General features: G+C 68.6%; 53 protein-coding genes (1 of these 53 cut by a window edge). 24 read left to right on the top strand and 29 right to left on the bottom strand.

Features of this window, described 5'->3' with window-relative positions; genetic code table 11:
* Positions 1-272 carry the end of a hypothetical protein gene (locus RALTA_RS05500; RefSeq protein ID WP_041232102.1) on the top strand. 895 nt of this gene lie to the left of the window's left edge, so 272 of the gene's 1,167 nt are visible here — the last part of the coding sequence; its start codon lies off the left edge, out of view; the stop codon is at positions 270-272.
* A gap of 36 nt (positions 273-308) precedes the next feature.
* Positions 309-2,012 (top strand): single-stranded-DNA-specific exonuclease RecJ, encoded by a 1,704-nt coding sequence (recJ, locus tag RALTA_RS05495; RefSeq protein WP_012352443.1) that lies wholly within the window; start codon positions 309-311, stop codon positions 2,010-2,012.
* 27 nt (positions 2,013-2,039) lie between these two features.
* Here the strand turns inward: recJ and RALTA_RS05490 are convergent, their stop codons facing one another.
* On the bottom strand, positions 2,040-2,765 hold the full coding sequence (locus RALTA_RS05490; protein ID WP_012352442.1) for a M23 family metallopeptidase: 726 nt from the start codon (positions 2,763-2,765) through the stop codon (positions 2,040-2,042).
* Between the two features lie 191 nt (positions 2,766-2,956).
* Here RALTA_RS05490 and prfB point away from each other — a divergent pair.
* The 3 genes from prfB (at position 2,957) to lysS (ending at position 6,522) form a co-directional block, all read left to right on the top strand.
* A protein-coding gene (gene prfB, locus RALTA_RS30240) for a peptide chain release factor 2 (RefSeq protein ID WP_115671049.1) occupies positions 2,957-4,061 on the top strand; the annotation gives its coding sequence in 2 pieces (ribosomal slippage) (positions 2,957-3,037 and positions 3,039-4,061; 1,104 coding nt in all).
* A gap of 100 nt (positions 4,062-4,161) precedes the next feature.
* Positions 4,162-4,920 carry an SDR family oxidoreductase gene (locus RALTA_RS05480; protein ID WP_012352440.1) on the top strand — a complete coding sequence of 253 codons (759 nt, stop codon included), beginning with the start codon at positions 4,162-4,164 and terminating at the stop codon, positions 4,918-4,920.
* Between the two features lie 48 nt (positions 4,921-4,968).
* The gene (lysS, locus tag RALTA_RS05475) at positions 4,969-6,522 is read left to right on the top strand and encodes a lysine--tRNA ligase (RefSeq protein ID WP_012352439.1); all 1,554 of its coding nucleotides are present in this window, start codon (positions 4,969-4,971) and stop codon (positions 6,520-6,522) included.
* 100 nt (positions 6,523-6,622) lie between these two features.
* Here the strand turns inward: lysS and iscX are convergent, their stop codons facing one another.
* The 14 genes from iscX to uvrB form a co-directional block, all read right to left on the bottom strand.
* Positions 6,623-6,817 (bottom strand): Fe-S cluster assembly protein IscX, encoded by a 195-nt coding sequence (gene iscX, locus RALTA_RS05470; RefSeq protein ID WP_012352438.1) that lies wholly within the window; start codon positions 6,815-6,817, stop codon positions 6,623-6,625.
* 34 nt (positions 6,818-6,851) lie between these two features.
* A complete protein-coding gene (fdx, locus tag RALTA_RS05465; RefSeq protein WP_012352437.1) occupies positions 6,852-7,190 on the bottom strand; it encodes an ISC system 2Fe-2S type ferredoxin in 339 nt (112 codons plus the stop codon).
* Between the two features lie 40 nt (positions 7,191-7,230).
* Entirely contained in the window at positions 7,231-9,096 is a 1,866-nt protein-coding gene (gene hscA, locus RALTA_RS05460; protein ID WP_012352436.1) for a Fe-S protein assembly chaperone HscA, read from the bottom strand.
* 96 nt (positions 9,097-9,192) lie between these two features.
* Positions 9,193-9,711 (bottom strand): Fe-S protein assembly co-chaperone HscB, encoded by a 519-nt coding sequence (gene hscB / locus RALTA_RS05455; RefSeq protein ID WP_025582294.1) that lies wholly within the window; start codon positions 9,709-9,711, stop codon positions 9,193-9,195.
* A gap of 55 nt (positions 9,712-9,766) precedes the next feature.
* Complete coding sequence (locus tag RALTA_RS05450; protein ID WP_012352434.1) at positions 9,767-9,991, bottom strand: DUF3565 domain-containing protein; 225 nt, start codon at positions 9,989-9,991, stop codon at positions 9,767-9,769.
* Between the two features lie 34 nt (positions 9,992-10,025).
* The gene (gene iscA / locus RALTA_RS05445; RefSeq protein WP_012352433.1) at positions 10,026-10,346 is read right to left on the bottom strand and encodes an iron-sulfur cluster assembly protein IscA; all 321 of its coding nucleotides are present in this window, start codon (positions 10,344-10,346) and stop codon (positions 10,026-10,028) included.
* A 40-nt stretch (positions 10,347-10,386) separates the two neighbouring features.
* The gene (iscU, locus tag RALTA_RS05440; protein ID WP_010809025.1) at positions 10,387-10,785 is read right to left on the bottom strand and encodes a Fe-S cluster assembly scaffold IscU; all 399 of its coding nucleotides are present in this window, start codon (positions 10,783-10,785) and stop codon (positions 10,387-10,389) included.
* A 67-nt stretch (positions 10,786-10,852) separates the two neighbouring features.
* On the bottom strand, positions 10,853-12,076 hold the full coding sequence (locus tag RALTA_RS05435) for an IscS subfamily cysteine desulfurase (RefSeq protein ID WP_025582298.1): 1,224 nt from the start codon (positions 12,074-12,076) through the stop codon (positions 10,853-10,855).
* Positions 12,077-12,128: 52 nt separating this feature from the next.
* Positions 12,129-12,680, bottom strand: coding sequence for a Fe-S cluster assembly transcriptional regulator IscR (iscR, locus tag RALTA_RS05430; RefSeq protein WP_012352431.1), 552 nt, complete (start codon positions 12,678-12,680; stop codon positions 12,129-12,131).
* A 129-nt stretch (positions 12,681-12,809) separates the two neighbouring features.
* Entirely contained in the window at positions 12,810-14,906 is a 2,097-nt protein-coding gene (locus RALTA_RS05425) for a site-specific recombinase (protein WP_012352430.1), read from the bottom strand.
* 85 nt (positions 14,907-14,991) lie between these two features.
* Positions 14,992-15,480: a low molecular weight protein-tyrosine-phosphatase gene (locus RALTA_RS05420; RefSeq protein WP_012352429.1), complete on the bottom strand. Its 489-nt coding sequence runs from the start codon at positions 15,478-15,480 to the stop codon at positions 14,992-14,994.
* A gap of 84 nt (positions 15,481-15,564) precedes the next feature.
* Entirely contained in the window at positions 15,565-15,807 is a 243-nt protein-coding gene (locus tag RALTA_RS05415; RefSeq protein WP_012352428.1) for a hypothetical protein, read from the bottom strand.
* Between the two features lie 39 nt (positions 15,808-15,846).
* Positions 15,847-16,068 (bottom strand): hypothetical protein, encoded by a 222-nt coding sequence (locus RALTA_RS05410; RefSeq protein WP_012352427.1) that lies wholly within the window; start codon positions 16,066-16,068, stop codon positions 15,847-15,849.
* Positions 16,069-16,177: 109 nt separating this feature from the next.
* On the bottom strand, positions 16,178-18,262 hold the full coding sequence (uvrB, locus tag RALTA_RS05405) for an excinuclease ABC subunit UvrB (protein ID WP_012352426.1): 2,085 nt from the start codon (positions 18,260-18,262) through the stop codon (positions 16,178-16,180).
* Positions 18,263-18,434: 172 nt separating this feature from the next.
* Between uvrB and RALTA_RS05400 the strand changes: the two genes are divergently transcribed.
* The gene (locus RALTA_RS05400; protein WP_012352425.1) at positions 18,435-19,631 is read left to right on the top strand and encodes an amino acid aminotransferase; all 1,197 of its coding nucleotides are present in this window, start codon (positions 18,435-18,437) and stop codon (positions 19,629-19,631) included.
* A gap of 309 nt (positions 19,632-19,940) precedes the next feature.
* Positions 19,941-21,209 carry a polyhydroxyalkanoate depolymerase gene (locus RALTA_RS05395; RefSeq protein WP_012352424.1) on the top strand — a complete coding sequence of 423 codons (1,269 nt, stop codon included), beginning with the start codon at positions 19,941-19,943 and terminating at the stop codon, positions 21,207-21,209.
* A gap of 54 nt (positions 21,210-21,263) precedes the next feature.
* Here the strand turns inward: RALTA_RS05395 and RALTA_RS05390 are convergent, their stop codons facing one another.
* The gene (locus tag RALTA_RS05390; RefSeq protein WP_012352423.1) at positions 21,264-21,899 is read right to left on the bottom strand and encodes a TetR family transcriptional regulator; all 636 of its coding nucleotides are present in this window, start codon (positions 21,897-21,899) and stop codon (positions 21,264-21,266) included.
* Between the two features lie 309 nt (positions 21,900-22,208).
* Here RALTA_RS05390 and rsxB point away from each other — a divergent pair, with 309 nt between their 5' ends.
* Positions 22,209-23,030, top strand: a complete 822-nt coding sequence (gene rsxB / locus RALTA_RS05385; RefSeq protein WP_012352422.1) for an electron transport complex subunit RsxB — start codon at positions 22,209-22,211, stop codon at positions 23,028-23,030.
* Positions 23,027-23,671 carry an endonuclease III gene (nth, locus tag RALTA_RS05380; protein WP_012352421.1) on the top strand — a complete coding sequence of 215 codons (645 nt, stop codon included), beginning with the start codon at positions 23,027-23,029 and terminating at the stop codon, positions 23,669-23,671. Before rsxB ends, nth begins: the two co-directional genes overlap by 4 nt.
* Here the strand turns inward: nth and RALTA_RS05375 are convergent.
* The gene (locus tag RALTA_RS05375) at positions 23,640-24,305 is read right to left on the bottom strand and encodes a TetR/AcrR family transcriptional regulator (RefSeq protein ID WP_012352420.1); all 666 of its coding nucleotides are present in this window, start codon (positions 24,303-24,305) and stop codon (positions 23,640-23,642) included. The genes nth and RALTA_RS05375 overlap by 32 nt on opposite strands.
* A gap of 86 nt (positions 24,306-24,391) precedes the next feature.
* Here RALTA_RS05375 and RALTA_RS05370 point away from each other — a divergent pair, with 86 nt between their 5' ends.
* From RALTA_RS05370 to RALTA_RS05360, 3 genes are read left to right on the top strand one after another with little or no spacing between them, the layout of a single operon-like run.
* Positions 24,392-25,951: a flavin-containing monooxygenase gene (locus RALTA_RS05370; RefSeq protein ID WP_012352419.1), complete on the top strand. Its 1,560-nt coding sequence runs from the start codon at positions 24,392-24,394 to the stop codon at positions 25,949-25,951.
* Complete coding sequence (locus RALTA_RS05365) at positions 25,948-26,931, top strand: alpha/beta fold hydrolase (RefSeq protein WP_012352418.1); 984 nt, start codon at positions 25,948-25,950, stop codon at positions 26,929-26,931. Before RALTA_RS05370 ends, RALTA_RS05365 begins: the two co-directional genes overlap by 4 nt.
* A gap of 16 nt (positions 26,932-26,947) precedes the next feature.
* Positions 26,948-27,673, top strand: coding sequence for a Coq4 family protein (locus RALTA_RS05360; protein ID WP_012352417.1), 726 nt, complete (start codon positions 26,948-26,950; stop codon positions 27,671-27,673).
* A 600-nt stretch (positions 27,674-28,273) separates the two neighbouring features.
* Here the strand turns inward: RALTA_RS05360 and RALTA_RS05355 are convergent.
* Both RALTA_RS05355 and RALTA_RS05350 read right to left on the bottom strand, forming a co-directional pair.
* Positions 28,274-28,861, bottom strand: a complete 588-nt coding sequence (locus RALTA_RS05355) for a malonic semialdehyde reductase (RefSeq protein WP_012352416.1) — start codon at positions 28,859-28,861, stop codon at positions 28,274-28,276.
* 88 nt (positions 28,862-28,949) lie between these two features.
* Positions 28,950-29,888 (bottom strand): DMT family transporter, encoded by a 939-nt coding sequence (locus tag RALTA_RS05350; protein WP_041232100.1) that lies wholly within the window; start codon positions 29,886-29,888, stop codon positions 28,950-28,952.
* Between the two features lie 103 nt (positions 29,889-29,991).
* Here RALTA_RS05350 and RALTA_RS05345 point away from each other — a divergent pair, with 103 nt between their 5' ends.
* Both RALTA_RS05345 and RALTA_RS05340 read left to right on the top strand, forming a co-directional pair.
* Entirely contained in the window at positions 29,992-30,423 is a 432-nt protein-coding gene (locus RALTA_RS05345) for a DUF1841 family protein (protein WP_012352414.1), read from the top strand.
* Positions 30,424-30,556: 133 nt separating this feature from the next.
* The gene (locus tag RALTA_RS05340) at positions 30,557-31,852 is read left to right on the top strand and encodes a phospholipase A (RefSeq protein ID WP_025582317.1); all 1,296 of its coding nucleotides are present in this window, start codon (positions 30,557-30,559) and stop codon (positions 31,850-31,852) included.
* A gap of 21 nt (positions 31,853-31,873) precedes the next feature.
* On the opposite strand, the gene RALTA_RS05335 is transcribed toward RALTA_RS05340, so the two are convergent.
* Both RALTA_RS05335 and grpE read right to left on the bottom strand, forming a co-directional pair.
* Positions 31,874-32,305: a thioredoxin family protein gene (locus tag RALTA_RS05335; protein ID WP_012352412.1), complete on the bottom strand. Its 432-nt coding sequence runs from the start codon at positions 32,303-32,305 to the stop codon at positions 31,874-31,876.
* A 127-nt stretch (positions 32,306-32,432) separates the two neighbouring features.
* Positions 32,433-33,008, bottom strand: a complete 576-nt coding sequence (grpE, locus tag RALTA_RS05330; protein ID WP_012352411.1) for a nucleotide exchange factor GrpE — start codon at positions 33,006-33,008, stop codon at positions 32,433-32,435.
* Positions 33,009-33,283: 275 nt separating this feature from the next.
* Here grpE and RALTA_RS30620 point away from each other — a divergent pair, with 275 nt between their 5' ends.
* Positions 33,284-33,457 (top strand): hypothetical protein, encoded by a 174-nt coding sequence (locus RALTA_RS30620; RefSeq protein ID WP_041232311.1) that lies wholly within the window; start codon positions 33,284-33,286, stop codon positions 33,455-33,457.
* A gap of 69 nt (positions 33,458-33,526) precedes the next feature.
* Here the strand turns inward: RALTA_RS30620 and RALTA_RS05320 are convergent, their stop codons facing one another.
* The 3 genes from RALTA_RS05320 to hrcA all read right to left on the bottom strand — a co-directional run bounded on the left by RALTA_RS05320 (position 33,527) and on the right by hrcA (position 36,199).
* On the bottom strand, positions 33,527-33,922 hold the full coding sequence (locus RALTA_RS05320; RefSeq protein ID WP_012352409.1) for an RNA-binding S4 domain-containing protein: 396 nt from the start codon (positions 33,920-33,922) through the stop codon (positions 33,527-33,529).
* Positions 33,919-35,034, bottom strand: coding sequence for a ferrochelatase (gene hemH / locus RALTA_RS05315; RefSeq protein ID WP_012352408.1), 1,116 nt, complete (start codon positions 35,032-35,034; stop codon positions 33,919-33,921). The genes RALTA_RS05320 and hemH overlap by 4 nt, the downstream gene beginning before the upstream one ends.
* Before the next feature lie 130 nt (positions 35,035-35,164).
* Complete coding sequence (gene hrcA, locus RALTA_RS05310) at positions 35,165-36,199, bottom strand: heat-inducible transcriptional repressor HrcA (RefSeq protein WP_012352407.1); 1,035 nt, start codon at positions 36,197-36,199, stop codon at positions 35,165-35,167.
* Positions 36,200-36,325: 126 nt separating this feature from the next.
* Between hrcA and RALTA_RS05305 the strand changes: the two genes are divergently transcribed.
* The 4 genes from RALTA_RS05305 to mprA all read left to right on the top strand — a co-directional run bounded on the left by RALTA_RS05305 (position 36,326) and on the right by mprA (position 41,368).
* Positions 36,326-37,243, top strand: coding sequence for an NAD kinase (locus RALTA_RS05305; RefSeq protein ID WP_012352406.1), 918 nt, complete (start codon positions 36,326-36,328; stop codon positions 37,241-37,243).
* 66 nt (positions 37,244-37,309) lie between these two features.
* Positions 37,310-39,061 (top strand): DNA repair protein RecN, encoded by a 1,752-nt coding sequence (gene recN, locus RALTA_RS05300; protein WP_012352405.1) that lies wholly within the window; start codon positions 37,310-37,312, stop codon positions 39,059-39,061.
* A gap of 68 nt (positions 39,062-39,129) precedes the next feature.
* A complete protein-coding gene (locus tag RALTA_RS05295) occupies positions 39,130-39,573 on the top strand; it encodes a hypothetical protein (protein ID WP_012352404.1) in 444 nt (147 codons plus the stop codon).
* 154 nt (positions 39,574-39,727) lie between these two features.
* Entirely contained in the window at positions 39,728-41,368 is a 1,641-nt protein-coding gene (gene mprA / locus RALTA_RS05290) for an MprA protease, GlyGly-CTERM protein-sorting domain-containing form (protein ID WP_012352403.1), read from the top strand.
* Between the two features lie 3 nt (positions 41,369-41,371).
* Here the strand turns inward: mprA and rrtA are convergent, their stop codons facing one another.
* On the bottom strand, positions 41,372-42,016 hold the full coding sequence (gene rrtA, locus RALTA_RS05285; RefSeq protein WP_012352402.1) for a rhombosortase: 645 nt from the start codon (positions 42,014-42,016) through the stop codon (positions 41,372-41,374).
* Positions 42,006-44,873: a bifunctional [glutamate--ammonia ligase]-adenylyl-L-tyrosine phosphorylase/[glutamate--ammonia-ligase] adenylyltransferase gene (glnE, locus tag RALTA_RS05280; protein ID WP_456063603.1), complete on the bottom strand. Its 2,868-nt coding sequence runs from the start codon at positions 44,871-44,873 to the stop codon at positions 42,006-42,008. Before glnE ends, rrtA begins: the two co-directional genes overlap by 11 nt.
* Before the next feature lie 259 nt (positions 44,874-45,132).
* Between glnE and RALTA_RS05275 the strand changes: the two genes are divergently transcribed.
* The 3 genes from RALTA_RS05275 (at position 45,133) to tldD (ending at position 51,923) form a co-directional block, all read left to right on the top strand.
* The gene (locus RALTA_RS05275; protein ID WP_193352062.1) at positions 45,133-49,512 is read left to right on the top strand and encodes a YhdP family protein; all 4,380 of its coding nucleotides are present in this window, start codon (positions 45,133-45,135) and stop codon (positions 49,510-49,512) included.
* A gap of 17 nt (positions 49,513-49,529) precedes the next feature.
* A complete protein-coding gene (locus tag RALTA_RS05270; protein ID WP_012352399.1) occupies positions 49,530-50,366 on the top strand; it encodes a carbon-nitrogen hydrolase family protein in 837 nt (278 codons plus the stop codon).
* 96 nt (positions 50,367-50,462) lie between these two features.
* The gene (gene tldD / locus RALTA_RS05265) at positions 50,463-51,923 is read left to right on the top strand and encodes a metalloprotease TldD (RefSeq protein ID WP_012352398.1); all 1,461 of its coding nucleotides are present in this window, start codon (positions 50,463-50,465) and stop codon (positions 51,921-51,923) included.
* An 84-nt stretch (positions 51,924-52,007) separates the two neighbouring features.
* Here the strand turns inward: tldD and RALTA_RS05260 are convergent, their stop codons facing one another.
* A complete protein-coding gene (locus RALTA_RS05260; RefSeq protein WP_012352397.1) occupies positions 52,008-53,063 on the bottom strand; it encodes a class I SAM-dependent methyltransferase in 1,056 nt (351 codons plus the stop codon).
* A gap of 186 nt (positions 53,064-53,249) precedes the next feature.
* On the opposite strand from RALTA_RS05260, the gene RALTA_RS30235 reads away from it, so the two are divergent.
* Positions 53,250-53,411, top strand: a complete 162-nt coding sequence (locus tag RALTA_RS30235) for a hypothetical protein (protein ID WP_157877122.1) — start codon at positions 53,250-53,252, stop codon at positions 53,409-53,411.
* 165 nt (positions 53,412-53,576) lie between these two features.
* Complete coding sequence (gene aroG, locus RALTA_RS05255; protein ID WP_012352396.1) at positions 53,577-54,656, top strand: 3-deoxy-7-phosphoheptulonate synthase AroG; 1,080 nt, start codon at positions 53,577-53,579, stop codon at positions 54,654-54,656.
* Positions 54,657-54,782: 126 nt separating this feature from the next.
* Here the strand turns inward: aroG and RALTA_RS05250 are convergent, their stop codons facing one another.
* Positions 54,783-55,181 (bottom strand): c-type cytochrome, encoded by a 399-nt coding sequence (locus RALTA_RS05250; RefSeq protein WP_012352395.1) that lies wholly within the window; start codon positions 55,179-55,181, stop codon positions 54,783-54,785.
* A 10-nt stretch (positions 55,182-55,191) separates the two neighbouring features.
* Positions 55,192-55,539, bottom strand: coding sequence for a c-type cytochrome (locus RALTA_RS05245; RefSeq protein ID WP_012352394.1), 348 nt, complete (start codon positions 55,537-55,539; stop codon positions 55,192-55,194).
* Positions 55,540-55,790 lie beyond the last annotated feature (251 nt).

Genomic DNA, 55,790 nt, shown 5'->3' with positions numbered 1-55,790 from the left:
TGACGATGCTCGACAGCGCCACCGAAGCCCATGTCGCCGAGGACTGGGGGCTGTGGCTGGACCGCATGCACGCGCTCGACGCCGACTGGTTCGCCCCGGCGCTGGAAGCGCTGGCGGCCGGCCGGATCGGCGCCATCACGCTGGTGCTGGGGGGCGAGAACCACTTTGCCGAGTTCACCGTGCGGCGCGCCGACCTGCGCAAGTTCTGGCGCGGCATGGGCCAGCGCGGCGACTGGCGCGCGCTGCTGTCCGACCTCGCCCTTGCCGCCTGAAGCCATCGCTCCCGACACCCCACTGCCGCCCCGCCCATGACCCGGATCGCCATCCGCCAGTATTCCCCCGAACACGCCAGCGCGCTGGCCGCCACCGGCCTGCACCCGACGCTGGCGCGCATCCTGGCCGCGCGCGGCGTGGCCCGCGCCGCCGAGCTGGCCACCGACCTGCCCGAACTGGTGCCGCCCGCGGCCATGAAAGGGATCGGCCACGCCGCGGCTTACCTGGCGGATGCCATCGCCGCCGGCAAGCGCCTGCTGATCGTCGCCGACTATGACTGCGACGGCGCCACCGCCTGCGCGGTCGGCGTGCGCGGCCTGCGCATGCTGGGCGCGCGGGTCGAGTACATCGTGCCCAACCGCTTCGAGTACGGCTATGGCCTGACGCCGGAGATCGTCGCGCTGGCGGCGAAGCAGAATCCGGACGTGATCGTCACCGTCGACAACGGCATCGCCAGCGTCGACGGCGTCGCCGCGGCCAATGCGCTGGGCATCGACGTGGTAGTGACCGACCACCACCTGCCAGGCGCGGAACTGCCGCAGGCCGCGGTGATCGTCAACCCGAACCAGCCGGGCTGCGAATTCCCCAGCAAGAACCTGGCGGGCGTGGGCGTGATGTTCTACGTGCTGCTGGCGCTGCGGGCCGAGCTGCGCCGCCGCGGCGTCTACACCCAGCAGACCCAGCCGCCGCTGCAGACGCTGCTGGACCTGGTGGCGCTGGGCACCGTGGCCGACGTGGTCAAGCTGGACACCAACAACCGCATCCTGGTGGCACAGGGCCTGCGCCGCATGCGCGCCGGACGCATGCAGCCCGGCGTCGCCGCGCTGTTCCGCGCCGCCGGCCGCGAGGCCGCGCGCGCCAATACCTTCGACCTGGGCTTTGGCCTGGGCCCGCGCCTGAATGCGGCCGGCCGGCTGGCCGACATGTCGCTGGGCATCGAGTGCCTGCTGACCGACGATGCCAACCGCGCCTGGGAAATCGCCCAGGAGCTGGACAGCATGAACCGCGAGCGGCGCGACATCGAGGCCGGCATGCAGCAGGAAGCGCTGCGCATCCTCGAGCAGCCCATGGCCGGACTGGCCGGCGCGGACGCCTCGCGCTTTACCGTCAGCGTGTTCAACGATACCTGGCACCAGGGCGTGATCGGCATCGTGGCGTCGCGGCTGAAGGACAAGTTCCACCGCCCCACCATCACCTTTGCGCCGGGCGACGACACCACCGTCAAGGGCTCGGGCCGCTCGATCCCCGGCTTCCACCTGCGCGACGCGCTCGACCTGGTGTCCAAGCGCCACCCCGGCATGCTGCTCAAGTTCGGCGGCCACGCCATGGCGGCGGGGCTGACCGTGCGCGCCGAACGCTTTGCCGAATTCCAGGAAGCCTTCGAGGCGGTCGGGCGCGAATGGCTGACCGACGACCAGCTGGCGCGCGTGATCGAGACCGACGGCGATATCGAGGACCAGTGCTTCAGCCCCGAGTTCGTCAGCCTGCTGGAACAGCAGGTGTGGGGCCAGGGCTTCCCGGCGCCGACCTTCTGCGGCGAGTTCGACGTGCTGCGCCAAAGCGTGCTCAAGGGCAAGCACCTGAAGCTTCAGCTGGGGCGCGGCAGCCAGCGCTTCGACGCGATCTGGTTCAACCATGCCGACTCGCTCGGCGCCAGCGCGCAGGTGGCCTACCGGCTCGACAACAACACCTTCAACGGCGTCACCCGCGTGCAGCTGGTGATCGAGCACGCGCAGTAAGCGTGCCCGCGGCGCAGCGCGCCCGGCTCAGCCCCGCGACGGCAGGTAGGCGGCCGGATTCACCGGCTTGCCGTTGCCGCGCACCTCGAAGTGCAGCTCGCTCGGGCTTGCGCCCATGCGGCCCACGTCCTGCCCCGCCGACACCTGTGCGCCCTCGCTGACCAGCGGCTGGTCGAGGTTGCCATAGACGGTGAGCCAGTCGTCGTTGTGCTTGACGATCACCAGCATGCCGTAGCCGCGCAGGTTGCCCACATGGATGGCGCGGCCGGCGGCGGCGGCGCGCACCGTGCTGTTGGCCGGCACGGCGATGCTCAGGCCCTTGCTGGCCGGCGGCGCGAAGCTGGCCGTGACGCGACCGTCGGCCGGCCACTGCAGGCGGATGCTGCTCGCCGGCGGGCGGGACGCCGCGGCGCCGTCGACGCGCGGCGTATCGGTCACGGCCTGGTCGGAGCCGGTCGACGCCGTCGCACTGCCTGCCGCGGCGCCGGGCGGCCGCACCCGGATCAATTGCCCCACTTCGATCTGGCTCGGGCTGGTGATGTCGCTGTTCCAGCGGGTCAGGTCGCGCACGCTGCGACGGTGCTTGCGCGCAATCGAATACAGCGTGTCGCCGCGCTCGACGCGGTAGTAGCCGTCCGGCACGGGCCCGCCCGTGGTGCCGCAGGCGGCCGTGAGCGCCGCCGTCGCGGCCGCCAGCAGCAGGCCCAGCGTACGGCGCCGGCCTGGCTCGAGATCATGTCTGGTTTTCGTCATGCGTCCTGTTCTTGGTCTGTGCCGGGGGCGGCTTGCAACCCGTATTATCGCCGTGCGCGCCGCCCGGCACCCCCGGATAGACCGCGCGGGCGCCGTTGCGTTCGGCTGGCGGCCGCGCCGCAGAGGGCGGGAAGCCGCGATCTGCGGCGCCGATCCGCTATAATTCGAGGTTTTCGAAGCGCAGGAACATCATGGAAGCAGAACGCCTCAACGCCATCTCCGGTGCCATCTCCGATCTCCGTTCCCGGACGGAAGATCTACGGGGGTATCTTTGACTACGATGTCAAAGTAGGAAGGCTGGACGAAGTCAACGGCCTGCTGGAAGACCCCGACGTCTGGAACAACCCCAAGCGGGCCCAGGACCTCGGCAAGGAAAAGAAGATGCTCGAGGGCGTGGTCGGCGTCCTGGGCAAGCTCACCGATGACCTCGTCGGTGCCGAAGAGCTGTTCGAGCTCGCGAAAGAGGAAGGCGACGACGACACGCTCGAGTCGATCGAGGCCGACGTCAAGGGCTTCGAGGCAGTGGTGGCGGACATGGAGTTCCGCCGCATGTTCTCCGGCGAGATGGACCAGGCCAACGCCTTCATCGATATCCAGGCAGGCGCCGGCGGCACTGAAGCGTGCGACTGGGCCTCGATGCTGCTGCGCCAGTACCTGAAGTACTGCGAGCGCAAGGGCTTCAAGGCCGAGGTGCTGGAAGAGTCCGAAGGCGACGTTGCCGGCATCAAGAGCGCGACCATCAAGATCGAGGGCGAGTACGCCTTCGGCTACCTGCGTACCGAGACCGGCGTGCACCGCCTGGTGCGCAAGTCGCCGTTCGATTCGTCGGGCGGGCGCCATACCTCGTTCTCGTCGGTGTTCGTCTACCCCGAGGTGGACGACTCGTTCGAGGTCGAGATCAACCCGGCGGACCTGCGCGTGGATACCTACCGCGCTTCGGGCGCGGGCGGCCAGCACATCAACAAGACCGATTCGGCGGTGCGGATCACGCATATCCCGACCGGGATCGTGGTGCAGTGCCAGAACGACCGCTCGCAGCACCGCAACCGCGCCGAGGCCATGTCGATGCTGAAGTCGCGCCTGTACGAGCACGAGATGCGCAAGCGCCAGGCCGAGGCCGACAAGCTCGAGGCCGGCAAGACCGACGTGGGCTGGGGCCACCAGATCCGCTCCTACGTGCTGGACCAGAGCCGGATCAAGGACCTGCGCACCAACGTGGAAATGTCCAACACCCAGAAGGTGCTGGACGGCGACCTGGACCCGTTCATCGAGGCCAGCCTCAAGCAGGGACTTTAAGTCCGTACCCGCCGCCGGCCGGCGGCGGCACAGCAACCCATCCATCGCTGTACCGCCGCCCGCGCCATGCCGGCACGACGGCCTTTCCGACCGGGGCACCATGAGCGAAGCCAATCACCTGTACATCATCACCGGCGCCTCGCGCGGGCTGGGCGCGGCACTGACCAACGCCCTGCTGGTGCCGGGCAACCGCCTGATCTGCGTCGCGCGCAGCCGCAACACCGAGCTCGAACGCATCGCCACGCTCAGCGGCGTGCCGGTGGCCTGGCACCTGCAGGACCTGTCGCAGGCCGGCCCCGCAGCCACCTGGCTGGCCAGCGTGCTCGACACGCTCGACCTGCCGCCGACCAGCGCCACGCTGATCTTGAACGCCGGCGTAGTCGAGCCGATCGGGCCGGTCGCGGCGCTGCAGGAAAAATCGCTGGTGCCGCACCTGCTGACCAACCTGGCGGCGCCGATGACCATGACCGCGGCGTTCCTGGAGCGCACCGAGAAGTTCGGCTGCCCGCGCAAGGTGCTGGCGATCTCCTCCGGCGCGGCACGGCGCCCGATCGAAGGCTGGAGCGCCTACTGCGCCGGCAAGGCCGGGCTCGACATGTTCATGCGCTCGGTCAATGCCGAATACGCCCACGCCGAGGCGCCGCGCACCGTTCGCGCGGTGGCGCTGGCGCCGGGCGTGATCGATACCGGCATGCAGGCCACCATCCGCAATGCCGATTTTGCCCAGGTGCAGCGCTTCCGCGAGCTCAAGGCCAACCAGCAGCTCGCGTCGGCCGAGGAAACGGCCGGCCGCATCGTCGCCTACCTGCACCGCCCGGATTTCGGCAGCACCGAGCTGGACGATCTCCGCAACTACTGAAGCCATACTGAACCCGCGCGCTGCCCGGCGCGCGACCGACAAGACATCATGACCGAACCGAATCGCGCCCAGGCCCCGGCGCAGAACAAGGCCGCCGCCGACACGCCCGCCGTCGACGAAAACAAGATCATCGCGGAGCGGCGCGAGAAACTGGCCGCGCTGCGCCAGCAAGGCGTGGCCTTCCCCAACGATTTCCGCCCGACCCACCAGGCCGCCGCGCTGCAGGCGCAGTACGCCGACACCGAGCAGGCCACGCTCGAGGCCGCGCCGGTCGAGGTCGCCATCGCCGGGCGCATGATGCTCAAGCGCGTGATGGGCAAGGCCAGCTTCGCCACCGTGCAGGATGGCAGCGGCCAGATCCAGTTCTACATCACCCGCGACAAGGTCGGCGAAGAGGTCTACGCCGCCTTCAAGCACTGGGACCTGGGCGACATCATCAGCGCCCGCGGCGAACTGTTCCGCACCAACAAGGGCGAGCTGTCGGTGCAGGTGCGCGAGCTGCGCCTGCTGTCCAAGTCGCTGCGCCCGCTGCCGGACAAGTTCCACGGCCTGGCCGACCAGGAAATGAAGTACCGCCAGCGCTATGTCGACCTGATCGTGTCGCCGGAAACGCGCAACACCTTCCGCGCCCGCACCGATGCGATCTCGTCGCTGCGCCGCCATATGGCCGACGCCGGCTTCATGGAAGTGGAAACGCCGATGCTGCACCCGATCCCGGGCGGCGCCGCGGCCAAGCCGTTCATCACGCACCACAATGCGCTGGACATGCAGATGTTCCTGCGCATCGCGCCCGAGCTGTACCTGAAGCGCCTGATCGTCGGCGGCTTCGAGCGCGTGTTCGAGATCAACCGCAACTTCCGCAACGAGGGGGTGAGCCCGCGCCACAACCCCGAGTTCACCATGATGGAGTTCTACGCGGCCTACACGGATTACCGCTGGCTGATGGACTTCACCGAAGACCTGATCCGCAAGGCCGCGATCGACGCGCGCGGCAGCGCCGTGCTGACCTACCAGGACCGCGAGCTGGACCTGTCCAAGCCGTTCCACCGCCTGACCATCTGCCAGGCGATCCAGAAGTTCGCGCCGCAGTACACCGACGCGCAACTGGCCGATGCTGAATTCCTGCGCACCGAGCTGAAGAAGTTCGGCGTCAACACCAACGCGCCGCAGTTCCTCAACGCCGGGCTGGGCACGCTGCAGCTGGTGCTGTTCGAGGAAACCGCCGAAAGCCAGCTGTGGGAGCCCACCTTTATCGTCGACTACCCGGTCGAGGTCTCGCCGCTGGCGCGCGCTTCGGACACGGTGCCGGGCATCACCGAGCGTTTCGAGCTGTTCATCACCGGCCGCGAGATCGCCAACGGCTTCTCCGAGCTGAACGACGCCGAGGACCAGGCCGACCGCTTCCGCAAGCAGGTCGAGCAGAAGGACGCCGGCGACGAGGAAGCGATGTACTTCGACGCCGACTACATCCGCGCGCTGGAATACGGCATGCCCCCGACGGGCGGCTGCGGCATCGGCATCGACCGGCTGGTGATGTTGCTGACGGACAGCCCGAATATCCGCGACGTGATTCTGTTCCCGCATCTGCGCAAGGAAGACTGAGGCACTGCAAACCGAGCGGTCGATTAGTTCGTATCGTCCAGCATCAAAGCAAAAAGGCCTGCATCAAGCCGGCCTTTTTCTCATTCCTGACATCAGGAATTCATTCCGCTTCCTCGATCCACGCCTGCTGGATCGCCTCCAGGATCTTCTCGCCCGAGCGCGCCGGATCGTCGGCAAAGCCGTCGAGCTCCAGCACCCAGCGGCGCAGGTCGGTAAAGCGCACGCCGGCCGGATCGACCTCCGGGAACTTGTCGTACAGGGCTTCGGCGATGGCGTAGGTGTCGGTCCACTTCATGGGCTTGTTCTCCGCTGAGGTCTGTGCCGGCCGCTCAGTGGCCTTCCTTGGCGTGGTTGATGGTGTACCTGGGGATCTCGACGGTCAGGTCTTCCTCGTCGACGATGGCCTGGCACGACAGGCGCGAATTCGGCTCCAGGCCCCAGGCCTTGTCGAGCAAATCCTCTTCCTTCTCCTCGGCCTCGTTGAGCGAGTCGAAGCCCTCGCGCACGATCACGTGGCAAGTGGTGCAGGCACAGGACTTCTCGCACGCGTGCTCGAGATCGATACCGTGGGAGAGCAGCGAGTCGAGCACGCTGACGCCCTTCTCGGCCTCGATCACCTTCCCTTCCGGGCAGTATTCGACGTGGGGCAAAACTATGATCTGTGGCATGTCGTTTCCTGGGTTCTGTAGTGCGGTACAGGCGCGGTGATCAGCCCAGCTCCTGCACCTTGCGCCCCGCCAGTGCGCTTTTGATCGAGCGGTCCATGCGGCGCGCCGCAAATTCGTCGGTGCCGTGCGAGAGCTTTTCCACCGCGGCGCGGATGGCCAGATGGTCCTCGCCGGTGGCAATCTCGCGCACCGTGGCCATCAGCGCTTCCACCGCGGCGCGCTCGTCGGCGGACAGCAGGTCGCCGTCGGTTTCCAGCGCGCGTTGCGTGGCCTCGACCAGGCGGTCCGCTTCGACGCGTTCCTCGGCCAGCGCGCGGCTCTTCATGTCGTGCTCGGCTTCGCGGAAGCTGTCCTGCAGCATGCGCGCGATATCGTCGTCGGCCAGCCCGTACGACGGCTTGACCGTCACCGAGGCCTCCACGCCCGAATGCGTTTCGCGCGCGGTCACCGACAGCAGGCCGTCGGCGTCGACCTGGTAGGTCACGCGGATGCGCGCGGCGCCGGCCACCATCGGCGGGATGCCGCGCAGCTCGAACCGCGCCAGCGAACGGCAGTCGCTGGCCAGCTCGCGCTCGCCCTGCAGCACGTGGATCGCCATCGCGGTCTGGCCGTCCTTGAAGGTGGTGAATTCCTGCGCCCGCGCCACCGGGATGGTGCTGTTGCGCGGAATGATCTTCTCGACCAGGCCGCCCATGGTCTCGACGCCCAGCGACAGCGGGATCACGTCGAGCAGCAGCCAGTCTTCGCCCGGGGCATGGTTGCCGGCCAGCAGGTTGGCCTGCATCGCGGCGCCCAGCGCCACCACGCGGTCCGGATCGAGGTTGGTGAGCGGGTTCTGGCCGAAGAAGTCGCCAACCGCCTTGCGGATCGACGGCATGCGCGTGGCCCCGCCGACCAGCACCACGCCCTTGACCTCTTCCGGGCCCACGCCGGCATCGCGCAGCGCCTTGCGCACCGGCGCCAGGGTCTTCTGCACCAGGTGGGCAGTGATCTGCTCGAAGATCTCGTCGGTCAGCGTCAGGTGCACGATCTCGCCGGACTCCAGCACCGCGTCGATCACCGTGCTGTCGGCTTCCGACAGCGCTTCCTTGGCGGCGCGCGCGCGCACCATCAGCAGGCGCATGTCCTGCGCCGACAGCGGCTGCAGATTGGCCTGCTCGACGATCCAGCACAGCAGGCGCTGGTCGAAGTCGTCGCCGCCGAGCGCCGAATCGCCGCCGGTGGCCAGCACTTCGAACACGCCCTGGGTGAGCTTGAGCACCGAGATATCGAAGGTGCCGCCGCCCAGGTCATACACGGCATAGATGCCTTCGGCGGCGTTGTCGAGGCCGTAGGCAATGGCCGCGGCGGTGGGCTCGTTGAGCAGGCGAAGCACTTCCAGGCCGGCCAGGCGCGCGGCGTCCTTGGTCGCCTGGCGCTGGGCCTCGTCGAAATACGCCGGCACCGTGATGACGGCGCCGACCAGGTCGTCGCCCAGGCTGTCTTCGGCACGCTGGCGCAGCGTGGCCAGGATCTCGGCCGAGATCTCCACCGGGCTCTTCACGCCGGCCGCGGTCTTGATCTGCACCATGCCCGGCGCATCGACGAAGTCGTACGGGCTGTGCTCGATATTGGCGACGTCGCGCAGCCCGCGGCCCATGAAGCGCTTGACCGACACGATGGTGTTCTTGGGGTCGCGCACCGCTTCGTCCTGGGCCCGGTAGCCGATCTGTGCGGTACGGTCCGGCAGGTAGCGCACGACCGACGGCAGCAGCGCGCGGCCGCGCTCGTCGGCCAGCACCTCGGGGATGCTGCTGCGCACCGCGGCCACCAGCGAGTTGGTGGTGCCGAGGTCGATGCCGACGGCCAGGCGGCGTTGGTGGGGCGCCGGCGACATGCCGGGTTCGGAAATCTGAAGCAGTGCCATGGTAATTCTTCGCTGTCTTGTACGGCAGGGGAACCCGCCAGCTGGGCGGATTTCAGGCCGGGCGCCATTGTGTCATGGCCCCGGCGATCTTGCCGGTCAGTCTTCCAGCCGGTCGATGGCCTCGCTGGTATCGTGCTCGATCTTCTCGATAAACATCAGTTGCCGCACCGCGCCGCCGGCCGCCTCGTTGTCGCCAGCGTCCAGCAGCGCGCCGAGTGCCGCGTGGCGCTCGCGCTTTTCCTGGCGCAGTTCGCGCAGCAGCGCATCGAGCCGGTCCACTGCGCGCTCTTCCACCGCTTCCTGCAGCGCTTCGCGCCATTCCATCTGCTGCATCAGGAAGGCCGGCGTCATGGCCGTGTTGTTCTCGGCCTGCACATCGACGCCGCGCAGCTTCAGCAGGTAGGTGGCGCGCCGCAGCGGCTGGCGCAGCGTGCGGTAGGCTTCGTTGGCATGCGCGGCCCACTGCATCGCCACGCGGCGCTCGGCATCGCCGGCCTTGGCGAAGCGGTCCGGATGCGCCTGCGACTGTACGGTCCGGTACGCCGCGTCGAGCGCGGCCTCGTCGACGCCGTACTGCACCGGCAGGCCGAACAGCGCAAAAAAATCGTCTTTCAACTGCTTCCCCAAGAAAAAAGAGCGGCCGCGCCGCCCTTCGTCCGTGCTGCCGCCGCTACCGCGCAGGCTGGCCGGCCCACTCGGCCGGCGGCTCGTTGCGGTCGCACTTCAGGCAGTTCACCCGCGTGCCGATCATGGCGGCGCGGCCCGCCTCGCTTTGCGTCCACGGCCGCGACTGCCACGGCGGGTCGTGCCGCACATGCTGGCCATGGCCGCAGTCGAGTTCGGCCACCCAGTGGCCTTCCTCGTCGCGGCGGAAGCCGACGATGCGGCGCTCCACCGGCCCTGCCCGCGTCAGCCTGCGCTGGCGTGCGTCAGACCGTGAACGACTCGCCGCAGCCGCACTCGTCCTTGACGTTGGGGTTGTTGAAGCGGAAGCCTTCGTTCAACCCTTCGCGCGCGTAGTCGAGTTCGGTGCCGTCGATATACGGCAGGCTCTTCGCGTCGACGATGACCTTGATCCCGTGCGATTCGAACACGTTGTCTTCCGGCAGCAGTTCGTCGACGTATTCCAGCTTGTAGGCCAGGCCCGAGCAGCCGGTGGTCTTCACGCCCAGGCGCAGGCCCACGCCCTTGCCGCGGCGTTCCAGGTAGCGCGCCACATGCTTGGCGGCCTTCTCGGTCATGGTGATCATCGTTGCGTTCCTTCGTCGATGCCGTGGTCAGTGCGACAGCTCAGGCGGCCTTCTGCTCGGCGCCGTGCTTCTTCTTGTAGTCTTCGACGGCGGCCTTGATCGCGTCTTCGGCCAGGATCGAGCAGTGGATCTTCACCGGCGGCAGCGCCAGTTCCTCGGCGATCTGGGTGTTCTTGATCTCCAGCGCCTGGTCCACGGTCTTGCCCTTGACCCACTCGGTCACCAGCGACGACGAAGCGATGGCCGAGCCGCAGCCATAGGTCTTGAACTTGGCGTCTTCGATCACGCCTGCTTCGTTGACCTTGATCTGCAGCTTCATCACGTCGCCGCAAGCCGGGGCGCCGACCATGCCGGTGCCGACCGCGTCGTCGTTCTTGTCGAACGAACCGACGTTGCGGGGGTTTTCATAGTGGTCGAGAACCTTCGTGCTGTATGACATTTGGCTTACCTCTTGCGTATCTTTTACGGGGGGTCTTGCTGTTATTTTCGCGGGATCCGGCGGGTGTTCAGTGCGCAGCCCACTGGATCGAATTCAGGTCGACGCCGTCCTTGAACATTTCCCACAGCGGCGACAGGTCGCGCAGCTTGCCGATCTTGCTCTTGAGCAGCTCGACGGTGTAGTCGATTTCCTGCTCGGTGGTGAAGCGGCCCACCGTGAAGCGGATCGAGCTGTGCGCCAGCTCGTCGTTGCGGCCCAGCGCGCGGAGCACGTACGAGGGCTCCAGCGAGGCCGAGGTGCAGGCCGAGCCCGACGACACCGCCACGTCCTTGATCGCCATGATCAGCGACTCGCCTTCGACGAAGTTGAAGCTGACGTTCAGGTTGTGCGGCACGCGGTGCTCCAGGTCACCGTTCAGGTAGACCTCTTCCATGTCCGACAGGCCGTTCCACAGGCGGTCACGCAGCATGCGGATGCGCTCGTTTTCGGTCGCCATCTCTTCGCGGGCGATGCGGAAGGCTTCACCCATGCCGACGATCTGGTGCGTGGCCAGCGTGCCCGAGCGCATGCCGCGCTCATGGCCGCCGCCGTGCATCTGCGCCTCGATGCGCACGCGCGGCTTGCGGCGCACGTACAACGCGCCGATGCCCTTCGGGCCGTAGGTCTTGTGGGCCGAGAACGACATCAGGTCGCACTTCAGCTTGTTCAGGTCGATCGCCACCTTGCCGGTCGCCTGCGCGGCGTCGCAATGGAAGATGATGCCCTTCTCGCGGCAGATCTCACCGATCTGTTCGACGTCCTGGATCACGCCGATCTCGTTGTTGACCAGCATCACCGACACCAGGATGGTGTCCGGGCGCAGCGCCTGCTTGAACACGTCCATGTCGAGCAGGCCGTTTTCCTTCACGTCCAGGTACGTCACTTCAAAGCCCTGGCGCTCCAGCTCGCGCGTGGTGTCGAGCACGGCCTTGTGCTCGGTCTTCACGGTGATGATGTGCTTGCCCTTGCCCGAATAGAAATTCGCGGCGCCCTTGATCGCCAGGTTGTCCGATTCGGTCGCCCCCGAGGTCCACACGATCTCGCGCGGGTCGGCACCGACCAGTGCGGCCACCTGCTCGCGCGCCTCTTCCACCGCGCGCTCCGCGTCCCAGCCGTACGCATGGCTGCGCGACGCGGGATTGCCGAACTGCTCGCGCAGGTACGGAATCATCTTGTCCGCCACGCGCGGGTCCACCGGCGTGGTGGCCGAGTAATCCATGTAGATGGGGAAATGTGGGGTGCTCATCGTTATGACTGCCTTGTAAGGGACCGCTGATCGCTGTGTTGCTGTCTTGCCCGCGCGCTCAGGATTGCGCCAGGCTGAAAACTGAATTCACCATTCTGGCCCGGACCGGCTTTTCCTGCTTGTCGGCCTTGCCGCGCGCGGCGGCGACCGGCTGCGCGGCGTCTTCGCGCATGTCGTGCAGCACGGCGGGCTGGCGCTCGCGCTGCTGGTCCACCAGGTTCTTGAGGGAAACGGAGTCGAGGTACTCGACCATCTTCTGGTTCAGCGTGGCCCACAGCTCGTGGGTCATGCAGCGCCCCGAGCCGTCATCTCCGTTACAATTGCCCTTGCCGCCGCACTGGGTGGCATCCAGGGGCTCGTCCACGGCGATGATGATGTCCGCCACGGTGACGTCCTCGGCCTTGCGCGCCAGACTGTAGCCGCCGCCCGGGCCGCGCACGCTTTCGACGATCTCGTGCCGGCGCAGCTTGCCGAACAGCTGCTCCAGGTACGACAGCGAGATCTTCTGCCGCTGGCTGATGCCGGCGAGCGTGACCGGTCCCTGGTCCTGGCGCATGGCCAGGTCGATCATGGCAGTGACCGCGAAGCGGCCTTTGGTGGTCAGTCTCATGGTGCAGGGCTCTGGGGTGAAGCGTGGGGGTGAAGCTAATACTTGATCGTTTCCGTCAAGTATAAAGGTACCCGACTAATTCAGTCAACTACCCCTGCCGCACCGCACCACCCCGACCCACCCTGCCCCTCAGGCCTGGCGCCCGCCTGCAGCCGCCCGCTCGGGCGCCACGCGCGGCGGTACCAGCAGCGACAGCGGCTGTTTCAGGATGCGCCGCCGCACGGCCGCGCTCAGCTCGGCGCGATCGACCCGCCGCAGATTGCGTGACCGCAGCGCCATATTGAACGCCAGCGCGAAGCTGACCGCCACATTCAGCATGCCCATCAGCGCAATGCCCGCGACCGCCAGCCACAGCGCCGGCATGCGCAGCGCATCCCACCCCAGCACGCCGATCGCCGCGCCGACCGACCCGGTCGACAGCGTCACATGGCGCACTTCCATATGCGGGCCGAAAAAGCTCAGGATCTCGGGCCCCAGCCCCAGCAGCAGCCCCAGCGACACATTGGCGACGATGCCCGACAGGTTGCGCTTCCAGAAGTCCGCCATGCGGGTGGCGCCGCGCGCGCCCAGCACATATTGCAGGCGGCGGTGGCAGGCCATCACGTCGTGCACGCGATGCAGCGCGAACCAGTTGTCGGCCCAGCCCGCGAACAGGCTGGACAGCCACAGCAGCACGCCGGTAAAGGCCGCGTATAGCGGCGTCGGCCCCAGGATCGAGAAGGACTCGATGGTGGCGATCGCCTTGGCCGGAGTGATCAGGTTGGTGCCCAGCAGCCGATGCGCCAGCCACTGGACGCCCAGCGCCACCGGAAACACCACCGCCAGGTTGCCGGCAATGGCGGCCGCGTTGGAGCGGATCATGGCGACGGTGTCGTCGACGAAGATCTCGCGCCCTTCCGGCCGCCCCGCGCCGTCGAGCCGGTGCGCCAGCGCGGGCCCGGTCATGGCCGGCTGCTTGGTCGCCAGCGTGAAGTGCGCGAAATGGATGGCGAGGAAGCTGCCGGCATAGTTGAGCGAGGCCAGTACGCCCTCGCTGAACTTGTCCAGGTGCAGCCCGTAGATCAGGAACTTCAGGTACACCGTGGCCACCGAGACCAGGCCGCCGCCGGCCGCGGCCCGCACCAGTTCGGCATATTCGCGGCGGTCGCGCGTGATGTAGTGCTCGCCGGTCTCGGCCGAGCGTTCCACCACCTTGCGCGCCAGCTGCGCGAACGAGGTCCCGGCCAGATGCGCAATGCTGCGCCGCGCCTGGGTCGAGCGGATCAGCTCGGCCACCAGGTGCGCCGGCATGCCGCGCCGGCCGGGCTCGACCCACGCCGCCAGCAGCAGCTCGATGCGGCTGAGCTGCACCTTCATGCGCTCGATCTGGAACACCACCTCGACCGACACGCCGTTTTCCTCCAGGTCTTCGTACACCTGGCGCGCGGCCGCGTGGCAGCCGTCGAGCAGCGCGCGGAAGTAGTTCAGGCGATGCCCGAAGCTGCTGTCGTCGCGGCGCAGCCCGTCCTCGCGCAGGGCCTGGATGGCCTCGTCCAGGCGAAAGAACGGCGTGTCCTCGACACGCCCCGCCAGCCGCGAGCGGATCGCCTGGCTCAGGCCGGTGGCGCGCACCTGGCTGACCAGCACCGCGATGCTGGTGACCAGCGTCTGTCCCAGCGCCTCGCGGTAGCGCGCCAGGCCGGACGCCGCGCCATCGGCGTGGCCGGCCTCCAGCACGCGTGCCAGCCGGGCCATCAGCATATCGTCGATGGCCTCGACCCAGTCGGCATCGTCGTCGCCGACGAACACCAGCGTGAACAGCGCGGCCATGTCGCTGCGGTTCGGCGGCGGCGGCAGGAAGCGGCTTTGCAACCGGCTCACCATCTCGCTGAAAAAGCCGGGGTGCTGGGCCACGCCGGTATCGCAGAACAGGCCGGTGGGATCGTTCTCGCGCAGCAGGCTGCGCACTGTCCGGGCAAAGCGCGCGGCCCAGTCCGGGTGCCGCTCCAGCACCTGCAGCAGGTAGCGCAGCCGCACGTGCTCCGGATAGCGGCGCGGCGCGCCGTCTTCCTCGCCGTCAGCGTCGGCGCCGAGTCCGCCGTCGCGGCGGATCCAGAAGGCCAGTTCGATCAGCCAGCCGTTGCGCTCGGCCAGCGGCGCCTCAGGATCGGCCGCGGCCAGGATGGCGTCGAGCTGCAGGCTGGCATTGCGCGACTCGCGCCACTTGCGGAACAGTTTGCGAAGCATGGATTCTCGTCGGGTACGGGCCGCCGGCCGCGGGCGCATCGCGCCACGGCGGGGCCCGGGAAAGACAGCGCGAAGGCTGGCTGGATCAGCCGGCCGGAGGCTGCAGGCGCTGGCGCAGTTCGGCCACCAGGCCGTCGCAGGCATCTTCGATGTAGTCGAGCACGCGCTCGAAGCCATCGCCTTCGCCGTAATACGGGTCCGGCACCTCGTCGGCGTCGTGGCGGGTGGCGAAGCTCATCAGCAGCCGCACCTTGTCGCCGGCATCCGGGCGCAGCCGCAGCAGGCCGGCAAGGTTCTCGCGGTCCATCGCCAGGATCAGGTCGAAGCGGTCGAAGTCCGGCACGCCGACCTTGCGCGCGCGCAGCGCGGACAGGTCATAGCCGCGCTGCAGCGCATGGCGCTGGGTACGGGGATCGGGCGCGCGGCCGAGATGATATTCGTGCGTGCCCGCCGAATCCAGCTCAACCAGCGCCGCCAGTCCGGCGGCATCGAGCTTGGCGCGCAGCACGCCCTCCGCCGTGGGGGAACGGCAGATATTCCCCATGCAACACATCAGGATGGCGTATGGCTTCATCGGATCAAGGCTTGGCAAGATGGCACGGCAGGCGCGATTCTACCTGCGGCGCCTTGCCGCCTCCCCGCTTGCCGCCGCCGGTCGCTAGGCGAGCTGCTTGGCCAGGCGCTCGCCGTGCGCAAACCCGGCCACCAGCGCCGCCTCGGCCGACTTGTAGTGGTCGGTAATGAGCGAGGTCTCGGTCAGCGTGCCCGCGGCCCGGATGTTGGTGCCGGGACGGCAGACGCGCACGGTGTACGACCATTCGCTCTGCGAGCGCTGCCTGACCTGCACTTGCACTTCGTGGGTTTCATAGACCTTCTTCTTCCATTCGCCGATGTCGGTCATTGTGGTTCTCCACGGGAAATGGGGGTCCCGGCTGGCGGGCTAGCTGACCTCGCCCGCGTCGATCGCGCGCATGGCGCCGGCCTCCGCCAGGGCAATGGCAGCTTCGGGGGTGGGCGCGTCGCCGGCGATGGCCTCGAAGCTCGGGCCGGTCGGCTCGCCGAAGGCGTCGGCGATGCGCATCTGCGCGGCAAAGCCGCCGGTGGTATTCGGAACCGCGGTGACGACCACTGCGTAGCCGCCATACTCGAACTGGCGTTCCATCGTGCCTCCTTCCGGGTCGTCCCTGGCCTGGCCCGTCGCTGCCCGGCCCTTCCTGCCAGTGCCGCCGAGGATTTCACTATAGGCGAAGCGCGCCCGGCGTTGCGGCGTATCAGGCAGGCGGCAGCGCGCCCTCGCCGCTGGCGCCGAACACCTGCGCCTTCAGCTTGGCCAGCTGGTCGCGCACCTGCGCGGCCTGCTCGAACTCCAGATTGCGGGCATGGTCAAGCATGAGCTTCTCCAGCCGCTTGATTTCCCTGGACACCTGCTTCTCGCTCATGTCCTCATAACGGGCCTGCTCCTGCGCGGCCTGTAGCTCGGCCTTGGCGTCGCTGGCGTTGTAGACGCCGTCGATGATGTCCTTGATGCGCTTGACCACGCCGCGCGGCGTGATGCCGTTGGCTTCGTTGAAGGCGATCTGTTTCGCGCGGCGGCGCTCGGTCTCGTCGATGGCCTTCTTCATCGAGTCGGTCATGCGGTCCGCGTACAGGATCGCGGTGCCGTTGACGTTGCGCGCGGCGCGGCCGATGGTCTGGATCAGCGAGCGCTCGGCCCGCAGGAAGCCTTCCTTGTCCGCATCGAGGATCGCCACCAGCGATACCTCGGGAATGTCCAGCCCCTCGCGCAGCAGGTTGATGCCCACCAGCACGTCGAAGGTACCCAGGCGCAGGTCGCGGATGATCTCGACGCGCTCGACGGTATCGATATCCGAGTGCAGGTAGCGCACCTTGACGCCGTTCTCGGTCAGGAACTCGGTCAGCTGCTCGGCCATGCGCTTGGTCAGCGTGGTCACCAGCACGCGCTCGCCGGCCTCGACCCTGGCATGGATCTCGGACAGCAGGTCATCCACCTGCGTGGTCGCGGGGCGGACCATGATGATCGGATCGACCAGCCCGGTCGGGCGGACCACCTGCTCCACCACCTGGCCGGCGTGCTCCTGTTCGAACTGTGCCGGCGTGGCCGTGACGAACATCACCTGGCGCATCTTGCGCTCGAACTCGTCGAACTTCAGCGGCCGGTTGTCCAGCGCCGACGGCAGCCGGAAGCCGTATTCCACCAGCGTGGTCTTGCGCGCGCGGTCGCCGTTGTACATGCCGTTGAGCTGCCCGATCAGCACGTGCGACTCGTCCAGGAACATCAGTGCGTCGGGCGGCAGGTAGTCGACCAGCGTCGGCGGCGGATCACCGGGACGCGCGCCGGAGAGGTGCCGCGAATAGTTCTCGATGCCCTTGCAGAAGCCCAGCTCCGACAGCATCTCGAGGTCGAAGCGGGTGCGCTGCTCCAGCCGCTGCGCTTCCACCAGGCGGTTTTCCTTGTGGAAGAACTCGAGACGCTCGCGCAGTTCGGCCTTGATCGCCTCGATCGCGCGCAGCACCGTTTCACGCGGGGTCACGTAGTGGCTCGACGGGTAGACCGTGAAGCGCGGGATCTTCTGCCGCACCCGTCCCGTGAGCGGGTCGAAGAAATGCAGCGACTCGACTTCGTCGTCGAACATCTCCAGCCGCACCGCCATCTCGGCGTGTTCCGCCGGGAAGATGTCGATGGTGTCGCCGCGCACGCGAAAGGTGCCGCGCTGGAAGTCGGTTTCGTTGCGGGTGTACTGCATCGCGATCAGGCGCGCGATCACGTCACGCTGGCTGATCTTGTCGCCGGCCCGCAGCGTCAGGATCATCTGGTGGTATTCGGTCGGGTTGCCGATGCCATAGATCGCCGACACGGTCGCCACGATGACGGTGTCGCGGCGCTCCAGCAGGCTCTTGGTCGCCGACAGCCGCATCTGCTCGATATGCTCGTTGATCGACGAGTCCTTCTCGATAAACAGGTCGCGTTGCGGAACGTAAGCCTCGGGCTGGTAGTAGTCGTAGTAGCTGACGAAGTACTCCACCGCATTGCGCGGGAAGAACTCGCGGAATTCGGCGTAGAGCTGCGCCGCCAGCGTCTTGTTGGGTGCGAACACGATGGCCGGGCGCCCGAGGCGGGCGATCACGTTGGCCATGGTGAAGGTCTTGCCCGAACCCGTCACGCCCAGCAGGGTCTGGTACGACAGGCCGTCTTCCACCCCCTCCACCAGCTGCCGGATCGCTTCCGGCTGGTCGCCGGCGGGCGGGAACGGCTGGTACAGCTGGAACGGGGAATCCGGAAATGTGACGAATTTGTCTTCGTCCAGGGCCGGCGCGGCTTCGGCAAGGTTCGTCATAGGGGCGTGACTAGGGAAATACCTGAGGAAAACGGGCGGATTACGCTAGAATCTTGGGGTTGTCAGCCCCCGCTTCAAGCCAAGAAGAGCGCGGCCGGGCCTGCCAGCCTCCAGCGCAGTACGGAGCATTCTACGCCTTCCGTTTTTCACATAGCCGACCACGAGATTCCAAATGAGTTTGTTTTCTGCCGTCGAGATGGCCCCGCGCGACCCGATCCTGGGCCTCAACGAAGCCTTCAATGCCGACACCCGCCCGACCAAGGTCAACCTGGGCGTCGGCGTGTACTTCACCGACGAAGGGAAAATCCCGCTGCTGCGCGCCGTCCAGGAGGCAGAAAAAGCCCGTCTGACCACCGCCACCCCGCGTGGCTACCTGCCGATCGAAGGCATCGCCGCCTATGACCAGGCGGTGCAGACGCTGCTGTTCGGCAAGGAATCGCCGCTGATCACGGAAGGCCGCGTGGTGACGGCCCAGGCACTTGGCGGCACCGGCGCACTGAAGATCGGCGCCGACTTCCTGAAGCGCCTGTACCCGGACGCCAAGGTCGCCATCAGCGACCCGAGCTGGGAAAACCACCGCGCCCTGTTCGAATCCGCCGGCTTCCCGGTGGTCAACTACGCCTACTACGACGCCCCCAGCCACGGCCTGAACTTCGCCGGCATGGTGGCATCGCTGCAGTCGTTCCCGGCCAACACCATCGTCGTGCTGCACGCCTGCTGCCACAACCCGACCGGCGTCGACCTGTCGCCCGAGCAGTGGAAGCAGGTGGTGGACCTGGTCAAGGAACGCAACCTGATCCCGTTCCTCGACATGGCCTACCAGGGCTTCGCCGACGGCATCGACGCCGATGGCGCCGCGGTGCGCCTGTTCGCCGACTCGGGCCTGCCGTTCTTCGTGTCGAGCTCGTTCTCGAAGAGCTTCTCGCTGTATGGCGAGCGCGTCGGCGCGCTGTCCATCGTCACCACCAGCAAGGAAGAATCGCAACGCGTGATGTCGCAGGTCAAGCGCGTGATCCGCACCAACTATTCCAACCCGCCGACCCACGGCGGCACCGTGGTCGCGACCGTGCTGAACAGCCCGGAACTGCGCGCCATGTGGGAAGAAGAACTGGCCGAAATGCGCGACCGCATCAAGCTGATGCGCCACGCGCTGGTGGACAAGCTGGCCGCCAAGGGCGTGCCGGGCGACTTCTCCTTCGTCAAGGCCCAGCGCGGCATGTTCTCGTATTCGGGCCTGACCTCGGCCCAGGTGGACCGCCTGCGCAACGAGCACGGCATCTACGCCGTCAGCACCGGCCGCATCTGCGTGGCGGCGCTGAACAGCCGCAACATCGATGCGGTGGTCGACGCGATCGCGGCCGTGATGTAACGCCACGATGAGTTGCCGCGCCGCAACGGACGGCAACTGGCGTAGGCATCACAAAACATAAGAAAAAAAGCGGCTTCGGCCGCTTTTTGCATTTGTTTGCGAAGTTGTAGGACGTTGTCACCGAAAAATCAGGCCAATGCCTTATTGTGTTCCACGCATACGGAAGTACTTTAAGGTATATGCTGCAAAGCAAGATCGTTAGCACGGTCGTTCGATTCAGGCATAATCGGCGCCACACGATCCATGGTGTATTGTCAGTACATTGTTACTTGGTGGTACGCATTCTCAGTAAGACCAGGCAGAAACGGCATGCTCTATCAACTGCATGAGTTCCAGCGCTCGATCCTGCACCCGCTGACCGCGTGGGCCCAGGCGACCGCCAAGACCTTCACCAATCCCCTCAGCCCGATGTCGCTGGTACCTGGCGCTCCGCGCCTGGCCGCCGGCTACGAACTGCTGTACCGGCTCGGCAAGGAATACGAAAAACCGGCGTTCGACATCCGCTCGGTGCGCTCCAACGGGCGCGACATTCCCATCGTCGAGCAGACCGTGCTGGAAAAGCCCTTCTGCAAGCTGCTGCGCTTCAAGCGCTATGCCGACGATCCCGAGACCATCAAGCTGCTCAAGGACGAGCCCGTGGTGCTGGTGGCCGCGCCGCTGTCGGGCCACCATGCCACGCTGCTGCGCGACACCGTGCGCACGCTGCTGCAGGACCACAAGGTCTACGTCACCGACTGGATCGACGCCCGCATGGTGCCGGTCGAGGAAGGCGCCTTCCACCTGTCGGACTACATCTACTACATCCAGGAATTCATCCGTCATATCGGCGCCGAGAACCTGCATGTGATCTCGGTATGCCAGCCCACGGTGCCGGTGCTGGCCGCCATTTCGCTGATGGCGTCCGCCGGCGAGAAGACGCCGCGCACCATGACCATGATGGGCGGCCCGATCGATGCGCGCAAAAGCCCGACCGCGGTCAACTCGCTGGCGACCAACAAGTCCTACGAGTGGTTCGAGAACAACGTCATCTACACCGTGCCGGCCAACTATCCCGGCCACGGCCGCCGCGTCTACCCGGGCTTCCTGCAGCACGCCGGCTTTGTCGCGATGAACCCGGACCGGCACCTGTCCTCGCACTATGACTACTACCTGAGCCTGGTCGAGGGCGATGCCGACGACGCCGAGGCGCACGTGCGCTTCTACGACGAGTACAACGCGGTGCTCGACATGGCCGCCGAGTACTACCTGGACACCATCCGCGAGGTGTTCCAGGAATTCCGCCTGGCCAACGGCACCTGGGAGATCGACGGCAAGCCGGTGCGTCCGCAGGACATCAAGAGCACGGCGCTGATGACGATCGAGGGCGAGCTGGACGACATCTCCGGCGCGGGCCAGACCGCCGCGGCGCACGACCTGTGCGCCGGCATCCCGAAAAACCGCAAGCAGCACCTCAATGCCGTGCGTTGCGGCCACTACGGGATCTTCTCGGGCCGGCGCTGGCGCGAGGACATCTACCCGCAGCTGCGCGACTTTATCCGCAAATACCACCAGGCCCCGGCGGCCGTGGCCAGCAAGTAAAAGACAAACGCCCGCGCAAGCGGGCGTTTCTGTCTGGGCAGCGTTGCCGGCGGCTCATGGCTTCTTCAGGTAGCTCAGCAGCATGTCCGTGTGCAGTTCGGCAAAGCGCTCGTGCTCCTGCTGCGATGCCACGTCGCGGCCGATCACGGCGCTGATGGTGTAACGGTTCGACAGCACGTAGTAGCCGAGCGCGGAAATGGTCAGGTAGAACTGCGGCACGTCGATCTGGTCGCGGAACAGTCCCTGCTGCTGGCCGCGCCGGATCACGTCGGCGAGCACGTCGACCACCGGATTGATCAACTGCTGCAGCTGCGCGGATTTCTTCAGGTGCCGTGCCTCGTGCAGGTTTTCGCTGTTGACGAGGCGGATGAACTCGGGATGCTCGTAGTACCAGTCCCAGACGAAGCGGGCCAGCGTGCGTACGCCCTCGACCGGGTCTTCGTCGACCAGGTGCAATTGCTCTTCGGCGGCGCGGAAGTTAGCGTATTGCTTCTCCAGCACCGCCAGGAACAGGCCCTCCTTGCTGCCGTAGTAGTAATACAGCATGCGCTCGTTGGTCTCCGCGCGCCGGGCAATCTGGTCGACGCGGGCGCCGGCCAGACCACCCTTGGCGAATTCCTCGGTGGCCGCAGCGAGGATGCGTCGGCGCGTCCCTTCCGGGTCGCGTTTGGTCTTGGGCTCTGTTGACATGGAGTGTGGTTGATCGTTGCGCGGATTATGGCACAGGCCGGAATGCGGCAATCCGGCCGCGCGACGCGCATCATCGCCGTTTCTGTCCGCCGGCGAAATCGGGGATAATCCTTGCGGCGCGAAAACCGCAGGGTCCGCAGAGACTCCGGTGCCGCCGGGGCCGCCAGCACATTGTCCGCCCCGTAAGGGCCGCCGTTATGTCGCCAACCGCTCACAGCACCGCGCAAATTTGGCGCTCTGCCGGTGGCCGGCGCCGCGCTGGCGCGGCTTTTTGATCCGCTCTTGTCCCCTAGATTGCTGTCCGTTGTCGTGAATCCCGCCGTCAAGTCCCTCGCCGACCGTATCGAGGCGCTGCTGCCACAGACCCAGTGCACCAAGTGCGGCTTCAGCGGCTGCCGCCCCTACGCCGAAGCCATGGCCAGCGGCGAGGCCGCCTGCAACCGTTGCCCGCCGGGCGGCGCGCAAGGTATCGAGCGCCTGGCCGCGTTGCTGGGCACCGAGCCCCTGCCGCTCGATCCCGAACGCGGCACCGAGCAGCCGCGCGCCGTCGCCCGCATCGACGAGAGCCTGTGCATCGGCTGCACGCTCTGCATCCAGGCCTGCCCGGTCGACGCCATCGCCGGCGCCGCCAAGCAGATGCATACCGTGATCCCCGACCTGTGCACCGGCTGCGACCTGTGCGTGCCGCCCTGCCCGGTCGACTGCATCGACATGGTGCCGGTTACCGGCACGCGCACCGGCTGGGACGCGTGGTCGCAGGCGCAGGCCGATGCCGCGCAGGCACGCTACCTGGCGCGCACGGCGCGGCTGGTGCGCGAGCGCGAAGAAAACGACGCACGCCTCGCCGCCAAGGCCGCCGCCAAGCTTGCCGCGGTTCAGGCCGAAGCGCCCGAGAACGATGCCGAGCGCGCCGCGCAGGAACGCAAGCGCGCCATCATCCAGGCCGCGATCGAACGGGCGCGGCAGAAGCAGCAGGCCGCGCGGCCGCGCAATACCGAGAACGTGTCGGCCGCGGTGCAGGCCCAGATCGACGCCGCCGATGCGCGGCGCGCGCGCGCCGGGCTGACGCCGGGGCAGGACGATCCCAATACTGGCCAGGACCCGGCTACCGACCGGAAACAAGAACCATGAACGCTGCCAAGTGCCGTGCCATCTTCGAGACACTGCGCGAAGTCAACCCGGCCCCGGCCACCGAACTGGAGTACAGCTCGCCGTTCGAGCTGCTGATCGCCGTGCTGCTGTCGGCGCAGGCCACCGACGTTGGCGTGAACAAGGCCACGCGCCGGCTGTTCCCGGTCGCGCATACCCCGCGGCAGATGCTGGAGCTGGGCGAAGCTGGCCTGAGCGAATACATCAAGACCATCGGCCTCTACAAGACCAAGGCCAAGCATGTGATCGAGACCTGCCGCATCCTGGTCGAGCGCCATGGCGGCAAGGTGCCGGCGCAGCGCGAAGCGCTGGAAGCGCTGCCGGGCGTGGGCCGCAAGACCGCCAACGTGGTGCTCAACACCGCGTTCGGCCAGCCCACCATCGCGGTCGACACGCATATCTTCCGCGTCTCGAACCGCACCGGCCTGGCGCCGGGCAAGAACGTCGACATCGTCGAGCAGAAGCTGCTCAAGTGCGTACCGCATGAATTCCTGCACGACGCCCATCACTGGCTGATCCTGCACGGGCGCTACGTGTGCAAGGCGCGCAAGCCGGAATGCTGGCATTGCGCCATCGAACCGCTGTGCGAGTTCAGGGAGAAAACCCCGGCACCGCAGCTGTAGCCGCTACCTCCCCGGGCTCGTGCGCCAGCACCATCGCCAGCTGCAACGCGGTGCGCGCCACGACGTCGACATCGGGGGTGTAACCGTGGCGGATCCAGCGCACGGCAAGATGGACCACCCCGCCCGCCACGCCTGCCGTCAGCAGCGGGTCATGCTGGCGCCCTGGCGGCAGCAGCGCTTGCGCGAGCAGGCCGCCAAACTCGTCCAGCGAGTCGGCCAGCGCGCCGTCGACCAGCTTGCTGACACCGCGGATCTCTACCAGAAACACCCGCGCCGAACGCGGTTCGCGCTGCAGTGCGCCGAAATAGGCCCGCAGCATCGCCAGCGCCCGTTGCGGGCCGTCGTTGCCGGCCGCCTCGCCCGCCTGCGCCAAGGTGTGCAGCAGGCGATGGGTCACCGTTTGAAACGATGCCAGCAGCAAGGCCTCGCTGTTGGTGAATGACTCGTAGAAATAGCGTTCGGTCAGGCCAGCGGCCTCGCACACGGCCTTGACCGTGGCGTTCTGGTAACCGCGCTCGCCATAGACCTGCACGGCCGCGGCGATCAGTTGCGCGCGGCGCTGAGCGCGGCGCTCTTCGGCTTCGGCGCCGCGATAGCGGCGCGCGGGAGTCAGCTCGGGGGTCATGCGCGCCATTATGACATTCCCTATTGTCAGAAAACTTGCGGGATCGCTTCTGACAACCTATGTTGTCAGAAGTGTCACTCGACCGGATGCCTCCCATGCGTGAAGCCAGTTCCGATGACGCAGTTCTCGATGTGCTGATCGTCGGCGCCGGCCTGTCCGGCATCGGTGCAGCGCGCCAGCTGCAACGGCGCTGTCCGGGCAAGCGCTACGCCATCCTCGAGGCGCGCGACGCCATCGGCGGCACCTGGGACCTGTTCCGCTACCCGGGCATCCGCTCGGATTCGGACATGTACACGCTGGGCTACCGCTTCAAGCCCTGGCGCGGCGCCAGGGCGATCGCCGACGGCCCCTCGATCCGCGCCTATATCCGCGAGACCGCTGAAGAAACCGGCATCACGCGCCATATCCGCTTCGGCCACCGCGTGGTCGGCGCGGCGTGGGACAGCGCCGACGCTTGCTGGACCGTCGAAGCCGAACGCAGCACTGACGGCAGCCGGCTGCGATTGCGCGCACGCCTGCTCTATGTGTGCGCCGGCTACTACAGCTATGCCGAGGGCCACCGTCCCGCGTTCGACGGCGAGGACCGCTTTCGCGGCCGCATCGTGCACCCGCAGTTCTGGGACGAGTCGCTCGACTACGCCGGCAAGCGCGTGGTGGTGATCGGCAGCGGCGCCACCGCGGTCACGCTGGTGCCGGCGATGGCCGCCAGCGCGGCGCACGTGACCATGCTGCAGCGCTCGCCCACGTATATCGTGACGCGCCCAGGCGAGGACGCCATCGCGCGCACCCTGCGCCGCGTGCTGCCCGAACGGCTGGCCTACACCGCCACGCGCTGGAAGAACGTGCTGCTCGGCATGACCTTCTTCCAGCTGGCGCGGCGCCGGCCGGAACGCGTCAAGGCACGCCTGGTCGGCATGGCCGCGGCGCAGTTGCCGGCGGGCTTCGACGTGGCGACGCATTTCACGCCGCGCTACAACCCCTGGGACCAGCGCCTGTGCCTGGTACCCGACGGCGACCTGTTCCGCGCCCTGCGCGAGGGCCGCGCCTCGGTGGTCACCGACACCATCAAACGCTTCACCGAAAACGGCATCGAGCTCGCCAGCGGCAAGTCGCTGGACGCGGATATCGTGGTGACGGCCACCGGGCTCAAGCTGAACATGCTGGGCGACATGGCGCTCACCGTCGACGGCCAGCCGCGCCGCCCCGCCGATTGCCTGGCCTACAAGGGCATGATGCTCAGCGACGTGCCCAACCTGGTGCTGGCCTTCGGCTACACCAACGCCTCGTGGACGCTCAAGGCGGACCTGACGGCCGAGTACGTGTGCCGCCTGCTGCGCCACATGGACCGCCACGGCCACCGCATCGCCGTGCCGCGCGCGCCCGCCGCGGTGCAGCCCACGCCGTTTCTGGATTTCACCTCGGGCTATGTGCAGCGTGCCGCGGGCGTGCTGCCACGGCAGGGCGACCGCAAGCCGTGGCGCGTGCACCAGAACTACCTGAAGGACCTGCTGACGATCCGGCATGGCCGCATCGCCGATGGCGTACTCCAGTTCGGCGCCCCGCCGGCCGCCGTGCCGGCGCCGCGGGGGCCGCGCAGCCACCAGGACGCCACGGGGGGCAACACGGCGGTGGCCGCCAGCGAGGTGCAGCCATGACGGTCATCCTGGCCAGCCTGGCCGTGTTGACGGCCCTGATCCTGCTGTCCGGCGCCGCGCTATGGCTGTACACCTGGCGTACCGCCCGCCGCATCGAAGCGGCGATGCCGCCGTCGGGCCGCTTTGTCGACGTGCCCGGCGCGCGGCTGCATGTGGTGGAGCGCGGGCAAGGCCCGGCGCTGCTGCTGGTGCATGGCCTGTCGGGCCAGCTCGAGAACTTCGGCTACGGCATGATCGCGCCGCTGGCAGAGAGCTTCCGCGTCGTCGCCGTCGACCGCCCCGGCGCCGGCCATTCCACGCGCATGCCAGGCAGCCCCGCCGACCTGCCCGCGCAGGCCGACGCGCTCGCCGCGCTGTGCGACAAGCTGGGCCTGGAACGTCCGCTGGTGGTGGGCCATTCGCTGGGCGGCGCCATCGCGCTGGCGCTGGCGATCCGCCATTCGGAGCGCGTCGGCGGACTGGCGCTGATCGCGCCGCTGACTCACCCGCCCACTACGATCTCGCCGGTGTTCAAGGCCATGGCCGTGCCGCGCGCGTGGCAGCGCCGGCTGATGGCCTGGACCCTGGTGGTGCCGATGTCGATCCGCCATCGCGCCGAAGTCATGGACATCGTGTTCGGCCCCGACCCGGTGCCGGACGACTTCCCGACCCGCGGCGGCGGCCTGCTGGCCTTGCGCCCGCGCCACTTCCTGGCGGCCTCCGAAGACCTGCTCGGCGCCGCCCGCAGCCTGCCGGACCTGCTGCGCGACTACGGCGCCCTGCGCGTGCCCGTGAGCGTGCTGTACGGCCGCGAGGACCGCATCCTCGACTTCGCCGAGCATGGCGAGGCGCTGGTGGCCAAGGTGCCGGGCGCCACGCTGACCCTGGTCAGCGGCGGCCACATGCTGCCGGTGACCGCTATCGCCACTAGTGTCGATTTCGTGCGCACCGCCGCGGCGCGGATGCAGGGCACCGCGCCGCGGGCGGCACAGTTCGCTTGATCCCAGGAGAGCGCCCATGGCCACCACGACGGGTTCGAACCCCTACAAGCAAGATCTCTTCGCCGCGTTCCGCGCAGTGCGCAAGCTGATGGCGGACGGCAACGACACCGAGCAGGTGTTCCGCATCATGCGCGCGCTCAACGGCCCGTCGATGCCGCGCAACTTCCGCCGCCTGCTGGCCACGCACGACGGGCGCCGCATGGTCTACCAGCGCATCGAGCTGGCCGAACGCTTGTCCGATCCGGCTTACGTGGCCGGGTTCGCGCCGGGCACGGTCGGCGCGGCCTATCGCGCGTTCCTGGAACAGACCGGATACAGCGCGGACGGGCTGGCCAAGGTGTCGAACCTCGACCAGGAGCCGGTGCTCGAGGACGCCTACCTGTGGTTCGGCCGGCGCACGCGCGACATCCACGATATCTGGCATGTGCTCACCGGCTACCGCGCCGACGAAAGCCTCGGCGAAGCCGCGCTGGTCGCGTTCAGCTATGCGCAGACCGGCGGCAAGGGCTGGGCCCTCATCGCCATCGCCGCGTCGCTGAAGAGCCTGCGCGTCACCGGCAACCTCGCCTTCGCACGCGCCGTGCTGGAGGGCTACCGGCTGGGCCGCCGCGCCCGCTGGCTGCTGGGCGAGGATTACGAAAAGCTGCTGCACGAACCGATCGACGCAGCGCGCCAACGGCTGGGGATCGGCGAGGCGCGCCGCTACCTGGCCTGCAACCCGATGCAGGAATGGACCGCGTGAGCGCTCGCGCTGCTGACCTGAAAAGTTGAATTGCGGGGGATGATGCAGATTCCCGCGGATTGATGCGTTGACTTCGTCGATGCGCCGGCCCTCTCCCCCGCCCCTCTCCCGCAAGCGGGCGAGGGGACCAAACAAGCGGAGAGGAAATATCCTTTGGGCTCGCCCGTGACAGCGCCGTGCGAGCGCAGCGACGCACTCCGTGCCCGAGCAATAGACCTGAGATAGGGAGCGCGCGCAGCGCAGCCGAAGGCGTCCCACCAATAACGTGATAAGCAGGCTGCCACCGACCTAAAGTCGGGTTCGTCCATCCGACCCCGAACGCCAGGCACCTCCCGGTAGCGTCAGCAGGGTCGAACCACCACCAGCACGACCGCGAGTCACCACCGCCAGAACCACCAACGCCGCCTTGGCCAGCCGCCCAGGCGACGCGCTCTTTGCCTCCTTTCTGTCGCTCGGACAGAAAGGAGGTCGCCGGCTACGCCGGCGAAACAGCGGCACTCGCCAAGCACGACGAACAAACGAACGAACCCAGACCCCCCCAGGAACGCCCAAAAAAAAGCGACCACCCCGGGTCGCTCATCTACCAGTAGCCAGCCCCGTTCAAACAACCCGGCAAGCTTCATCAAACGACAGCCGCGGCCCCCGCGGATACAGCTTGTCCGCCACCCCATAGCCCAGATTGCACAGGAAGTTGACCTTCCACTTGCCATCGGGGAAGAACGCCGCATTGACCTTGTCGGCATCGAAGCCGCCCATCGGGCCGCAGTCCAGGCCGAACGCGCGCGCCGCGAGGATAAAGTAGCCACCCTGCAGCGAGCTGTTCATCAGCGCGTCGCGGGCAATCTTCTCGTCGTTGCCGGCGTACCACGAGCGGGCATCGGCATGCGGGAACAGCTTGGGCAGCTGGTCGTGGAAGGCGGTGTCGAAGGCGATGATGGCGGTCACCGGCGCCGAGCGCGTCTTGTCGACGTTGCCGGCGGAGACGCAGTCCACCAGGCGCGCCTTCTCGGCGGCGCTCTTGACGAATACGATGCGCGCGGGGCTGCTGTTGGCCGCGGTCGGGCCGAACTTCATCGCTTCATAGATCTGGTGCAGCACGGCGTCGTCCACATGGCGGTCCTGCCACACGTTATGGGTGCGGGCTTCGGTGAACAGTTGCGCCAGCGCGGCGTGGTCGATCTGGGACATGCGCGTCCTTTCTGTACGGGAGGTAAGAGAAGGCGCGATTGTACCCAAGCGCCGGCGTGCGCCACGACAGCGCCTTTGAGCAACCCGTTCAATTCCCTTGCATGTCGGCGCGCGCCGGGGCGGGCGCGCTGCCGCGGCGGGTCAGCCACAGCACGCCCGCCAGGATCAGGCCACCGCCCACTGCCTGCGCCGGGCCGATCTGCTCGCCCAGCAGCAAGGCCGCCAGCGCCACGGTGACCACCGGCTCCAGCGTCGACAGCATCGACGCCTGTGCCGCGCCCAGCCGCTGCAAACCCGCAAAGAACGTCAGGATCGCCAGCACTGTCGACAGCAGCGCGATGCCCGCCAGCGCCAGCCAGCCGCCGGCATCGGCCGGGAACTGCGGCGGCGTGCCCGCGCCGGCGCGCAGCAGGCCGACGGCGCCGTAGACCAGCGCCGCCGCGGTGCAGATCACCGTGGTGGTGGCGATCGGGTTGACGCCGGCGGTCAGGCGCGCGCCGACGATGATGTAGACGGAGTAGATCACCGCCGCCGCCAGCCCCAGCGCGATTCCCAGCGGCGAGCCGGCGCCGCCGCCGACCGTCAGCCCGGCGCCGACCGAGCACAGCACCAGTGCCACCACCGCCGCGGTGGTCAGCCGCTCCTTCAGGAAAACCGCTGCCAGGATGGTGACGAACAGCGGGTACAGGTACAGCAGCAGTGCCACCAGGCTCGCCTGCGCGTGGTTGAGCGCGCTGAAGAAGCAGAACGACTGGCCGACGTAGCCTATGCCCCCCATCGCCGCCAGCGCCAGTACGCGGCGCCACGGCGGCAGCGCGATGCCGCGCGTGCGCATCACCCACGCCAGCGCCGCGGCGGCCAGCAGGAAACGCACCAGCAGCAGGCCGTACACGTCCGCGCCGGCGGCATAGGCGAACCGCGCGAAGATCGCCATGGCACCAAAGGCGCTGGCCGAGACCGCGATCAGCAGCACGCCGGCCAGCTTGTCGCGGGCGTCGGTCGGGGCGGTGGGGGCGGAAGCGGTCATCGGGCAGGCGGCGGGAAGTCGGCGATCCCGCATTCTACTTGGGCGCCATCGCGGCAAGCGGCGGCCGGCAAGGGCAGCCCCCGTCGTTTACAATGGCGCCACCATGTTCAATCCCTCCCGAGAAGAAGTCCGCCGGTTCTTCTGCGATGCCTGGCAGAAGCAGATCGCAGGCGGCGTGCTGACCCCGCTGGAAGCCATTGCCGTCGACTGGATCGGCGAGCACCCGGAGTACCAGGACCTGCTGCGCGACACCGAAGGCGCGCTGGCGCAGGACTACACCCCCGAGCAAGGCCAGACCAATCCCTTCCTGCACCTGGCGATGCACCTGTCGATTTCCGAGCAGGTCTCGGTCGACCAGCCCCGCGGCATCCGCCAGGCTTACGAGGCGCTGGCGCGCCGGCTCGATTCCCCGCACGATGCCCAGCACCAGGTGATGGAATGCCTGGGCGAGATGCTGTGGCAGGCGCAGCGCACCGGCCAGCCGCCGGACGGCGACCACTACGTCGACTGCGTCAGGCGCCGCGCCAACCGCTGACAGCGCCCCGCCAGTACGCGCAAAAAGTGCAGCGTACAATTCCTAACAAGCCGTGGCGGGCGTGCGTGGTAGGCTTTGGGCTCCGAGTTTTCCCTAGTTGCGTTGCCATCACCCGGCAACGTCGCGCATCTTCATGCCCCCTACTGCATTTTCCTTGCGGCCGCGGCTGGCGCCAGTCAGCCGCGCCGTTGCCCCGCTCTGCCTGTCGCTGATGCTGGCCTGGCCGCTGGCCGGCCATGCCGGCGTGGCGCTGCTGCAGCCTCCGCGCGTGATCGACGGCAACCAGCCCCTGACGCTGACCCTGGTGGTGTCTGCCGACACTACCACGCGTCGCTACCGTATTCCCGACACGCTCGAAGTGACCGCATCCGGCGAGATGCAGGCGCCGGTGCGCCTGGTGCTGTGGCGCGAAGTCTCCGGCCCCGCCGTCGTCAACCTGCGCCGCGGCGAGCATCGCGCCATCCGCTACACGGTGGCGCTGCCGCCGGTGCTGCGTGGCCAGGTGCGGCTCGATGCCACCGGCATCGACGCCGCGCCGGTGCTGGTCACGCTGAACCGGCTGCCGCAACCTGGCGAGGCGGCCACGCCGACGCCGCCGGTGGCCAGCCAAGCGCCGGCCGCTGCGGACAGTGCCGAATCCGCCGACAGTGCGCCCGTGCCGGTCACGGGGATCACCACGGCCGGGACCACGGCCCCTGCCCCGGCCGACCTGCGCGACAGCGCCCGGCTGTCGTTCCACGACCCGATGTACTTCATGGTCGGTGCGAACGGCGGCGCCAACGCAAAATTCCAGTTCAGCTTCAAGTACCGCATCTTCGAGGGCGAGGATCCTGCCTCGAAGCGCCTGTTCGACAACCTCTACTTCAGCTACACCCAGTTCTCGTTGTGGGACCTGAGCGAAGATTCGGCGCCGTTCCGCGACACCAACTACCGGCCGAGCCTGTTCTACTACCTGTCGGATACGGGCGTGCACAACAACGTGATCAGCCGGCTGTCGCTGGCCGCCGGCCTGGAGCATGAATCCAACGGCCGCAACGGCGTGGAGTCGCGCAGCATCAATACGGTATTCGTCAAGCCGACCTTCTATTTCGGCGACCAGAACGACTGGCACTGGCGCGTCGCGCCCAAGCTCTACGCCTATGTGGAAAAGGCCGACAACCCGGACATCGCCCACTACCGCGGCTTCATGGACCTGGGCATCGCCTATGGGCGGCCGGACTCATGGGAATTCTCGGCGACGCTGCGCAAGGGCACGCGCAAGTGGTACGGCAGCGTCGACGCGCAGCTCACCTACCCGATGGCGCGGCTGATCCCCGGCACCGCCGGGTACCTGATGGCGGGATATTTCGTCGGCTATGGCGAGAGCCTGCTCGACTACAACCACAAGCTGCCCTGGCAGTTCCGCATCGGCTACGCGCTGACGCGCTGATGCAATGAGACGCCGGCTGCGTTAGCCCGCCAGCGGCTTGCCGCTGGCCTTCAGGCGCGCATTGGCCACGGCTGCGGCAAACTGCCCGTGGCCGTGCCAGCCGGTGGCCCGGCCGAGCTTCTTGCCGTTCTGGAAAAACATGAACACCGGAATGCCGTGCAGGCCGAACCGCCGTCCCAGCTGCGGATGCGCGTAGACGTTGGCATGCAGCCAGTGCAGTTCCAGCGCCCGGAGCGGCCCGGGATTGGCGAGCATGGCCTTCTTGGCCATTTCGCAGTTGAAGCAGTCCACACCCCAGAAGAACACGCACACCAGGGCATCGCCGGCCGCGGCGATGGCGCCGTCGATGGTGGCATCGTCGACCTCGCGCATGGCCAGCGCGTCAAAGGCGCGGTGGTCGAGATGCGGGGCCGCGGACGGGTCCGGCGCGCCGGCTTGCAGTTCAGTGCTCATGGTTCGCTCCTGATGCGGTTCGCCCCGGACGGGGCCGGCGGCCGATGACGAGCGCCCCGGGCCGGCAGGCACCGGGCGCCGGGACCGGACAGGCGGCAACGCCCGTCCGCGTGGAACCCCTGACGGGTTACTTCGGCGCCGCCACCGTGACCAGCGCCGGGCGCAGCACGCGGTCGGCGATGGTGTAGCCGCGCTGGAGCACGGTCACCACGGTATTGGGCTCCTGGTCCGCCGGCACCATCGAGATGGCCTGGTGGCGGTGCGGGTCGAACTTCTCGCCCACCGGATTGAGTTCGACGATCTTGCCGCGCTCGAAGGCGGCGGCCAGCTGGCGCGCGGTCAACTCGACGCCTTCGCGCAGCTTGGCGATATCGCCGGAGCCGTCGGCCAGCGCGGCCTGCAGGCTGTCCATGACCGGCAGCAGGTTGTCGGCGAAGTTCTCGATGGCGAACTTGTGCGCCTTGGCGACATCTTCCTGCGCCCGGCGGCGGATGTTCTCGCCTTCCGCAACGGCGCGCATGTACAGGTCGTAATGCTCGCTCGCCTTGGCTTCCAGGGCGGCCAGCTGGGCCGCCACGTCGTCCACGGCGGCAGCCGCGGTGTCGGGCGCGCCGGTCTCCGGGCTGGCGGCGGCGGTGCTGGTCGCCTCATCGCCCGCAGGCGTCGCAGTCTGGTTGGATGGCGTCTGCTTCTGGTCTTCCATGTCGATCCGTATCAATGCAGTGTCGCGGCCGCCGTGAGGCTCGGCCGCGGGTGGTAAATCGGCGTGTGTCCGGTGCAGGTGGTGGCAGTTCGCCGCATTTCAAGAGTGGCGCCGGCGCGACGCTGAAACACACGGTTACAAAGCCTGGCCCGTTGCAATCGACGCCTTATTGCTTTGCGGCAATGCCCTCACTAAGATTCTTAGTAAGAAAAATGACAAAAATGGCGAGGGCCCAGGAGATGGTTCATTTTTGCGCCGCTTCCGAAAGGTTGGCCATGCATAAGCTCCCAGTCGTGACGCTGTGCCTCGTGGCCGCATTGGCGGTCATGACCGTCTTTATCTGCCTGTCCGGCGCCTTCACCCCGCGCGATACGGAGTATGGCAGCGGCAAGGCGGTGTTCAAGCACTACATTGTTCCCATTGTCAGTCCGGACGTGTCGCAGGAATAGACGTCCGACCCCGCTCACCCCGGCTGTCCATTGCGCGGCGGCGCCGGAAACGGTGCCGCCGCTGCCATGTCAGCCCTTGAAGTCGTCGATGCGGCGGCGGTCGCGCTTGGTCGGGCGCCCCTGGAGCTGCGCGGAGGGCTCCGGCTGCAGGCGCCGGCGCTCGGCATCGGCGGCCCGCCGCGACTGGCTTTCGGCACTTTCCTGATACAGCGTCTGCGCCACCGGCGCCGGCCCGCGCGCCGGGGCGATGCCTTTGACTTCGAGCTCCCAGCGCTGCTGGTGCGCTTCGAGCACCACCTTGTCGCCGGGCTTGACCTCGCGCGAGTTCTTGCAAAGCTGGCCGTTGACCGTCACCCTGCCGCGCTCCACCGCCTCGGCCGCCAGCGAACGCGTCTTGAAGAAACGCGCGCACCACAGCCATTTGTCGATGCGCTGGCGCGCATCCGCCTCGAAATCCACGTTCATGCCGCCGCTCCCCGCGCCTGCGCACGCGTGCGCCGCGCCTCCAGTTCATGCGGATGCGGCGTGGCGAGGGCCCAGCCCTGCAGGTGCTGCAGCGCAATCTCCGCCATCGCCGCGATCCACGGCGCGGCATCGTTCATGCATGGAATGAAGTGGAAGTCCTTGCCGCCCGCGACCTTGAACTCAGTCTGGCCTTCCATGGCGATTTCTTCCAGCGTCTCGATGCAGTCCGCCGGAAAGCCCGGGCAGAACACGTCCACGCGCCCGGCACCGACCTTGCCCAGTTCCGCCAGCGTCGGCGCCGTATAGGGCTGCAGCCACTCGGCCTTGCCGAATCGGGACTGGAACGTCACCTGGTACTGCCCCGGTTGCAGGCCCAGCGCCTCGCCGAGCAGGCGGCCGGTCTTCAGGCACTCGCAATGGTAGGGATCGCCCAGTTCCAGCGTCCGGCGCGGCACGCCGTGGAACGACAGGATCAGCTTGTCGCCCCGGCCGAAATCCGGCATGCCGTGCCGCGCCCAATAGGCGCTGACCTGTTGCTGCAATGCGGAGATATACGCCGGATGGTCATGGAAATGCTTGACCAGCCGCAGCTCGGGCTGGTTGCGCCACTGGCCCAGCACCCGGAACACCTCGTCGAAGGCCGTGGCGGTGGTGGTGCCAGAGTACTGCGGATACATGGGCAGCACCAGCACCTGCTCGCAGCCCTGGCGGCGCAGCGCCTCCATCACCGAACCGATCGACGGGTTGCCGTAGCGCATTGCGCACGCCACCGTCACCTCGTGGCCATTCTGGTGCAGCAGCCGCTGCAGCGCATGCGCCTGGCGCTCGCTGTAGACCAGCAGCGGCGAGCCCGTCATATGGGCCTCGCGCAGCCAGATCGATTCGTACTTGAGCGCCGACGCGCGCGAGCGCAGCGGCAGGATCACGCCGTACAGCAGCGGCAGCCACGCCGCGCGCGGTATTTCCACCACGCGCGGATCGGACAGGAATTCTTTCAGGTAACGCCCCACAGCCTTGGGGGTCGGGGCGTCGGGGGTGCCCAGGTTGACCAGCAGGATGGCCGTGCGCGGCGCCTGGCCGTGCTGGTAGGCCGGTTCGGGAGAAAACGTCATGTCGCTTCCGGGTTGGCGCGATGCCGGGATGGGGCGGGTGTGACGACGGGTGCCGCGACGGGTGCAGCGCAGCGGCGCCGCGCCCGCGCGGCGGGAATGGAGCCGCCGGTCAGACCGGAACGCCGGACCACTAGTTCTGGCTCAGCGCGCTGGACAGCAACCGCGCAGTAATGTCGACGATCGGGATCACACGCTCGTAGGCCATGCGCGTGGGGCCGATCACGCCCAGCGTGCCGACGATCTGCCCGTCGACCTCGTACGGCGCGGTAATGACCGCCATGTCCTCGATCGGCACCAGCTGGCTTTCACCGCCGATGAAGATCTGCACGCCCTGCGCATGGCTGGACACATCCAGCAGCTGCAGCAGGCTGGTCTTGTGCTCGAACACGTCGAACAGGCGCCGCAGCTTGTCCATGCTCGAGGCCAGGTCGTCGACTTCGAGCAGCTTGCGCTCGCCGCTGATGTAGACGTGGTCGTCATCCTCGTCCTCGGCGGTGCTGCCGGCCTCGACCGCGGCCTGCATCAGCTGCGACATGTCGCGGCGCAGGTCCTGCAACTCCAGCCGCAGGTGGCTGCGCACGGTGTCGAAGCTCATGCCGGCATAGTGCGAGTTGAAGAAGTTGGCGGCCTCGATCAGCTGGGCCGGCGTGTACGGCAGTTCGGTCTGGATGATGCGGTTCTGCACGTCGCCCTCGGGGCTGACGATGATCAGCAGGATGCGCTTGTCCGACAGCCGCATGAACTCGATCTGCCGGAACGCCTGCGCGCGGCGCGGCGTCATCACCACGCCGGCAAAGTGCGACAGGTTGGACAGCGTGCGCGCCGCCGCGGTAATCATGCGCTGCGGCCCCAGCTGCTGCCCGCCCAGCTGGTCCTGGATCTGCCCGGTCAGCTCGGCCAGGTCGGCGTTGCGCTCGAGCGGCTTGGCCGTCAGCATCGAGTCGACGAACAGCCGGTAGCCACGCGGCGTCGGGATCCGGCCGGCCGACGTGTGCGGGCTGGCGATAAAACCCATTTCCTCGAGATCGGACATCACATTGCGGATCGTCGCCGGCGACAGGTCCAGCCCCGAGTACTTGGACAGGGTGCGGGAGCCGACCGGCTGGCCTTCGGCAATGTAGCGCTCGATCAGGGTCTTGAGCAGCGTTTTGGAGCGTTCATCCATGATGCCCCGATTTTACGCAAGTTTTGGACCTTCTGGCGGCCCGGCCGGATGTGCCGCCAGATGTGCCGCCGGACGGGCCGCCGGCGCCTGCTGACAACCGTCACGGCGGTATGGTCTAATCCCGGCATGTCCGCCCCACCCAAAGCCAGCGCCGTGCGCACACCATTCAAGACCGTCGCCCTGGTGGGCAGGTACTCCACTGCCGGCATCGAAGGGCCGCTGGAAGAGATTGCCTCCTATATCCTGCGCAACGGCCAGGACGTGGTATTCGAGCGCGAGACCGCGCTGGCCACCGGGCTGACCGCCTATCCCGCCCTGTCCGCCGAGGAAATCGGCCGGCAGGCCGACGTTGCCGTGGTGCTCGGTGGCGACGGTACGCTGCTGGGCATCGCCCGCCAGCTCGCCGGCTATGACGTGCCCCTGATCGGCGTGAACCACGGGCGGCTCGGTTTCATGACCGACATCGCGCTGGAAGATGCGCATACGGTGCTGCCCGACATGCTCGACGGCCGCTACGAGTCCGAGACGCGGCTGCTGCTGGCCTCGCGCGTGGTGCGCGACGACATGGACATCTTCTCCGCGCTGGCGCTGAACGATGTGGTGGTGAACCGCTCCGGCATTTCGGGCATGGTCGAGCTGGCGGTTTCGGTGGACGGCCACTTCATGTACAACCAGCGCTCCGACGGCCTGATCGTGTCGACCGCGACCGGCTCCACCGCTTACGCGCTGTCGGCCGGCGGCCCGATCCTGCACCCCACGCTGTCGGGCGTGGTGCTGGTGCCGATCGCCCCGCACGCGCTGTCCAACCGGCCGATCGTGCTGCCGCACGACGCCGAGGTAACCATCGAGGTGGCGAGCGCGCGCGACGCCAGCGTCAACTTCGACATGCAGTCGCTGACCTCGCTGCTGCCGGGCGACCGCATCGTGGTGCGGCGCTCGCAGAAGACCATCAACCTGCTGCACCCGGTGGGCTACAACTACTACGCCACGCTGCGCAAGAAGCTGCACTGGCACGAATACCCGTCCGAAGACAACCGCCTCTGAGCGCAATCCAGCCGCCCCTCAGCCCGAGCCCGACCCTTCATCGGACCGACTACCCTTCCCGCCACGATGCTGCGCAGCCTGTCCATCCGTGATTTCGTCATCGTCGACACCCTCGACCTGGACTTCGCCTCCGGCTTTACCGTCTTCACCGGCGAGACCGGCGCCGGCAAGTCGATCCTGATCGACGCCCTGGCGCTGGTGCTGGGCGAGCGCGCCGATGCCGGCGTGGTGCGCGAAGGCGCGCCGCGCGCCAGCGTCAGCGCCACCTTCTCGACCCATCCCGCGCTCGATGCCTGGCTGGCCGAGCGCGAACTCAACAGCGAAGAAGACGGCGGCGTACCGACCGTGCTGCTGCGCCGTACCGTCGATGCCGGCGGCCGCAGCAAGGCCTTTATCAACGGCGCTGCCGCCACCCTGGCACAGCTGCGCGAAGTGGGCGACCAGCTGGTCGATATCCACGGCCAGCATGCGCACCAGCAACTGCTGCGCCCCGATGCGCAGCGGCTGCTGTTCGATGCCCATGCCGGGCTGACGCAGCAGGCCGCCGCCGTGGCCGAGGCCTGGCGGGCCTGGCGCGCCTGCGTGCGCCAGCGCGAAGCGGTCGAGCACCAGTCGCGCGAGATGCAGCTGGAGCGCGAGCGGCTCGAGTGGCAGGTCGGCGAGCTGGACAAGCTCAACCCGCAGCCTGGCGAATGGGACGAAATCCAGTCGGAGTACAACCGGCTCTCGCATGCCGCCGGCCTGATCGACGGCAGCCGCGCCGCGCTCGAGGCGCTGTCCGAGGCCGACGGGTCGGTGCTGTCGGCGCTCAACAGCATCGTGCACCGGCTGCAGCAGCTGGCCGATGTCGACCCCGCGCTGCGCGACGTGCTGGCCGCGCTCGAGCCGGCGCAGGTGCAGGCCGAGGAAGCCGCGCACTCGCTGACGCGCTATGTCGACCGGCTCGAACTCGACCCCGAGCGGCTGCAGCTGGTGGAAGAACGCATGCAGGCACTGCACGCCACCGCGCGCAAGTACCGCCTGCCGCCCGAGCAGCTCGCCGATGAGCTGGTCGCGCGCCGCCAGCAGCTCGACGACCTGCAGGCCGCGCAGGACCTGAACAAGGTGATGGCGCGCGAGGCCGCGGCCAAGGCCGCCTACCTGACGCTGGCGCAGCACCTCAGTCATGCCCGCAAGGAAGCCGCGCAAGCGCTGTCCGGCGCGGTCACCGATGCCATGCAGGGCCTGTCGATGGCCGGCGGCAGCTTTGTCGCCGCGCTCAATGCGCTCGACGAAGGCCAGAGCTACGGCCTCGAGCAGGTCGAGTTCCTGGTGGCCGGCCACGCTGGCGTCAGCGCGCGTCCGCTGGCCCGCGTGGCCTCCGGCGGCGAGCTGGCGCGCATCAGCCTGGCGATCTCGGTGATCACCAGCGAAGCCTCGCCCACGCCCACGCTGATCTTCGACGAAGTCGACACCGGCATCGGCGGCGCAGTGGCCGAGGTGGTCGGCCGGCGCCTGCAGGAACTCGGCCGCGCGCGCCAGGTGCTGTGCGTGACCCACCTGCCGCAAGTGGCGGCGCAGGCCGGCACGCACCTGCTGGTGAGCAAGGAAACCACCGCCGAGGCCGACGCGTCGGTGACGCGTTCGCGCATTCGCGTGCTGGATCCGGCCGGGCGCGTGGTCGAGACCGCGCGCATGCTGGGCGGTGCGACCGTCACCGCCACCACGCTGCAACATGCCGAGGAGATGCTGGCGCAGGGCATGGCCGACAGCGGTGCGGGCCAGCCCGCGCGCGCGGGCAAGGACGGCAAGCGCGGCCGCCGCGCCGCGGCGGGCTAAAGGACTCGCGTCACATCGCACGGCCTTGCGTGGCATCGCCCAACTTATTTTTTCACAGGAGCTTCCCCATGACCCGCCCAGCGCCCACCGGCCACCGCCAGCGCGCCTCGCTGCGCGCAGTGCTGGCCATTGCCACCGCCGCCTCGGCCGCACTGCTGGCGCTGTCGGCTTGCCAGGCCCAGCCCAAGGCCTCGGCGCCGCCGCCGGGCAGCATCAGCGATGACCGTGCGCTTGGCGACATCATGGTCCGCTTCAAGCCGCCCGCGGTGGACATGTCCGAAGACGCCGGCAAGCTGCTGGCCGAGATCAAGGGGCCGATCCGCTACGTGGTCAAGCGGCCGATGTCAGGCGGGGTCTGGCTGGTGACGGCGATCTCGCCGTCGGCGGACGCCACCCTCGACCAGGCCGTCGACACGCTGCGCGCCACGCCGCGCATCGAGACCGCCGAACCGGACCGGCTGCTCAAGCCCAGCCGCAATATCCCCACCAGCCGCGACATGCCGGCGCGCTAGCACCGGATTGAATCTGTACGGAATGCCGCATTAACGCACGCGAACGATGCGAAAGCCGGCCTTGCACAACCCGGCGGGATCGTATTCGCTACATAAGATGCCCACGCGCCGGCCCCGGCCCGAGCGCGCTACGCCCCAGGGGGAGGAGAAATCCATGCCGCAATCCGCGCTGTCCGCGTTGTCCGTACCTTGCCGCAGCTTCGCGGCCCGCCGCTGGCGGGCCATCGCCCTGGCCGCCGCCGCAGCATGCGGCGCGGTCCCGACCGGCACGGCGCTCGCAGCCGGCGCGCAGTCCGCACCGGCCTATACCGGCCACATCATCGTGCGCTGGCGCGACGGCACCACCGCGGTCGACGGCAACGGCACCGCCAAGTCACCCGCCGCCGCCGAGGCCCTCAAGCAGCTGAGCGAACGCACCGGCATCGCGGTCTCCGCACGCCGCGCCATGGGCGGCAACCTGCAGCTGCTGCAAGTCCCCGACACCTTCGCGGCCGACCCTGAAGCCGCGGCCGCACGGCTGCGCCAGGACCCGCGCGTCGCCGACGCCGTGCCCGACCGCTGGCTGCGGCTGCACGACACCCTGCCTGACGATCCCGAGTTCCAGGTCAACCAGCCGTACCTGAAAGGCACCGGCACCGTGGTCGGCGGCGCCAACCTGCCGCGCGCGTGGGACCGCACCCGCGGCAGTACAGGCATGGTGGTGGCGGTGGTAGACACCGGCATCCTGCCCCATCCCGATCTGCAGGGGCGGCTGCTGTCCGGCTACGACTTCATCAGCACCACCACGGTCTCCAATGACGGCGACGGCCGCGACGGCGACCCCACCGACGCCGGCGACAACCTGCCGGCCGGCTTCACCTGCCCGGGCAGCAGCACGCCCACGCCCGCGCCCACCAACAACAGCTGGCATGGCACGCGCGTCGCGGGCGTGCTCGGCGCGCAGACCAACAACGCGCGCGACATCGCTGGCGTCGACTGGAATGCGCGCATCCTGCCGGTGCGGGTCTCGGGACGCTGCGGCGCGCTGCTGTCCGATACCGTCGACGGCATGCGCTGGGCCGGCGGCCTGCCGGTGCCCAACGTGCCAGACAACCCGACGCCGGCGCGCGTGGTCAATATCAGCCTCGGTGGCGGCACCTGCAGCAGCATCGAACAGCAGGCGGTCAACGACCTGAATGCGCGCGGCGTGGTGGTGGTGGCCGCGGCCGGCAACAACCGCGGCGCGGTCGAAGCGCCAGGCGACTGCAGCGGCGTGATCGCGGTCACGGCCCATGCCAACGGCGGCGAGAACGCCAGCTATGCCAACGTCGGCCCGCAGGTGGCGATCAGCGCGCCGGGCGGGGGCTGCGGCAACTCGCAGGTGGTCGACGGCCGCTGCACGGTCACACCTTCGGTGATCCGCACGCTGAGCAACGATGGCAAGACGTCGCTCGGAAACTACGTGGTGGCATCGTCCGCGGGCACCAGTTTCGCCGCGCCGATGGTGTCGGGCGTGGTGGCGATGATGTTCACGCTCAACGGCTCGCTGACGCCGGCGCAGGTCACCGCGGCGCTGAAGAGTTCGGCGCGTCCGCATCCTTCCGGTACGTTCTGCACCACCAACCAGGGCGTATGCGGGGCGGGCCTGCTCGATGCCGACGGCGCGCTGCTGACTGCGGTAGGTATGCCACCGGTGCAGGCCGCGCCGGCACCGGCCGCGGATGGCGGCGGTGGCGGCGGCGCGATGCCGCTGGGGAGCGCGCTGCTGCTCGCGCTGGCAGGCCTGTTCAGCTTCGCGCTGCGGCGACGCGCGTAGCTCTCAGACGGCGGCGCCGTTGCTGCGCGCCGGCCGCCGCGACAGCCACCATTCCTGCAAGACCCAGCACAGCAGGCCGGCCACCGCGCCGGCCGCATGCGCCACGCGCACCACGCCGAAGCCCCACGCCGGATCGAACACCACCGGCGCCAGCCACGACTGTTCCACCCAGACCTTGGCCAGCACGCCCAGGCACAGCAGCACGCCGGTGATACGCGCCAGCCCGGGCGCGCGCAGCAGCCCCAGCGCGCCCCACAGCGCCAGCCCGTGCAGCGCACCCGAAAGCCCGCCGTACCAGGCAATCGCCGGCACGCGCAGCAGCACCACCTGCACCGCGATGCCGCACGCCACCAGCACCAGCAACAGGGTACGCACCCGCGCCACGCGCGCGCAGATCGCCAGCACGCCGGTGGCGGCGAGCATGTCGGCCAGCCAGTGGTGGCCGTCCAGATGTACCCACATTGCCGTGGCCAGGCGCCACCACTGGCCGTCGTGCCGCACCGCGTCGCGCAGGTACAGGCCATGCGCGTGCCACCAGGGCAGGAAGGTGAAGGCCGCCGACAGCGCCCACACCAGGGCCAGCGCCGCCAGCAGCCCCGGCCACGATGCGCTCGCCGCGGCTGGCGGGCCGGGCGCGTCAGTCCTCACCGAATACGGCCCGCCACAGCGTGCGCACCGCCGCGGTCTGCGCCGCCATCGATGCCGGCGGCACGCGCGCATGGGCCTGGCCGTCGAGGCGCAGCTGATGCTGGCGCGCGCGGAACAGCCGGTAGGCGTCGCCCACCGCCAGCGCCAGCGTGGCGTCGATCAGACCCAGCTCGCCGGCTTCGCGCAGCAGCGCGATATTGCCTGCGTTGCGCGTCAGCTGCGGATAGGCGCGGCTGTGCAGCAGCACCAGGTACTGCACCGTGAACTCGATGTCGACCATGCCGCCGCGGTCGTGCTTCAGGTCGAACAGGTCGGTCGGATTGGGATGGCCCTCGGCGACCTTGCCGCGCATCTGCGCGATCTCGGCGCGCAGTGCCGCGGCGTCGCGCTCCTGGCGCAGCACCTCGCCGCGCAGCGCCTCGAAGCGCGCGCCGATGGCGGCATCGCCGGCGCAGAAACGCGCGCGCGTCAGTGCCTGGTGTTCCCATACCCAGGCGGTGTTGTCGCCCTCGCGCAGCTGGTAGCGGCGGAAGGCGTCGAAGCTGGTGACCAGCAGGCCGGCCGCGCCATTGGGACGCAGCCGCGTGTCGACATCGAACAGCGCGCCGGCCGCGGTATGGCTGGTGAGCCAGGTGATCAGGCGGCGCGCATAGGCGGCATAGACCTCGGGCGCGCGCTCGTGCTCGTCGTCGTACAGGAAGATGATGTCGAGGTCCGAGGCATAGCCCAGCTCCTTGCCGCCCAGCCGGCCATACGCGATCACGGCGAAGCGCGGCGTCTCGCAGTGGCGCGTGGCCAGCTGGCGCCACACCGTTTCCAGCGTCGCGTCGAGCATGGCATCGGCCAGGTCCGACAGGCGGTCGGCCACCTGCTCCACCGTCAGCATGCCCTGCAGGTCCTGCAGCAGCACGCGGAAGGTCTCGGCATGATGCTCGCGGCGCAGGATGTCCATCTGCTGCTCGACCTGCCCCTCCGCGGCCAGCAGCCGTTCATGCAGGCTCTTGCGGAACGCGGCCCAGTCGGGCGCGCCGGCCAGCGCGTCGCTGTCGAGCAGTTCGTCGAGCAGTTGCGGATGGCGCGTCAGGTAGGCCGCGGCCCAGCGCGAGGCATGCAGCGTCTGCGCGACCCGGTCCATCGCCTGCGGGTATTCGGACAGCAGCGACAGGTAGGAGGCGCGCCGGCTGATCGCTTCAAGGAAGTCGATGAAGCGTCCGATGGTGCTGTCGGGATCGTCCTGGCGCGCCGCCAGGTCGAGCGCGCGGTTGACCAGCTGGTCGAAGCGCGCGCGGCTGGACTCGGACAGCGCGCGATAGCGCAGCGACACGGCGATTGCGCGCAGCCGGTCCAGCAGCGCATTGCAGTCGGTAAAGCCGGCCGCCTGCAGCCGCTGGCACGGCACGGCGCTGTCGGCTTCGCCGTGCGACGGGTCCTGGCTGTTGTCCTGCGCGCGCGCGGCGCTGTCATGGATGACAATGTCCGGCCACAGCGCCTCGCACGGGCCCGCATCCGGGTCGGAGAAGGTGGCCTCGAACTGCTGTGCAACCGGCTCCTGCAGCATGGCCAGCCGCGACAGCAATGCCGGCCAGTCGGCGCAGCCCATCATGCGCGCCACGGCCTGCTGCTCGTCCGGCGACGTGGGCAGGTGGTGGGTCTGCGCGTCGTCGCGGTATTGCAGCCGGTGTTCGAGCTGGCGCAGGAAGCGGTAGGCGTCGCCCAGCTGCGCCGCCTGTCCGGCCGGCAGCAGGCCGCGCTCGACCGCCACCGCCAGCACTTCCAGCGTCGGCCGGATCCGCAGCGCCGGGTCCTGTCCGCCGCGGATCAGCTGGAACACCTGGGCCATGAATTCGATCTCGCGGATGCCGCCGCGGCCCAGCTTGATGTTGAACGAGCGCTGGTTGACACCATGCCCGGGCAGCCCGCCGCTGCGCTTGGCGGCCTCGCTGCGGATCTGCGCATGCAGCGAGCGGATCGCCGCGATCACGCCGTAGTCCAGGTAGCGCCGGAACACGAACGGCGTGGTCAGGCGCGCCAGCAAGGCCGCGGTACGCTGCGCATGGGCCGAGTCCAGCGCCGACACCACGCGGCCCTTGATCCAGGCATAGCGTTCCCACTCGCGACCCTGCACCACCAGGTATTCCTCCAGCATGCCGAGGCTGCACGCCAGCGGCCCGGCATCGCCGTTGGGACGCAGCCGCATGTCGACGCGGAACACATAGCCATCGGCGGTGACGTCGGCCAGCAGGTTGATCAGCCGGCGGCCCAGTCGGATGAAGTATTCGTGGTTGGACAGGCTGCGCGGCCCGCCCTGGGTCTCGCCGTCCTCGTCGTAGAGGAAGATCAGGTCGATATCGGACGAGACATTGAGCTCGCGCCCGCCCAGCTTGCCCATGCCCACCACCACCAGCTCCTGCACCTCGCCGCTGTGGGCGCCGACCGGACGGCCGAAGGTGGCGGCCAGATCGTCGCCCAGCACCGCCAGGCCGTGCTGGATCGCCAGTTCGGCCAGGTCGGTCATGGCACCGGTGACCTCGCCCAGCGTGGCCAGGCCGCGCAGGTCGCGCTCGATCACCGCGCACATGACCTCGGCGCGCAGCCGGCGCAGCGCGCGCTTGGCGGCATCTTCGGCATCGGTCGAGGGCGCTTGCAACGCCTGCAGGCGCGCTGCCATCCAGGCGCGCGTGAGCGGCTGCGTCACCGCGGCGGCAAGGATTTCCGGCAAGTCCGGGCGGGCCTGCAGCACACGCCGCGCGTAATGCGAGTACGTGGCCGAGTACAATACGTCGCCGCCTGCCCCGGCGCCATCGCCGTCCGGCTGCAGCGCCTGCGCCGCGGTGACGGCAAAGGCGCCGGCAGCCATGGTGCCGGGGCCCTGCCCCGGTGCGACGGACGCCGCATGGGCGGGTTCCGGCGTGGCGCGCGCGCCATGTTGGTCAGCAGCGCCGCCAGCGGCGGAACTCGTCGGGTCAGAGGCAGTCATTCCAGTATTTGAAATGCAAGGAAAGGCGCGAAAGGTGCGGCCGGGGTACCCCGCTGCGGCACGCGCAGCTTGCGATTTCTTGTTTTAGCCGGCCGGGCACCAGATTGGAGAGCGGCTAGTATTGTCGGATAATCTGCGCATGTCCAGCCGCGCCCCACAACCCGCTGACGGTTCTCCCCCCAATGGCGGCGCGGGCGGGCACGAGGCCGCCACCACGCTGCCCACCCTGCCGGCTGCACGGCCCGACAGCTCCCCTGGTATTGAACCCGCTGGCACGGCTTCCCGCCAGGCTTCGGCCTGGACGCGCGCCGGGGCGCTGGCCCGCGCCGGTGCCCGGGCCGCGGTGGCCGCCGTGCGCCATCCGCTCTGGCGCCGCGTGGGGCGCGCGCTGGTGCGGCTGGCGCTGGCGCTGGCGGTGCTGGCGCTGGCGGCGGGACTCCTGATCCGCTTTGTGCTGTGGCCGCAGGCTTCCGCCGCGCGCGAGTGGCTGGAACAGCGCGGCTCGCAGGCACTGTCGGCCCAGGTCAGGATCGGCTCGCTCGATACCTACTGGGACGGCTGGCATCCCGCCTTCCGCGCCCGCGGCCTGAGCGCGGTCGATGCCCAGCAGCGCGCGCTGCTGTCGGCCGCCACGCTCGACGGCAAGCTGGCGTGGCGTTCGCTGGTCAGCATGAACCTGCAGTTCGTCAGCCTGAGCGCCAGCGGCACCGACATCCTGGTGCGCCGCACCCCCGAGGGCCGGCTGCTGGTCGCCGGCATGGTGGTCGACGCCACCGGCGGCCAGCAGGACGACGACCGCTTCCTGGGCTGGCTGATGTCGCAGGGGCGCGTGGCGCTGTCCGACGGCAAGCTGCGCTGGCTCGACGAGAAGGCGCGCCTGCCCCAACTCGACATCGGCGAGATCCGGCTCGACACCCGCCGCGAGGGCGCGCGCCACACCTTCCACCTGGAAGCGCGCTCGCCGGCACTGGGTCCGCGCCCGCTCGAGGTTCGCTCGACCTTCCGTGACGACTACCTGCACAGCGCCGGCAACTGGCGCCACTGGAGCGGCCAGGCCACCTGGGACCTCGGCCAGCTGCAACTGCCGGTGCTGCAGCGCTACCTGGCAATGTTCGAGCGCGTCGCCAGCGGCACCTTCAGCACCGATGGCAGCATCGAATTCCGCGAGGGGCGCATCGTGCGCAGCCAGACCCGGCTGCGCGCCAGCGGCGTCGACCTGCAACTGGCCGGCGCCGCCGCGCCGCTGCGGCTGGCCAATGCGCAGGCCCTGCTGCTGCACCGGACCGAGCGCGACGGCAGCAACCTGCTGACCGTCGACACGCTGCTATGGCAGCCGCTGCAGCCCGAGCAGCCCGCGGTGACCGATCACGGCAACGCGCCCGCCGCGGCCGACGGCAGCTGGCGCGAAGGCATGCGCAAGGTCGCCATCGGCTGGGCCCGGGCCAAGGACGGCACCCTGAACAAGTTCTCGCTGAAGGCACCCTCGCTGGACCTGAACACGGTGCGCGCGCTGGCCACTTCGATGCCGATCGACACCGCGGTGCTGCGCCGGCTGCGCGCGCTGCAGCCAGCCGGCCATATCGACAACCTCAACGTCAGCTGGACCCGCGCGCGCACTGGCATGCTCGAGCGCGGCGGCGGCAAGCCCCACTACAGCATCCAGGGCACGCTGCGCAATGTTTCCGTCAACGGCCAGCCCGCGGTGCCGGCGCTCGACGCGGCCGGCCATCCGCGCCCGGGCACGCCGGGCTTCTCGCACCTGTCCGGCACCTTCGCCTTCGACGACCAGCAGGGCAGCGCGCGCTTCGAGGGCAACGACGCGGCGCTGGTGCTGCCCGGGCTGTTCGAAGACCCGCACCTGGCGTTCGACCAGATCGGCGGCGACGTGCGCTGGCAGCACCGCGACGGCAAGCTCGCGGTGACGGTGGACAGCTTGCGCTTCGCCAATGCCGACGCTGCCGGCTCGGTGCGCGGCACCTGGCGCGAAGGCGGTGACGGCGTCTCGGGCCTGGCGGACCTGGCCGGCGAGATGAGCCGCGCCAGCGTGGCGCGCGTGCCGCGCTACCTGCCGCTGAGCATCCCCGCCGCGACTCGCCACTACCTGTCCGGCGCGCTCGCCGGCGGCGAGGCCGCCGGGGTCAGCTTCGTGCTGCGCGGCGACCTCGCGCACTTCCCGTTCCACGCGCCGCACGAGAAGGCTGGCGAGTTCCGCGTCGAGGTGCCGATCGAACACGTCAGCTACCAGATCGCGCCGCATGCCGCGCCGCACGAGCCGGCCCACGGCACCGCCGGCGGCGCCCCGTCATGGCCGGTGTTCACGGATATCGCCGGGCGCGTGGTATTCGACCGCGGCAGCATGACCTTCCTGGCGCGCCGGGCTACGGTGCAGGACATTGCCGGCGTCACGCTGCAGGATGTCAGCGGCCGCATCGACGACCTGAGCCCGCGCGGCAAGCTGGCCATCGACGGTAGCGCCACCGGGCCGGTGCAAGGCTTCGTGCGCTACATCAACGCCTCGCCGGTGCGCGAATGGACCGCGCACGTGGCCGACGCGGCCAGGGCCAGCGGCAATGGCGAACTGAAGCTCAAGCTCGACATGCCGCTGGAGCACGCCAATGCGGCCCGGGTCGATGGCCGCTTCCGCTTTCCCGGCAACGATGTCGTGCTCGGCCCGCAACTGCCGCCGCTGGGCAATGCCAGCGGCGTCATCACCTTCAACGAGCACGGCTTCGGGCTGGAGAACCTGCGCGCCCGCTTTCTTGGCGGCGAGCTGCGCCTGGCCGGCGGCACGCAGCCGGACGGGGCCACGCGCGTAAGCGCGAGCGGCCAGGCCTCGGCCGCCGGGCTGCGCGAGGCCGCGGCGGGCACCGCGCTGGCGCCGCTGGCGGCGCGGCTGGAAGGCACCACCGGCTACAGCGCGGTGATCGGCGTGCGCGACCGGCAGTTGCAGGTCCAGCTGAACACCGAGCTCAACGGCATGGCGCTGCAGTTGCCGGCGCCGCTGGCCAAGGCCGCGGCGCCCGCGCTGCCGCTGCGCGTGGAGCTGCGTCCGGCCGCGCAGTCGGCCAATGCCGCCGGCGCTGCCCGCGCCGGCACCGACGAACTGGCGGTGCAGCTGGGCAATGTGCTGAACGCACGCTACCTGCTACGCCGCGATGGCGGTGGCAACGGCGGCCATGGCTTCGAAGTGCTGGCGGGCGGCATCGGCGTGCAGCAGGCCGCGCCGCCGCCGGCGGCCGGCGTCAGCGCCGCGGCCACCTTCGACCGGCTCGATATCGATGCCTGGCGCGCCGCCTTCGCCGGTGGCGCCGGCGAAGGCGGCAGCACTGCCGCTGCGGCCGCCGACGAGCCGCCCTCGCCGTTCCTGCCGAACCGCATCGCGCTGCGCGCGCGCTCGCTGCACGGCATGGGCCGCACGCTGGACGAGGTCTCGCTCGACGCCAGCCGCGAAGCCGACGGCTGGAACGCCAGGGTCGACTCGCGCCAGGTTGCCGGCGCGGTGCAATGGCGCCCGGGCGCGACGGCTGCCGCCGGTTCGCTGCGCTTGCGCCTGGCACGCCTGAACGTGCCCGATGCCAGCGACGAGCACAACGTGGTCGATGCGCTGGCCAGCAGCATCGACACCTTGCCCGCGATCGACCTGGTTGCCGAGCAGTTCATGCTGCGCGGCCACGACTTCGGCAAGCTCGAGGTCAAGGCGCATACCGAGACCGGCGCCGGCGGCACCGATCCGGTATGGACCCTGGACAAGCTGCAGATCGAACAGCCCGGCGCCACGCTCACCGGCAACGGCAGCTGGCGCGTGCCGCGCCGCCTGCGCGCCGACGCCACCGCCGAGCGCCGCACGCTGCTGTCGTTCGCCATCGACGTGCGCGATGCCGGCGCGACGCTGGACCGCCTGGGGCTGCCGCATACGCTCAGCGACGGCAAGGGCAAGCTCGAGGGCCGCGTGGCGTGGCGCGGCTCGCCGCTGTCGATCGACTACCCGACGCTGACCGGCAAGCTGTCGCTGGACCTCGAGAACGGCCAGATCCTCAGCGTCGAGCCGGGCGCGGCGCGCCTGCTCGGCGTGCTCAGCCTGCAAGGCCTGCTGCGCTTTGCCACGCTGGACTTCCGTACGCTGTCGGGCCGCGGGCTGCTGTTCGACCGCATCACCGGCAGCGGCACCATCGAGAACGGCGTCGGCACGATCCAGGACTTCCGCCTGCGCAGCCCGCAGATCATCGCCAGCATGAGCGGCACGGCCAACCTGCTGCGCGAAACCCAGGACCTGCGCGTCGAGGTGGTGCCGCGCATCAATGCCACCACCACCTCCATCGCTGCGGCCTTCATCAATCCGGCGCTGGGCATCGGCACGCTCGCCGCGCAGTTGCTGTTCGCCGACGAGTTCTCCAAGATGTTCACCCAGCACTACCGCATCTCGGGCAGCTGGGCCAACCCACAGGTCGGCAAAGTGGAGGACAATAAGGCGCAAGGCCCGACCTTCCAGAACCGCGCGGACCCGGCCTTCCCGCGCTAGAAGAAGATGCCGCCCCCATGACCCCAGCCAGTTCTGCCAGCCCTGCCCCGTTCCGCGTTGCCGCCGTCCAGACCGTGACCGGCACCTCGCTTGACGCCAACCTGGCGCGCGCCGAGGCGCGCATCGCCGAGGCCGCCGCCGGCGGTGCCGAACTGGTGCTGCTGCCCGAGTACTTCTGCATCATGGGCCGCGCCGAATCCGACAAGGTTGCCGTGCGCGAGCACGACGGCGACGGCCCGGTGCAGCAGTTCCTGGCCGACACGGCGCGCCGCCATGGCATCTGGCTGGTGGGCGGCACGCTGCCGATGTGGTGCGATGACCCGCAGCGCGTGTACAACACCTCGCTCGCCTTCAACCCGCGCGGCGAGCGCATCGCGCGCTACGACAAGATCCACCTGTTCGGCTTCACCCGCGGCACCGAAAGCTATGACGAATCGCGCACCATCCTGGCCGGGCGCACGCCGGTCAGCTTCGATGCGCCCTGCGGCCGGGTGGCGATGTCGGTGTGCTACGACCTGCGCTTCCCGGAGCTGTACCGCGGCCTGGCCGCAGACGGCGGCACCAGCCTGATCCTGATGCCGGCCGCCTTCACCTACACCACCGGGCAGGCCCACTGGGAAATCCTGCTGCGCGCCCGCGCCATCGAAAACCAGTGCTATGTGCTGGCGGCGGCTCAAGGCGGCAAGCACGAGAACGGCCGGCGCACCTGGGGCCATTCGATGCTGGTGGACCCGTGGGGCGAAGTGCTGGCGATGCTGCCCGAAGGCGAAGGCGTGGTCGGCGGCGTGATCGACCCGGCGCGGCTGGAGGAAGTCCGGCAGAACCTGCCGGCATTGCGGCACCGGGTGCTGTAGCATGTACGCAACTGCGGGGGCCGATGGCGCCCTCGCCCACAGGATTGTCTGCCGCGCCGGCCAGCCCGCGCGGCCACAGGAAAAAAAGGACCTCTCATGAACGCCGGCGATCTCGGAATCCGCAACCTGGCCACCGCGCAGCAACTGCTGCTGGCGCCGTACGGCCTGGACGAAGCCAGGCTCCAGCGCGTGCTGGCCGATATCTTCACGCACAAGGTCGACTACGCCGACCTGTACTTCCAGTACACCCGCAACGAGGCCTGGAGCCTGGAAGAAGGCATCGTCAAGTCGGGCAGCTTCAGCATCGACCAGGGCGTGGGCGTGCGCGCGGTCTCGGGCGACCGCACCGCCTTCGCCTACTCGGATGAAATCAGCCTGCCCGCGCTGTCGCAGGCGGCAGCCGCCACGCGCACCATCGGCAAGGCCGGCAGCGGCCGTATCAAGGTCGCCGGCGAGCTGGCCACGCAAGCGGGGCGCAACCTGTACTCGCCCAACGACCCGCTCGACTCGATGAGCGCGGCGGAAAAGGTGGCGCTGCTCGAGCGCATCGAGCGCATGGCGCGCGCCAAGGATCCGCGCGTGGTGCAGGTCATGGCGGGCCTGGCGGGCGAGTACGACGTGGTGCTGGTAGCGCGCAGCGACGGCGTGATCGCCGCCGACGTGCGCCCGCTGGTGCGGGTCTCGGTCACGGTGATCGCCGAACAGGGCGGGCGCCGCGAGATCGGCTCGTCCGGCGGCGGCGGCCGCTATGCCTACGGCTATTTCACCGATGCGCTGCTGCAGCAGTACGTGGACGAGGCGGTGTCGTCGGCGCTGGTCAACCTGGATGCGCGCCCGGCCCCGGCCGGCGCGATGACCGTGGTGCTGGGCCCCGGCTGGCCCGGCGTGCTGCTGCACGAGGCGGTCGGCCACGGGCTGGAAGGCGACTTCAACCGCAAGGGCTCGTCGGCGTTTGCCGGCCGCATGGGCGAGCGCGTCGCGGCCAGGGGCGTGACCGTGGTAGACGACGGCACGCTGGCCAACCGCCGCGGCTCGCTCAACCTGGACGATGAAGGCAACCCGACCCAGTGCACAACGCTGATCGAGGACGGCATCCTGCGCGGCTATATCCAGGACACGCTCAACGCGCGCCTGATGAAGATGCCGGTCACCGGCAACGCGCGCCGCGAAAGCTATGCCGCGCTGCCGATGCCGCGCATGACCAACACCTACATGCTCAACGGCGACAAGGACCCGCAGGAAATCATCGCCAGCGTCAAGAAGGGCCTGTATGCGGTCAACTTTGGCGGCGGCCAGGTCGACATCACCAACGGCAAGTTCGTGTTCTCGGCGAGCGAGGCCTATATGATCGAGGACGGCAAGATCACCTACCCGGTCAAGGGCGCGACCCTGGTCGGCAACGGCCCGGAATCGCTCAAGGACGTGACCATGATCGGCAACGACATGCGGCTGGATTCGGGCGTGGGCGTGTGCGGCAAGGAAGGCCAGAGCGTGCCGGTGGGCGTGGGCCAGCCGACGCTGCGCATCGAGAATATGACGGTGGGCGGGACGGCCTGAGGCCGCTGTCTGACAGGGGGTTTGCTCCCCTCTCCAGCGTGCGGGAGAGGGAGCACGCAATCAGCATCCCGGACGGCCACACCCTTACGGCCGCACTTCATACACCAGATTGAACGGCGTCTGCGCCGCGCGGCGGAAGCTGCGGAAGCCTGCCTGCTCCGCCACCGCACGCATGCGCGCCTCGCCCGCCTGTGCGCCCAGGCACAGGCCGACTTCCTGCGAGCGCGATGCCGGCGTGCAGATGAAGGTCGACGCGGAGTAGAACACCCGGCCTACCGGATTCAGGTTCTGCTCCAGCGCATCGTTGGCAAAGGGCTCGACGATCATCCAGGCGCCGTCGGCGCGCAGGGTCTCTCGCACATGGCGCGCCGCGCCCACGGGATCGCCCATGTCGTGCAGGCAGTCGAACACCGCCACCAGGTCATAGTCCTTGCCGCCATAGTCCTTGGCGCTGGCCACCTCGAAGCGCACGCGCTCGGCCACGCCGGCGCGGCGCGCGGCCTCGGCCGCATGGCGCACCGAGGGCTCATGGTAGTCGAAGCCGACGAAGCGCGACGCGGGAAACGCCTGCGCCATGATGATGGTCGAGGCGCCATGGCCGCAGCCTACGTCCGCCACCATGGCCCCCGCCTCCAGCCGCGCCGCCATGCCTGCCAGCGCCGGAATCCATTCCGACACAAGGTGCGCCGCATAGCCGGGCCGGAAGAAGCGTTCGGTGCCGTGGAACAGCGCGGGATCGTGCTCGTGCCAGCCCAGGCCGCGGCCATTGCGGAAGATATCGATCATTTTGGGAATCGCGCGGAACTGCGCCACGGCGATCTGGAACGCGCCCGGGATAAAGGCCGGGCTGCCTTCCTGTGCCAGCGCAAAGGCCTGTTCTTCGTTCAGGCTGAACTGCGCCGAACTAGCGTCATAGTCGACGTAGCCGCTGGCCGCCTGCGCCGACAGCCATTCGCGCAGGTAGCGCTCGTCGGTATGGGTCTTGGCCGCCAGCATGGCGACAGTCATCGGCTTTTCCGCCAGCGCCTTGTACAGGCCCAGTTCATCGCCGACGACCACGGTCGCGGCATGCATCACCGCGCCGATATCGCCGACGAATTTTTCCATGAAGGCATTCAGCCTCGCTTCATCGACGCTCATGATGCACCTCCCCGTGCGCACTGCTCCCCGCTTTCAATATAGCCCCGGGCTATAACAGGAAAAGCCTGAATGCGGCCCGCAGGACCCGGCCGGCAAGGCGGCGCCGGACGGTTAGCCGCGTTGGTGCGCCAGCGCACGGCATGACTGCGTCGACACTTGCCAACCCCGGCAAAAGGCGCTATAAAGATGCTTCGTCGCGCGGCCAGCAGCCAATGCGCAACGAAAATTATCGAAGCGGCGCGCAATTTCCTGCCTTTCTGCCACGCAGTGCAGCATAAATCCAGCGCCCGCGAAGAAAATCGTTTCAAGCTGACCCAAGCCAACGCCTTTTTCCGCCATGTCCGCTAAGTTTTACTTTTACTTTTTTGGCGATCTCACACCGCTGGCGGATAGGGAGGGATGGCTGTAAGCAGCGCCCCGAATACAAAAAAGACCGCCAGCGACCCTGGCGGTTTTTTTATACCCGTTTGTTTTCCCACACTCTCACGACCTCACAAGAATCCTGGAGCCATCATGCTGAAGAACACCGACGACCTGCGCATCCGTGAACTCAAGGAGCTGCTGCCGCCCGCGCACCTGATCCGCGAGTTTGGCTGCTCCGAACAGGCTTCGGACGTGATCTACGGCGCGCGCCAGGCCATGCACCGCATCCTGCACGGCATGGATGACCGTCTGATCGTCATCATCGGACCCTGCTCGATCCACGATACCCGCGCCGCGCTGGAATACGCCAAGCTGCTCAAGGTCCAGCGCGAGCGCTTCGCCGGCGAGCTGGAGGTGGTGATGCGGGTGTACTTCGAGAAGCCGCGCACCACCGTGGGCTGGAAGGGCCTGATCAACGACCCGCACATGGACGGCAGCTTCAAGATCAATGACGGCCTGCGCACCGCGCGCGAGCTGCTGCTGACCATCAGCGAAATGGGCGTGCCGACCGGCACCGAGTACCTCGACATGATCAGCCCGCAATACATCGCCGACCTGGTCAGCTGGGGCGCGATCGGCGCGCGCACCACCGAGTCGCAGGTGCACCGCGAGCTGGCATCGGGACTGTCGTGCCCGGTCGGGTTCAAGAACGGCACCGACGGCAACGTCAAGATCGCGGTCGACGCGATCAAGGCCGCGTCGCAGCCGCACCATTTCCTGTCGGTGACCAAGGGCGGGCATTCGGCGATCGTGTCGACCTCGGGCAACGAGGACTGCCACGTGATCCTGCGCGGCGGCAAGGCGCCCAACTACGACGCCGCCAGCGTGCAGGAAGCGTGCGACGCCATCGCCAAGGCCGGCCTGGCCTCGCGCCTGATGATCGACGCCTCGCATGCCAACAGCAGCAAGAAGCATGAGAACCAGATCCCGGTGTGCGCCGACATCGGCCGCCAGATTGCCGCCGGCGACCAGCGCATCATCGGCGTGATGGTCGAATCGCACCTGGTGGCCGGGCGCCAGGACCACGTGCAGGGCCAGCCGGTCGACGAGCTGACCTATGGCCAGTCCGTCACCGATGCGTGCATCGGCTGGGACGACTCGGTCAAGGTGCTCGAGGGCCTGGCCGAGTCGGTGCGCCAGCGCCGACTCGTGTCGGGCAGCGGCAACTGAAGCAACACTGAAGGGTCGACGGCGTTGGCGCACCGGCTGCGGCCGGCCTGAGCCCCGCCGCGGACGAAAAAAAGCCGCTTCCAGCGAAGCGGCTTTTTGCGTGCAGGCGGCGGGCGCCGCCGGCCATTACTTCTTCAGCACCAGGTCGCCCGGCAGCGACTCGATGTAGGCGGCCATGTCCTTCAGTTCCTTGCGCGTGAACGGGCGCGGCTTGCCATCCTTGTCGGTGACCGCCGGATTGGCGTTGACCTGGCCGGCCATGATCGCGTTGGAACGGCCCACCAGCGCATTGCCCGACACCTGGTAGGACATCAGCGCGTGGTACAGGTAGTCGGCATGCTGGCCGGCCAGCTTGGGGTAGTCGGGCGAGATCGGCTTGTTCATGCCGGCGCCATGGCAGGCCACGCAGTTGCCCTTTTCCACCAGCGTCTTGCCGTTGGCAAGGTCGGCGGCCGAGGCCGGCATGGCGGCAGCACCCAGCACGAGTGCGCCGAGCGCGAACGAAAGCGTCTTGAGCGTCTTCATGTGGGGTCTCTTACTTGAGGGAATTGTTCTGCGTGCCGGCGTTCTGCTGCGAGTAGTAGGCCGCCACGTTGGCGATGTCCTGCTCGGTCAGCGTCGCGGCGATGCTGCGCATGGTGGGGTGCTTGCGCTCGCCCTTCTGGTAGGCCTTCAGCGCGTTCTCGATGTACTTGGCGCTCTGGCCGCCCAGCAGCGGCACTTCATAGATCTCGGGGAAGGACGCACGGTAGCCCGGAATGCCATGGCATCCGATGCACATTGCAACCTTGTCCTTGGCAGCGTCTCCATTGCCCTTGACTTCCTGTGCCTGCACGGCCGTTGCAGCCGCGCCCAGCACCACCATCGTGAGGAGCTTTTTCATTGTCTTTGCGGATTGGAAGTTAAACCGTGTGACCTGCCCTGCCGGGCGGAGACGGTTTCAGAATGCTTCTGCGGAGCAACCGGGCAGCCAGTTGGTTGGCCGGGGTGCAACCCGCCAGAGATGTCGCATCCGGTCGGTTTGCCGGGGAGTGGAACACCATTCTGGAACCACCTCGCGCAATCGCCGCGACCCGGAAGGGCCGCAGGGACTTCTGAACGCGGACTGCCGGATACTGGAGAACTGGACGTGGG

Origin of the sequence: Cupriavidus taiwanensis LMG 19424 (genome assembly GCF_000069785.1) — a bacterium.
GTDB classification, from domain to species: Bacteria; Pseudomonadota; Gammaproteobacteria; order Burkholderiales; family Burkholderiaceae; genus Cupriavidus; species Cupriavidus taiwanensis.
This window is presented reverse-complemented; position numbering and strand designations above follow the sequence as displayed.

Coding starts and splice junctions, on each gene's coding strand:
- RALTA_RS30620 (WP_041232311.1), top strand. CDS start 33,284: ATGCATAAGCTCCCAGTCGTGACGCTGTGCCTCGTGGCCGCATTGGCG.
- RALTA_RS05295 (WP_012352404.1), top strand. CDS start 39,130: ATGACCCGCCCAGCGCCCACCGGCCACCGCCAGCGCGCCTCGCTGCGC.
- RALTA_RS05415 (WP_012352428.1), bottom strand. CDS start 15,807: ATGACCGACATCGGCGAATGGAAGAAGAAGGTCTATGAAACCCACGAA.
- uvrB (WP_012352426.1), bottom strand. CDS start 18,262: ATGACGAACCTTGCCGAAGCCGCGCCGGCCCTGGACGAAGACAAATTC.
- RALTA_RS05345 (WP_012352414.1), top strand. CDS start 29,992: ATGTTCAATCCCTCCCGAGAAGAAGTCCGCCGGTTCTTCTGCGATGCC.
- RALTA_RS05250 (WP_012352395.1), bottom strand. CDS start 55,181: ATGAAGACGCTCAAGACGCTTTCGTTCGCGCTCGGCGCACTCGTGCTG.
- RALTA_RS05490 (WP_012352442.1), bottom strand. CDS start 2,765: ATGACGAAAACCAGACATGATCTCGAGCCAGGCCGGCGCCGTACGCTG.
- aroG (WP_012352396.1), top strand. CDS start 53,577: ATGCTGAAGAACACCGACGACCTGCGCATCCGTGAACTCAAGGAGCTG.
- RALTA_RS05320 (WP_012352409.1), bottom strand. CDS start 33,922: ATGAACGTGGATTTCGAGGCGGATGCGCGCCAGCGCATCGACAAATGG.
- RALTA_RS05480 (WP_012352440.1), top strand. CDS start 4,162: ATGAGCGAAGCCAATCACCTGTACATCATCACCGGCGCCTCGCGCGGG.
- glnE (WP_456063603.1), bottom strand. CDS start 44,873: ATGGCTGCCGGCGCCTTTGCCGTCACCGCGGCGCAGGCGCTGCAGCCG.
- tldD (WP_012352398.1), top strand. CDS start 50,463: ATGAACGCCGGCGATCTCGGAATCCGCAACCTGGCCACCGCGCAGCAA.
- iscA (WP_012352433.1), bottom strand. CDS start 10,346: ATGATCACCATGACCGAGAAGGCCGCCAAGCATGTGGCGCGCTACCTG.
- RALTA_RS05270 (WP_012352399.1), top strand. CDS start 49,530: ATGACCCCAGCCAGTTCTGCCAGCCCTGCCCCGTTCCGCGTTGCCGCC.
- RALTA_RS05275 (WP_193352062.1), top strand. CDS start 45,133: ATGTCCAGCCGCGCCCCACAACCCGCTGACGGTTCTCCCCCCAATGGC.
- RALTA_RS05395 (WP_012352424.1), top strand. CDS start 19,941: ATGCTCTATCAACTGCATGAGTTCCAGCGCTCGATCCTGCACCCGCTG.
- RALTA_RS30235 (WP_157877122.1), top strand. CDS start 53,250: ATGCTTCGTCGCGCGGCCAGCAGCCAATGCGCAACGAAAATTATCGAA.
- hrcA (WP_012352407.1), bottom strand. CDS start 36,199: ATGGATGAACGCTCCAAAACGCTGCTCAAGACCCTGATCGAGCGCTAC.
- lysS (WP_012352439.1), top strand. CDS start 4,969: ATGACCGAACCGAATCGCGCCCAGGCCCCGGCGCAGAACAAGGCCGCC.
- iscU (WP_010809025.1), bottom strand. CDS start 10,785: ATGTCATACAGCACGAAGGTTCTCGACCACTATGAAAACCCCCGCAAC.
- nth (WP_012352421.1), top strand. CDS start 23,027: ATGAACGCTGCCAAGTGCCGTGCCATCTTCGAGACACTGCGCGAAGTC.
- RALTA_RS05410 (WP_012352427.1), bottom strand. CDS start 16,068: ATGGAACGCCAGTTCGAGTATGGCGGCTACGCAGTGGTCGTCACCGCG.
- hscA (WP_012352436.1), bottom strand. CDS start 9,096: ATGGCACTGCTTCAGATTTCCGAACCCGGCATGTCGCCGGCGCCCCAC.
- RALTA_RS05260 (WP_012352397.1), bottom strand. CDS start 53,063: ATGAGCGTCGATGAAGCGAGGCTGAATGCCTTCATGGAAAAATTCGTC.
- RALTA_RS05245 (WP_012352394.1), bottom strand. CDS start 55,539: ATGAAAAAGCTCCTCACGATGGTGGTGCTGGGCGCGGCTGCAACGGCC.
- RALTA_RS05365 (WP_012352418.1), top strand. CDS start 25,948: ATGACGGTCATCCTGGCCAGCCTGGCCGTGTTGACGGCCCTGATCCTG.
- RALTA_RS05425 (WP_012352430.1), bottom strand. CDS start 14,906: ATGCTTCGCAAACTGTTCCGCAAGTGGCGCGAGTCGCGCAATGCCAGC.
- RALTA_RS05355 (WP_012352416.1), bottom strand. CDS start 28,861: ATGTCCCAGATCGACCACGCCGCGCTGGCGCAACTGTTCACCGAAGCC.
- iscR (WP_012352431.1), bottom strand. CDS start 12,680: ATGAGACTGACCACCAAAGGCCGCTTCGCGGTCACTGCCATGATCGAC.
- grpE (WP_012352411.1), bottom strand. CDS start 33,008: ATGGAAGACCAGAAGCAGACGCCATCCAACCAGACTGCGACGCCTGCG.
- RALTA_RS05360 (WP_012352417.1), top strand. CDS start 26,948: ATGGCCACCACGACGGGTTCGAACCCCTACAAGCAAGATCTCTTCGCC.
- mprA (WP_012352403.1), top strand. CDS start 39,728: ATGCCGCAATCCGCGCTGTCCGCGTTGTCCGTACCTTGCCGCAGCTTC.
- RALTA_RS05340 (WP_025582317.1), top strand. CDS start 30,557: ATGCCCCCTACTGCATTTTCCTTGCGGCCGCGGCTGGCGCCAGTCAGC.
- iscX (WP_012352438.1), bottom strand. CDS start 6,817: ATGAAGTGGACCGACACCTACGCCATCGCCGAAGCCCTGTACGACAAG.
- RALTA_RS05350 (WP_041232100.1), bottom strand. CDS start 29,888: ATGACCGCTTCCGCCCCCACCGCCCCGACCGACGCCCGCGACAAGCTG.
- fdx (WP_012352437.1), bottom strand. CDS start 7,190: ATGCCACAGATCATAGTTTTGCCCCACGTCGAATACTGCCCGGAAGGG.
- recN (WP_012352405.1), top strand. CDS start 37,310: ATGCTGCGCAGCCTGTCCATCCGTGATTTCGTCATCGTCGACACCCTC.
- RALTA_RS05305 (WP_012352406.1), top strand. CDS start 36,326: ATGTCCGCCCCACCCAAAGCCAGCGCCGTGCGCACACCATTCAAGACC.
- RALTA_RS05335 (WP_012352412.1), bottom strand. CDS start 32,305: ATGAGCACTGAACTGCAAGCCGGCGCGCCGGACCCGTCCGCGGCCCCG.
- hemH (WP_012352408.1), bottom strand. CDS start 35,034: ATGACGTTTTCTCCCGAACCGGCCTACCAGCACGGCCAGGCGCCGCGC.
- recJ (WP_012352443.1), top strand. CDS start 309: ATGACCCGGATCGCCATCCGCCAGTATTCCCCCGAACACGCCAGCGCG.
- RALTA_RS05390 (WP_012352423.1), bottom strand. CDS start 21,899: ATGTCAACAGAGCCCAAGACCAAACGCGACCCGGAAGGGACGCGCCGA.
- RALTA_RS05375 (WP_012352420.1), bottom strand. CDS start 24,305: ATGGCGCGCATGACCCCCGAGCTGACTCCCGCGCGCCGCTATCGCGGC.
- RALTA_RS05400 (WP_012352425.1), top strand. CDS start 18,435: ATGAGTTTGTTTTCTGCCGTCGAGATGGCCCCGCGCGACCCGATCCTG.
- RALTA_RS05370 (WP_012352419.1), top strand. CDS start 24,392: ATGCGTGAAGCCAGTTCCGATGACGCAGTTCTCGATGTGCTGATCGTC.
- RALTA_RS05420 (WP_012352429.1), bottom strand. CDS start 15,480: ATGAAGCCATACGCCATCCTGATGTGTTGCATGGGGAATATCTGCCGT.